The sequence below is a fragment of the Exiguobacterium sp. BMC-KP genome, assembly GCF_001275385.1.
GTDB lineage: Bacteria > Bacillota > Bacilli > Exiguobacteriales > Exiguobacteriaceae > Exiguobacterium_A.
Genome location: NZ_LGIW01000002.1, coordinates 1 through 54362 on the forward strand (window position 1 = coordinate 1; position 54362 = coordinate 54362).

At 47.5% G+C, this 54362-nt stretch carries 70 protein-coding genes and 2 other annotated features; of the genes, 1 reads left to right on the top strand and 69 read right to left on the bottom strand.

Features of this window, described 5'->3' with window-relative positions:
• Positions 1 to 286 precede the first annotated feature (286 nt).
• From ADM98_RS00010 to ADM98_RS00020, 3 genes are all read right to left on the bottom strand, one after another.
• Entirely contained in the window at positions 287 to 889 is a 603-nt protein-coding gene (locus ADM98_RS00010; protein ID WP_023466658.1) for a KinB-signaling pathway activation protein, read from the bottom strand.
• Positions 890 to 891: 2 nt separating this feature from the next.
• Complete coding sequence (locus tag ADM98_RS00015) at positions 892 to 1923, bottom strand: Mrp/NBP35 family ATP-binding protein (RefSeq protein WP_035413182.1); 1032 nt, start codon at positions 1921 to 1923, stop codon at positions 892 to 894.
• A 144-nt stretch (positions 1924 to 2067) separates the two neighbouring features.
• A complete protein-coding gene (locus ADM98_RS00020; protein WP_053451732.1) occupies positions 2068 to 2715 on the bottom strand; it encodes a M15 family metallopeptidase in 648 nt (215 codons plus the stop codon).
• 97 nt (positions 2716 to 2812) lie between these two features.
• On the opposite strand from ADM98_RS00020, the gene ADM98_RS00025 reads away from it, so the two are divergent.
• Complete coding sequence (locus tag ADM98_RS00025) at positions 2813 to 3100, top strand: hypothetical protein (RefSeq protein WP_053451733.1); 288 nt, start codon at positions 2813 to 2815, stop codon at positions 3098 to 3100.
• Positions 3101 to 3195: 95 nt separating this feature from the next.
• Here the strand turns inward: ADM98_RS00025 and rpsI are convergent, their stop codons facing one another.
• The 66 genes from rpsI to ADM98_RS00360 form a co-directional block, all read right to left on the bottom strand.
• Positions 3196 to 3588, bottom strand: a complete 393-nt coding sequence (gene rpsI / locus ADM98_RS00030) for a 30S ribosomal protein S9 (protein WP_023466655.1) — start codon at positions 3586 to 3588, stop codon at positions 3196 to 3198.
• 24 nt (positions 3589 to 3612) lie between these two features.
• Entirely contained in the window at positions 3613 to 4050 is a 438-nt protein-coding gene (rplM, locus tag ADM98_RS00035; protein ID WP_023466654.1) for a 50S ribosomal protein L13, read from the bottom strand.
• 168 nt (positions 4051 to 4218) lie between these two features.
• Positions 4219 to 4953 carry a tRNA pseudouridine(38-40) synthase TruA gene (truA, locus tag ADM98_RS00040; protein ID WP_053451734.1) on the bottom strand — a complete coding sequence of 245 codons (735 nt, stop codon included), beginning with the start codon at positions 4951 to 4953 and terminating at the stop codon, positions 4219 to 4221.
• Positions 4953 to 5744 (bottom strand): energy-coupling factor transporter transmembrane component T family protein, encoded by a 792-nt coding sequence (locus tag ADM98_RS00045; protein WP_053451735.1) that lies wholly within the window; start codon positions 5742 to 5744, stop codon positions 4953 to 4955. The genes truA and ADM98_RS00045 overlap by 1 nt, the downstream gene beginning before the upstream one ends.
• A complete protein-coding gene (locus tag ADM98_RS00050; RefSeq protein WP_053451736.1) occupies positions 5741 to 6595 on the bottom strand; it encodes an energy-coupling factor transporter ATPase in 855 nt (284 codons plus the stop codon). The genes ADM98_RS00045 and ADM98_RS00050 overlap by 4 nt, the downstream gene beginning before the upstream one ends.
• Entirely contained in the window at positions 6583 to 7413 is an 831-nt protein-coding gene (locus ADM98_RS00055; protein ID WP_023466650.1) for an energy-coupling factor ABC transporter ATP-binding protein, read from the bottom strand. Before ADM98_RS00055 ends, ADM98_RS00050 begins: the two co-directional genes overlap by 13 nt.
• A gap of 98 nt (positions 7414 to 7511) precedes the next feature.
• Positions 7512 to 7883, bottom strand: coding sequence for a 50S ribosomal protein L17 (gene rplQ / locus ADM98_RS00060; protein ID WP_023466649.1), 372 nt, complete (start codon positions 7881 to 7883; stop codon positions 7512 to 7514).
• A 33-nt stretch (positions 7884 to 7916) separates the two neighbouring features.
• Positions 7917 to 8861 (bottom strand): DNA-directed RNA polymerase subunit alpha, encoded by a 945-nt coding sequence (locus tag ADM98_RS00065; RefSeq protein WP_023466648.1) that lies wholly within the window; start codon positions 8859 to 8861, stop codon positions 7917 to 7919.
• A 137-nt stretch (positions 8862 to 8998) separates the two neighbouring features.
• The gene (gene rpsK / locus ADM98_RS00070) at positions 8999 to 9394 is read right to left on the bottom strand and encodes a 30S ribosomal protein S11 (protein ID WP_053451737.1); all 396 of its coding nucleotides are present in this window, start codon (positions 9392 to 9394) and stop codon (positions 8999 to 9001) included.
• A gap of 16 nt (positions 9395 to 9410) precedes the next feature.
• Positions 9411 to 9776: a 30S ribosomal protein S13 gene (gene rpsM / locus ADM98_RS00075; protein WP_023466646.1), complete on the bottom strand. Its 366-nt coding sequence runs from the start codon at positions 9774 to 9776 to the stop codon at positions 9411 to 9413.
• A 20-nt stretch (positions 9777 to 9796) separates the two neighbouring features.
• Positions 9797 to 9910, bottom strand: a complete 114-nt coding sequence (rpmJ, locus tag ADM98_RS00080) for a 50S ribosomal protein L36 (RefSeq protein ID WP_003156543.1) — start codon at positions 9908 to 9910, stop codon at positions 9797 to 9799.
• 33 nt (positions 9911 to 9943) lie between these two features.
• On the bottom strand, positions 9944 to 10162 hold the full coding sequence (gene infA / locus ADM98_RS00085) for a translation initiation factor IF-1 (RefSeq protein ID WP_012369032.1): 219 nt from the start codon (positions 10160 to 10162) through the stop codon (positions 9944 to 9946).
• Positions 10163 to 10311: 149 nt separating this feature from the next.
• Positions 10312 to 11064, bottom strand: coding sequence for a type I methionyl aminopeptidase (gene map, locus ADM98_RS00090; RefSeq protein WP_023466644.1), 753 nt, complete (start codon positions 11062 to 11064; stop codon positions 10312 to 10314).
• Entirely contained in the window at positions 11064 to 11711 is a 648-nt protein-coding gene (locus ADM98_RS00095) for an adenylate kinase (RefSeq protein WP_023466643.1), read from the bottom strand. Before ADM98_RS00095 ends, map begins: the two co-directional genes overlap by 1 nt.
• 71 nt (positions 11712 to 11782) lie before the next feature.
• Positions 11783 to 13072 carry a preprotein translocase subunit SecY gene (gene secY / locus ADM98_RS00100; protein ID WP_023466642.1) on the bottom strand — a complete coding sequence of 430 codons (1290 nt, stop codon included), beginning with the start codon at positions 13070 to 13072 and terminating at the stop codon, positions 11783 to 11785.
• Positions 13072 to 13512: a 50S ribosomal protein L15 gene (gene rplO, locus ADM98_RS00105; RefSeq protein WP_047390602.1), complete on the bottom strand. Its 441-nt coding sequence runs from the start codon at positions 13510 to 13512 to the stop codon at positions 13072 to 13074. The genes secY and rplO overlap by 1 nt, the downstream gene beginning before the upstream one ends.
• A gap of 35 nt (positions 13513 to 13547) precedes the next feature.
• Positions 13548 to 13733, bottom strand: coding sequence for a 50S ribosomal protein L30 (gene rpmD / locus ADM98_RS00110; RefSeq protein ID WP_023466640.1), 186 nt, complete (start codon positions 13731 to 13733; stop codon positions 13548 to 13550).
• An 18-nt stretch (positions 13734 to 13751) separates the two neighbouring features.
• Entirely contained in the window at positions 13752 to 14252 is a 501-nt protein-coding gene (gene rpsE / locus ADM98_RS00115; RefSeq protein ID WP_050677141.1) for a 30S ribosomal protein S5, read from the bottom strand.
• Between the two features lie 22 nt (positions 14253 to 14274).
• A complete protein-coding gene (gene rplR, locus ADM98_RS00120; RefSeq protein ID WP_029343092.1) occupies positions 14275 to 14625 on the bottom strand; it encodes a 50S ribosomal protein L18 in 351 nt (116 codons plus the stop codon).
• A 37-nt stretch (positions 14626 to 14662) separates the two neighbouring features.
• A complete protein-coding gene (rplF, locus tag ADM98_RS00125; RefSeq protein WP_053451738.1) occupies positions 14663 to 15199 on the bottom strand; it encodes a 50S ribosomal protein L6 in 537 nt (178 codons plus the stop codon).
• Positions 15200 to 15230: 31 nt separating this feature from the next.
• The gene (rpsH, locus tag ADM98_RS00130) at positions 15231 to 15629 is read right to left on the bottom strand and encodes a 30S ribosomal protein S8 (RefSeq protein ID WP_012369023.1); all 399 of its coding nucleotides are present in this window, start codon (positions 15627 to 15629) and stop codon (positions 15231 to 15233) included.
• 31 nt (positions 15630 to 15660) lie between these two features.
• Complete coding sequence (gene rpsN, locus ADM98_RS00135) at positions 15661 to 15930, bottom strand: 30S ribosomal protein S14 (RefSeq protein WP_035413163.1); 270 nt, start codon at positions 15928 to 15930, stop codon at positions 15661 to 15663.
• A 14-nt stretch (positions 15931 to 15944) separates the two neighbouring features.
• Positions 15945 to 16484 (bottom strand): 50S ribosomal protein L5, encoded by a 540-nt coding sequence (rplE, locus tag ADM98_RS00140; protein WP_053451739.1) that lies wholly within the window; start codon positions 16482 to 16484, stop codon positions 15945 to 15947.
• 31 nt (positions 16485 to 16515) lie between these two features.
• The gene (gene rplX / locus ADM98_RS00145) at positions 16516 to 16827 is read right to left on the bottom strand and encodes a 50S ribosomal protein L24 (protein ID WP_012369020.1); all 312 of its coding nucleotides are present in this window, start codon (positions 16825 to 16827) and stop codon (positions 16516 to 16518) included.
• Between the two features lie 34 nt (positions 16828 to 16861).
• A complete protein-coding gene (gene rplN / locus ADM98_RS00150; RefSeq protein WP_012369019.1) occupies positions 16862 to 17230 on the bottom strand; it encodes a 50S ribosomal protein L14 in 369 nt (122 codons plus the stop codon).
• Between the two features lie 48 nt (positions 17231 to 17278).
• Positions 17279 to 17542 carry a 30S ribosomal protein S17 gene (gene rpsQ / locus ADM98_RS00155; RefSeq protein ID WP_023466634.1) on the bottom strand — a complete coding sequence of 88 codons (264 nt, stop codon included), beginning with the start codon at positions 17540 to 17542 and terminating at the stop codon, positions 17279 to 17281.
• 31 nt (positions 17543 to 17573) lie between these two features.
• The gene (rpmC, locus tag ADM98_RS00160; protein ID WP_012369017.1) at positions 17574 to 17777 is read right to left on the bottom strand and encodes a 50S ribosomal protein L29; all 204 of its coding nucleotides are present in this window, start codon (positions 17775 to 17777) and stop codon (positions 17574 to 17576) included.
• Positions 17764 to 18201, bottom strand: coding sequence for a 50S ribosomal protein L16 (gene rplP, locus ADM98_RS00165; protein ID WP_012369016.1), 438 nt, complete (start codon positions 18199 to 18201; stop codon positions 17764 to 17766). Before rplP ends, rpmC begins: the two co-directional genes overlap by 14 nt.
• 33 nt (positions 18202 to 18234) lie before the next feature.
• Positions 18235 to 18891, bottom strand: a complete 657-nt coding sequence (gene rpsC, locus ADM98_RS00170; protein ID WP_023466633.1) for a 30S ribosomal protein S3 — start codon at positions 18889 to 18891, stop codon at positions 18235 to 18237.
• Between the two features lie 12 nt (positions 18892 to 18903).
• Positions 18904 to 19236 carry a 50S ribosomal protein L22 gene (rplV, locus tag ADM98_RS00175; protein ID WP_012369014.1) on the bottom strand — a complete coding sequence of 111 codons (333 nt, stop codon included), beginning with the start codon at positions 19234 to 19236 and terminating at the stop codon, positions 18904 to 18906.
• 20 nt (positions 19237 to 19256) lie between these two features.
• The gene (gene rpsS / locus ADM98_RS00180; RefSeq protein WP_012369013.1) at positions 19257 to 19535 is read right to left on the bottom strand and encodes a 30S ribosomal protein S19; all 279 of its coding nucleotides are present in this window, start codon (positions 19533 to 19535) and stop codon (positions 19257 to 19259) included.
• A 63-nt stretch (positions 19536 to 19598) separates the two neighbouring features.
• Complete coding sequence (rplB, locus tag ADM98_RS00185) at positions 19599 to 20429, bottom strand: 50S ribosomal protein L2 (protein WP_023466632.1); 831 nt, start codon at positions 20427 to 20429, stop codon at positions 19599 to 19601.
• A 32-nt stretch (positions 20430 to 20461) separates the two neighbouring features.
• Positions 20462 to 20746, bottom strand: coding sequence for a 50S ribosomal protein L23 (gene rplW, locus ADM98_RS00190; RefSeq protein ID WP_023466631.1), 285 nt, complete (start codon positions 20744 to 20746; stop codon positions 20462 to 20464).
• Positions 20746 to 21369 carry a 50S ribosomal protein L4 gene (gene rplD, locus ADM98_RS00195; RefSeq protein WP_023466630.1) on the bottom strand — a complete coding sequence of 208 codons (624 nt, stop codon included), beginning with the start codon at positions 21367 to 21369 and terminating at the stop codon, positions 20746 to 20748. The genes rplW and rplD overlap by 1 nt, the downstream gene beginning before the upstream one ends.
• Positions 21370 to 21398: 29 nt before the next feature.
• Complete coding sequence (rplC, locus tag ADM98_RS00200) at positions 21399 to 22025, bottom strand: 50S ribosomal protein L3 (RefSeq protein ID WP_023466629.1); 627 nt, start codon at positions 22023 to 22025, stop codon at positions 21399 to 21401.
• A gap of 68 nt (positions 22026 to 22093) precedes the next feature.
• A complete protein-coding gene (gene rpsJ, locus ADM98_RS00205; protein ID WP_029343090.1) occupies positions 22094 to 22402 on the bottom strand; it encodes a 30S ribosomal protein S10 in 309 nt (102 codons plus the stop codon).
• A 319-nt stretch (positions 22403 to 22721) separates the two neighbouring features.
• Complete coding sequence (gene tuf / locus ADM98_RS00215) at positions 22722 to 23909, bottom strand: elongation factor Tu (RefSeq protein ID WP_053451741.1); 1188 nt, start codon at positions 23907 to 23909, stop codon at positions 22722 to 22724.
• A gap of 117 nt (positions 23910 to 24026) precedes the next feature.
• Positions 24027 to 26105 carry an elongation factor G gene (gene fusA / locus ADM98_RS00220; protein WP_053451742.1) on the bottom strand — a complete coding sequence of 693 codons (2079 nt, stop codon included), beginning with the start codon at positions 26103 to 26105 and terminating at the stop codon, positions 24027 to 24029.
• 124 nt (positions 26106 to 26229) lie between these two features.
• Positions 26230 to 26700: a 30S ribosomal protein S7 gene (gene rpsG, locus ADM98_RS00225; RefSeq protein ID WP_023466623.1), complete on the bottom strand. Its 471-nt coding sequence runs from the start codon at positions 26698 to 26700 to the stop codon at positions 26230 to 26232.
• 49 nt (positions 26701 to 26749) lie between these two features.
• Positions 26750 to 27172 carry a 30S ribosomal protein S12 gene (gene rpsL / locus ADM98_RS00230; protein WP_012369004.1) on the bottom strand — a complete coding sequence of 141 codons (423 nt, stop codon included), beginning with the start codon at positions 27170 to 27172 and terminating at the stop codon, positions 26750 to 26752.
• Positions 27173 to 27297: 125 nt separating this feature from the next.
• The gene (locus ADM98_RS00235; RefSeq protein WP_023466620.1) at positions 27298 to 27549 is read right to left on the bottom strand and encodes a ribosomal L7Ae/L30e/S12e/Gadd45 family protein; all 252 of its coding nucleotides are present in this window, start codon (positions 27547 to 27549) and stop codon (positions 27298 to 27300) included.
• 80 nt (positions 27550 to 27629) lie between these two features.
• Positions 27630 to 31229: a DNA-directed RNA polymerase subunit beta' gene (rpoC, locus tag ADM98_RS00240; protein WP_053451743.1), complete on the bottom strand. Its 3600-nt coding sequence runs from the start codon at positions 31227 to 31229 to the stop codon at positions 27630 to 27632.
• A gap of 20 nt (positions 31230 to 31249) precedes the next feature.
• Positions 31250 to 34807, bottom strand: a complete 3558-nt coding sequence (gene rpoB / locus ADM98_RS00245) for a DNA-directed RNA polymerase subunit beta (protein WP_053451758.1) — start codon at positions 34805 to 34807, stop codon at positions 31250 to 31252.
• Positions 34808 to 35038: 231 nt separating this feature from the next.
• The gene (locus ADM98_RS00250; protein ID WP_053451744.1) at positions 35039 to 35635 is read right to left on the bottom strand and encodes a class I SAM-dependent methyltransferase; all 597 of its coding nucleotides are present in this window, start codon (positions 35633 to 35635) and stop codon (positions 35039 to 35041) included.
• 82 nt (positions 35636 to 35717) lie between these two features.
• Positions 35718 to 36086, bottom strand: a complete 369-nt coding sequence (rplL, locus tag ADM98_RS00255; RefSeq protein ID WP_023466613.1) for a 50S ribosomal protein L7/L12 — start codon at positions 36084 to 36086, stop codon at positions 35718 to 35720.
• A gap of 76 nt (positions 36087 to 36162) precedes the next feature.
• The gene (gene rplJ, locus ADM98_RS00260) at positions 36163 to 36669 is read right to left on the bottom strand and encodes a 50S ribosomal protein L10 (RefSeq protein WP_053451745.1); all 507 of its coding nucleotides are present in this window, start codon (positions 36667 to 36669) and stop codon (positions 36163 to 36165) included.
• A gap of 50 nt (positions 36670 to 36719) precedes the next feature.
• Positions 36720 to 36871: a sequence feature (ribosomal protein L10 leader region), on the bottom strand.
• 55 nt (positions 36872 to 36926) lie between these two features.
• Positions 36927 to 37613 carry a 50S ribosomal protein L1 gene (gene rplA / locus ADM98_RS00265; protein ID WP_053451746.1) on the bottom strand — a complete coding sequence of 229 codons (687 nt, stop codon included), beginning with the start codon at positions 37611 to 37613 and terminating at the stop codon, positions 36927 to 36929.
• Positions 37614 to 37730: 117 nt separating this feature from the next.
• Complete coding sequence (rplK, locus tag ADM98_RS00270; RefSeq protein WP_023466609.1) at positions 37731 to 38156, bottom strand: 50S ribosomal protein L11; 426 nt, start codon at positions 38154 to 38156, stop codon at positions 37731 to 37733.
• A gap of 149 nt (positions 38157 to 38305) precedes the next feature.
• A complete protein-coding gene (gene nusG, locus ADM98_RS00275; RefSeq protein WP_053451747.1) occupies positions 38306 to 38857 on the bottom strand; it encodes a transcription termination/antitermination protein NusG in 552 nt (183 codons plus the stop codon).
• Positions 38858 to 38876: 19 nt separating this feature from the next.
• Positions 38877 to 39047: a preprotein translocase subunit SecE gene (secE, locus tag ADM98_RS00280; protein ID WP_023466605.1), complete on the bottom strand. Its 171-nt coding sequence runs from the start codon at positions 39045 to 39047 to the stop codon at positions 38877 to 38879.
• 44 nt (positions 39048 to 39091) lie between these two features.
• Positions 39092 to 39238, bottom strand: a complete 147-nt coding sequence (gene rpmG / locus ADM98_RS00285) for a 50S ribosomal protein L33 (protein WP_023466603.1) — start codon at positions 39236 to 39238, stop codon at positions 39092 to 39094.
• A 155-nt stretch (positions 39239 to 39393) separates the two neighbouring features.
• Positions 39394 to 40035 carry an RNA polymerase sporulation sigma factor SigH gene (sigH, locus tag ADM98_RS00290; protein WP_053451748.1) on the bottom strand — a complete coding sequence of 214 codons (642 nt, stop codon included), beginning with the start codon at positions 40033 to 40035 and terminating at the stop codon, positions 39394 to 39396.
• Positions 40036 to 40220: 185 nt separating this feature from the next.
• Entirely contained in the window at positions 40221 to 40751 is a 531-nt protein-coding gene (locus tag ADM98_RS00295; protein WP_053451749.1) for an NYN domain-containing protein, read from the bottom strand.
• A complete protein-coding gene (gene rlmB, locus ADM98_RS00300; protein ID WP_442855407.1) occupies positions 40748 to 41431 on the bottom strand; it encodes a 23S rRNA (guanosine(2251)-2'-O)-methyltransferase RlmB in 684 nt (227 codons plus the stop codon). The genes ADM98_RS00295 and rlmB overlap by 4 nt, the downstream gene beginning before the upstream one ends.
• Before the next feature lie 166 nt (positions 41432 to 41597).
• A complete protein-coding gene (locus ADM98_RS00305; protein ID WP_023466600.1) occupies positions 41598 to 42002 on the bottom strand; it encodes a Mini-ribonuclease 3 in 405 nt (134 codons plus the stop codon).
• A complete protein-coding gene (gene cysS / locus ADM98_RS00310) occupies positions 41999 to 43396 on the bottom strand; it encodes a cysteine--tRNA ligase (RefSeq protein ID WP_053451750.1) in 1398 nt (465 codons plus the stop codon). Before cysS ends, ADM98_RS00305 begins: the two co-directional genes overlap by 4 nt.
• Positions 43350 to 44051: a serine O-acetyltransferase gene (gene cysE, locus ADM98_RS00315; RefSeq protein WP_268760699.1), complete on the bottom strand. Its 702-nt coding sequence runs from the start codon at positions 44049 to 44051 to the stop codon at positions 43350 to 43352. The genes cysS and cysE overlap by 47 nt, the downstream gene beginning before the upstream one ends.
• Positions 44052 to 44078: 27 nt before the next feature.
• Positions 44079 to 44297 (bottom strand) — a binding site (T-box leader).
• On the bottom strand, positions 44297 to 45745 hold the full coding sequence (gene gltX, locus ADM98_RS00320; RefSeq protein ID WP_053451752.1) for a glutamate--tRNA ligase: 1449 nt from the start codon (positions 45743 to 45745) through the stop codon (positions 44297 to 44299). Its footprint overlaps the feature before it by 1 nt.
• Positions 45746 to 45788: 43 nt before the next feature.
• Positions 45789 to 46271, bottom strand: a complete 483-nt coding sequence (gene ispF / locus ADM98_RS00325; RefSeq protein WP_053451753.1) for a 2-C-methyl-D-erythritol 2,4-cyclodiphosphate synthase — start codon at positions 46269 to 46271, stop codon at positions 45789 to 45791.
• Between the two features lie 2 nt (positions 46272 to 46273).
• Positions 46274 to 46957 carry a 2-C-methyl-D-erythritol 4-phosphate cytidylyltransferase gene (gene ispD / locus ADM98_RS00330; RefSeq protein WP_053451754.1) on the bottom strand — a complete coding sequence of 228 codons (684 nt, stop codon included), beginning with the start codon at positions 46955 to 46957 and terminating at the stop codon, positions 46274 to 46276.
• Positions 46958 to 47089: 132 nt separating this feature from the next.
• Positions 47090 to 48175: a PIN/TRAM domain-containing protein gene (locus ADM98_RS00335; protein WP_053451755.1), complete on the bottom strand. Its 1086-nt coding sequence runs from the start codon at positions 48173 to 48175 to the stop codon at positions 47090 to 47092.
• Between the two features lie 127 nt (positions 48176 to 48302).
• Entirely contained in the window at positions 48303 to 49679 is a 1377-nt protein-coding gene (gene radA / locus ADM98_RS00340) for a DNA repair protein RadA (RefSeq protein WP_029343076.1), read from the bottom strand.
• Between the two features lie 75 nt (positions 49680 to 49754).
• Positions 49755 to 52202, bottom strand: a complete 2448-nt coding sequence (gene clpC / locus ADM98_RS00345) for an ATP-dependent protease ATP-binding subunit ClpC (RefSeq protein WP_035413120.1) — start codon at positions 52200 to 52202, stop codon at positions 49755 to 49757.
• The gene (locus ADM98_RS00350; RefSeq protein ID WP_053451756.1) at positions 52202 to 53275 is read right to left on the bottom strand and encodes a protein arginine kinase; all 1074 of its coding nucleotides are present in this window, start codon (positions 53273 to 53275) and stop codon (positions 52202 to 52204) included. Before ADM98_RS00350 ends, clpC begins: the two co-directional genes overlap by 1 nt.
• Positions 53268 to 53696 carry a hypothetical protein gene (locus ADM98_RS00355; RefSeq protein WP_023466580.1) on the bottom strand — a complete coding sequence of 143 codons (429 nt, stop codon included), beginning with the start codon at positions 53694 to 53696 and terminating at the stop codon, positions 53268 to 53270. The genes ADM98_RS00350 and ADM98_RS00355 overlap by 8 nt, the downstream gene beginning before the upstream one ends.
• Positions 53697 to 53721: 25 nt before the next feature.
• The gene (locus tag ADM98_RS00360; protein WP_053451757.1) at positions 53722 to 54177 is read right to left on the bottom strand and encodes a CtsR family transcriptional regulator; all 456 of its coding nucleotides are present in this window, start codon (positions 54175 to 54177) and stop codon (positions 53722 to 53724) included.
• Positions 54178 to 54362 lie beyond the last annotated feature (185 nt).

Sequence of the window (54362 nt, forward strand, 5' to 3'; positions counted from 1 at the left end):
TTCGTTTTTGTATTCCGTAGAATACGTTTTTGCCTCATCGTTCAGTTTTCAAAGTCCAATATGTCGTTTGACGACTTTTAAATCTTACAGTAAAGTAATATGTGATGTCAATTACTTTTTTGAAGTTTTTTTCGTCTGTGACACTCGCGTTTGGCGTGTGTCTCAGCGACATGTATTAATATATCAACTCTTGTTTTTTTCGTCAACTGTTTTTCTAAAAAAACTTTTAAAAAAAGATAGACCCGCTTGAACCGGTAAAACGCTACCCGTTCGCGGGTCTTTTTCGTTACGCTTGTTTTTGCGATTGTCCTTGAGAAGCAGGCTTTTCTTGTAAGCGATGTAGCATTAAAATCTGGTACGCGTTACAAATCAAAAGTGTCGCAAGCGCTGCCCATAACATTCGTTTATCTTGTGTTGCCTGCAATGCAGGTACCCATTCGATCAACGTAATGACTGTCATGAGGAACAATGTCGGAATGAACGCTGTGAAGTTCGTTTCTCGTGCTTTCGTCCGCGCGACTAGGAAGGCAATTAACAGTAAGACGACCATCTCACCAATATAGAGGCTAGTCTTATCGAAGCCGTATGCTAATCCGCGTAGATAGACACCATCAAACAGTGCAAATGCGATCAAGACGATCTGAACACGATTCCAAAGCTTTGCACCCCGGAATAAGTCGAGTCCGACACGATGTAAGATCAAGTACGAGAAGAAACCCATCAAACTGATGGCTGTCCACGTACTGCTGTAGGAGAGAGCTGTTACGTATCCGCTAATCGATTGATTTCGGATATATCCAGGTTCTGCTACCAAGTTAAACACGAAGCCGGCGAGCGTTCCGATTAGGAGCGTCATCCAAAACAGCTTCAAAAATCCTTTAATCTTCATTCTTATCCCTCTACTTTTTCGATGACACGCGTGGCGAGTTCATTATAGTACGTCTCAAATGGATGATCATCGCGATAGATAGATGGAGCGAAGTCCGCATCATTCGCATATGGTTGTCCAAGTGGAATCTTAGCTAGAATATCGGTTTTTAACGCTTCTGACAACCTCTCTCCGCCACCACTACCGAAGACATATTCTTTTTCGCCTGTCACTTTACTTTCAAAGTACGCCATGTTCTCGACGATTCCGAGTAAGCGATGGTTCGTTTTGATTGCCATTGCCCCTGCTCGCGCTGCAACGAAAGCGGCTGTCGCATGAGGAGTCGTAACGATAACTTCCTGACAGCTCGGGAGCATCGAATGAATATCAAGCGCGACATCCCCAGTACCTGGTGGGAGATCCAGCAATAAATAATCGAGATCGCCCCATTCAACATCTGCGAAGAAGTTGTTGAGCATCTTCCCGAGCATTGGTCCACGCCAGATGACAGGTGCATTGTCTTCGACGAAGAAGCCCATCGAGATGACCTTGACGCCAAAACGCTCTGGTGGAACGATCCGGTCATTGACGACAGTCGGTCGTGTTTCAATCCCCATCATGTCAGGTACACTAAAGCCATAGATATCAGCATCAATCAAACCGACCTTCTTCCCTGCTCGTGCAAGTGCCACTGCTAAGTTAACGGAAACGGTCGATTTCCCGACGCCGCCCTTACCAGAAGCAATTGCGATGAATGTCGTACCGGATTCCGGTTTTAGGATCGATGGTGTCGTCGCCGCTTGAATCCCGTGATCACCAAGTGCCTCAAAGCGAAGTCCAACCGTTTTGAATCCTTTTTCTTTTAACTCTTTGACGATTTGCTGTTGGAGCACGAGTTGCTCCCCAGAACCAGATTGAGCTAAAGCGATTTTGAGACTGACATAATCACCTTTAATCCGGACGTCACGAATGCCGTTCGTATCTGCAAGCGGGCGGTCAATCGTCGGATCGACGAGCGTTCCGACTACCTCGCGAATTTCTTGTTCATTCAACATAGTGCCTTCCCCCTGAAAACGTTCGATTTAATCCTTATTAGTATAACAAAAATAAGAGAGCGCTTGCACATTTCGACACCGGAAAGGATGACTTTTCCATGTCCGGTGTCAGTTTTCATCACTTAGATCAACCATCCGCTCGTTTTAGAACATCCGATTCCATGTGGTTGGACCTACGACACCATCGACGTCGAGTCCTTGACGCGTCTGGTAGGCACGGACCTTTTGAGTCGTCTCTGTATCAAAACGTCGAGTCACGGTCGCGTTGACGGCCCGCTGGATCCGTTCGATATCTCTTGGATTCATATTCGCGGCACCTTGATACAGCGGACGCCCTGGATATGGAACGATCGGACTCTCTTTCGTCATCCTTTTAGAAGCTTTCAGTAATTCAAAATGTGGATAGTCTTTAAAGATGGCCCAGTCCCCACCCCAAGAAAAACCACGTCGTTTCATCGCAGCAACGATTGTTTGAAACGCTTGATCATTTCGAAACAATGCTTGCGTACCATCTCGGGAATATTGAAAGAGATCGACGGCAATTCCACGATTATGATTGGATTGTCCCCCGCGTGCATTTGTCACGATTGGTCCCGGAGTCGTCCGTCCTTGTGCATATAAGCGATTCTGCTCCGCAATGGAACGATACCCTTGAGCGACACCGACATAAATTCCTTGCGTATGCATCTCCCGGATGACCTCTCGTGTTCGCTTGGCAACTTCCGGTGAAAGTCCTGAAGCATTCAACTTCCGATTCGCTCGCTCGAGTAACCAACTGATCGATAATGCCATCTATGTTCACTCCCCTTTGTCTTCTGTTCCCAAAAACAAAATCCGCTATACTTATGGAATGCAAAACGACTTTAACTGACATCAAAAGGAGCAGTATATGAAAAAACGTATCATTTGGACGCTCGGTGTCACATGCCTCTTGCATCTGAGCTTTATCCTTTACTTTATGCTACAGCCCACTGTAACTACCAAGACGGAGTTACCGGACAATGCCATCCTCTCGAGTGAAGAAACCTCTTTTACGGGACAGGTTGGTCAAGCGATGACACACATCCCTATCGAATTCATACAATCCCTATTTCTTTGGAGTATCCCGCTGACGCTTGTCATCCTCTACATGCTTCTGACGGTGTTGCACCGATTACGCGTAACTAAGTCGACCTAACTTCAACCGCTCTTCTGACACTGTGTCAGGAGAGCGGTTTTTCGATATACACAAAAAAACCTCCCACCACAAGGGTGAGAGGGATTCGAAAAGAATTAACGTTTCGAGAACTGTGGTGCACGACGAGCTGCTTTAAGACCGTATTTTTTACGCTCTTTCATACGAGCGTCACGAGTCAAGAAGCCTTTCGCTTTGAGTGCGCCGCGGAATTCTGGATCCGCTTGAAGAAGAGCACGTGAGATACCGTGACGGATAGCGCCTGCTTGACCAGTGAAGCCGCCGCCTTTGACCGTTACGATTACATCGTACTTGCCTTCTGTTTCTGTGATTACGAGTGGTTCTTTTGCAGTCATGATCAATGTCTCATAACCGAAGTATTCGCTGATATCGCGACCGTTAACTGTGACTTTACCGTCTCCAGCAACGAGGAAAACGCGCGCTGCCGCGTGTTTCCGGCGACCAGTGCCGTAGTAACGTACATCTGCCATCGTGTAGTTCCTCCTAAATTCGTATTAACCGCGAAGTTCGTAAACTTCTGGTTGTTGTGCTTCGTGCTTGTGTGCAGCTCCAGCGTAAACGTGGAGTTTGTTGAACATTTGACGACCGAGGCTACCTTTTGGAAGCATCCCTTTGATCGCGAGTTCAAGCATGCGCTCAGGTTTGTTAGCAAGCATATCGCGTGCAACAGTCTGCTTTAAGCCGCCTGGATGACCAGAGTGACGGTAGTAGACTTTTTTGTCGAGTTTGTTACCAGTTAAAACGATTTTCTCAACGTTGATGAGGATAACGTTATCCCCACAGTCAACGTGTGGTGTGAACGTAGGCTTGTGCTTACCACGGAGAAGTGATGACACTTCGCTCGCAAGGCGACCGAGTGTTTTACCTTCAGCGTCGATAAGGAGCCATTTGCGTTCTACATCAGTAGCTTTCGCCATGAAAGTTGTGCGCATGTAAAATACCTCCTAAGGAATTAAAAGTTCTTTTTTTGATTTTTCATTTATTCACTAGGTGAATCTATCATAATCTTAGGTGTACGGGGCTAAGATTGTGGTTTCATAATAAATGAAATGCCAATAAACATTGTATGTTTTTTAATGACCAATGTCAATTGCCTTTTTTCACTCCGGATAGAAAACTTCCCATAGATAGAGTCCATGGGGAGGCGCCGTCACGCCTGCAACGTTCCGGTCCTTTGCCAGCAACATTTTTTTAATGTCCTCTGGTGCAAAACGACCGCGTCCGACGTCGAGTAACGTCCCGACCATGATCCGGATTTGATTATAAAGAAAACCACTTCCCTGAAACCGAAAGACGAGCTCGTCACCGACCGTCATTAACTCTGCATCGTAAATCGTCCGGACACGGTTATCCGTTTCCGTCTTCGCGACACAAAATGAACTAAAGTCATGTGTCCCGACAAGATGAGCCATCCCTTGACGGATTCGCTCGAGATCGAGCGGATACGGAATATGGACCGACAGATTACGACGAAACGCATTTTCTTCGCAGCGTACGAAATATCGGTATTCCTTCCCTATGACGTCGTAACGTGCTTCGAAAGCCGGTTCAACTTCCTCGCAGCTCCGGACACGGATATCCGCTGGTAAGAGCGTATTGAGTGCCTTGACGACGTTCTCTCGGGGAATCGACAGTTCTGTATCAAAATGAATGACTTGCCCGTAAGCATGGACTCTCGCATCAGTCCGTCCCGATCCGATGATCTTGACAGGATGTTTATGCATCCGTGCAAGCGTCGTTTCGATCACTTCTTGAATCGTCAATCCATTTGGTTGAACTTGATACCCGGCGTAGCCGGTTCCGTCATATTGAATCGTACATTTTAAACGACGCATCAGCCCATCCCTCGCAATCCTACTAAACTGATCGTAATGAGGACGAGTAAGATCATTAGACCGGTATCACGCATCGTCCACTTGGATTCACGTAAACGGGTTCGCCCCTCTCCTCCACGATAGCCCCGTGCTTCCATCGCTGTCGCGAGATCCTCTGCTCGCTTAAAGGCAGAGATGAATAAGGGAATCAATAAAGGAATAATCGCCCGCACCCGTTCCTTGATTGGTCCAGCAGCCAAATCGACGCCACGTGCTTGCTGTGCCTTCATGATCTTCTCTGTCTCCTCTGCTAAGGTCGGCAGGAATCGAAGCGAGATCGATAACATAAGCGCGATCTCATGCGTTGGAACACGAACGACCTTGAACGGCTTCAATAATAATTCAATCGCATCCGTCAGTTCGATTGGCGACGTCGTCAAAGTGACGAGTGTCGTGATCGAGACTAGATAGAAGAAGCGCAATGAGACGATGATCGCGAGTCGCAGTCCTTCTTCATAAATTCGTAACCAGCCAAGTTCGAAAATCACAGCACCTTCACGTGTAAAGAATAGCTGGATGACGAACGTAAAAACGATTAGAAACAGAATGGGTCGTAGACCCTTTAGAACATAGCGAAGCGGCAACCGACTACTCATGAGTGCGAGAAACGTAAAGACAAGTAAAAAGATGTTCGTTGCTGCATTGTTCGCAAGAAAGACGAGCGGAATGAAGCAAAAGGCAAAAATGATCTTTGCGAGTGCTGACGAGCGGTGTAAATACGACTGACCAGGAATATGTTGTCCAACGATCATTCGCTCACTCCTCTCGTCATCAACCAATCGATCAATTCTGTCTCCGTCCGAATGTACGGACGCTCCAGCCCACGCTGATCAGCCACTTGCCAAGCAAGCGACAACACGTGTGGGAGATCGAGATGAAACTGCTCAAGTAACGTCTCTTCTTGGAATAAGTCGAGCGGTAGCCCGTCAAACGCCACCTGAGCGTTTTCCATGACGATGACACGTTCGGCATACTCAAGCACCTGATCCATATCGTGCGTGATTAAGAGTAACGTCAGCCCTGTCTCCGCATGAAGTCGGGCAAACAGACTCAGCATATGCTTGCGCCCTTGCGGATCAAGTCCTGCCGTCGGCTCATCGACGATCAACACGTCTGGTTGACTAGCGAGTACGCCAGCAATTGCTACACGCCTCATTTGCCCACCAGACAGGTCAAACGGCGAACGACTCCAAAAAACTTCATCGAGTCCAACAGTCCGTAATGCTTCTTTTGCTAATTGCTCAGCATTCGCTGCATCATGACCGAAATTCATCGGACCGAACATGACATCTTTTAAAACCGTCTCTTCGAACAATTGATATTCTGGATATTGAAAAACAAGCCCGACGCGACGTCTTAATGGCTTGAGGTCCTGTTTTTTCTTTGGTTCGACGATGATATCGTCCACTTGTACCTTCCCCGCTGTCGGCTTGAGCAACCCATTGATATGCTGCACGAGCGTCGATTTCCCGGATCCAGTATGCCCTACAAACGCAACAAGCGCCCCTGACGGAATCTCAAGATTCACATCACGTAGCGCGACTCGTTCGAACGGACTATTGAGTTGATACGTATAATTTAATTCCTGGATTAAGATTGGCATAAACGGTTCACCAATTCTCTTTCATCTAGTATCGTCTCCTCGAGTGAGAGACCTTGCGCCCGTAAGCGTTCTTGTACACGAACAACGAATGGAACATCGAGCCCGATGTCTTCTAAGAACGATGCATGACGAAAGACTTCCTGAGGGGATCCTTCTAATACGATTTTCCCAGCATCCATTACGATGACACGACTAGCCCGTAACACTTCGTCTAATTCGTGTGTAATCGCGATGACCGCCATTGGGTGGGTCGCATGTAGTTCCTGAACGGTCGACATGACCTCTTGACGTGCTAATGGATCAAGCATCGATGTAGCTTCATCAAGCACGAGAACATCAGGGCGCATCGCAAGCGCCGAAGCGATTGCGACACGCTGCTTCTGTCCGCCGGATAGTTGATGGGGTTCCCGATCAACAAAATCCGTAAGGCCAACGCGCGCTAGACTGTCGTCGATTCGACGAACCATTTCCTCGCGTGGCACACCCCAGTTTTCTAAGGCAAATGCCACGTCGTCGCGCACGGTCGTGCCAACGAATTGATTATCTGGATTTTGGAAGACGATTCCGATTGCTCGACGCATCTCCCACAGTTGCTCTGGATTCGCACTTGAAAAGCGCTCAGCAACCGTAACGGTCCCTGTCTCCGGTAACAACAGTCCATTAAACAATTTCGTCAGCGTTGATTTTCCAGAGCCGTTGTGACCAACGATGGCGACCCATTCACCAGAACGAATCGTCAGAGAGACTTCTTGTAAGGCTGCTTGTTCCTGTTCCGGATACCGATAGGTGACCTGTTCCAGTTCAATCAGCTTGTCCATGATCTCTCCTCCTTCATCAAATCAATACTTTCTTTTTGTAGCAAAAGGGCAGAAGCGGGATACGCACTGCCCTTTTATGGCGAATCATTTAATGAGGATTAAACGAGTTCGATGATGACCATTTCTGCGCCGTCACCACGACGTGGTCCCATTTTCATGATACGTGTGTAACCACCTTGACGCTCAGCAAAACGTGGAGCCACATCAGCGAATAATTTTTGGATCGCGTCTTGTGCTTTGCCCTCTGCGTTTTGACCAGCAGCTTCACGGCGAACGAACGATGCAACTTGACGACGAGCGTGGAGATCACCGCGTTTACCTAAAGTGATGAGTTTCTCTACGACTGGACGAAGTTCCTTCGCTTTTTGTTCTGTAGTTTGGATACGCTCATTGATGATGAGATCAGTCGCAAGGTCACGCAAAAGTGCCTTACGTTGTGAGCTTGTACGGCCTAATTTCGAGTATGCCATGGATGGATTCCCTCCTTCGTGCAATTAATAGTATTAGTCTTCTTTGCGCAAGCCTAGTCCGAGTTCGTCGAGTTTCGCTTGAACTTCCTCGAGTGATTTACGTCCGAGGTTACGAACTTTCATCATCTCGTCTTCGCTCTTGTTCGCGAGTTCTTGAACCGTGTTGATACCAGCGCGTTTCAAACAGTTGTACGAACGAACTGAAAGATCGAGTTCTTCGATCGTCATTTCGAGTACTTTTTCTTTTTGATCTTCTTCCTTTTCGACCATGATTTCAGCATGGAGCGCTTCGTCCGTAAGACCAACAAAAATGTTTAAGTGTTCTGTCATGATTTTTGCACCGAGTGACACTGCTTCTTCAGGGCGGATTGAACCGTCCGTCCAAACATCAAGCGTCAACTTATCGAAGCTCGCATCTTGACCGACACGTGTTTTTTCAACTTGATAATTTACACGTTGAATTGGCGTGTAAATCGAGTCGATTGGGATTACACCGATTGGCATATCGTCCCGTTTGTTATCTTCAGCCTGAACATACCCACGACCACGGCGTGCTGTTAGACGCATATGAAGTGATGCACCTTCTGCAAGCGTTGCGATGTGAAGTTCTGGGTTGAGGATTTCGACGTCGCTGTCATGCGTAATGTTCGCAGCAGTGACAACACCAGCGCCTTGAATATCGATCTCAAGCGTTTTCTCTTCTTCCGAATACACTTTGAGGGCGAGTTTCTTAAGGTTCAAGATGATTTGGGTAACGTCTTCTACAACGCCATCAATCGTCGAGAACTCATGAAGAACGCCATCGATTTGGACTGCAGTGACTGCAGCACCCGGAAGTGAAGACAATAGGATACGACGCAAAGAGTTACCAAGCGTTGTACCGAATCCACGCTCAAGCGGCTCAACTACGAATTTACCAAACGTAGCGTTCTCGCTTAACTCGATCGTTTCAATCTTCGGTTTTTCGATTTCGATCATCTGAACCCCTCCTTGAATATCGTCATGTTGGCCATCGCATTCAATCGCCAACCGTCTTGTGTACGTTTCTACTGCCTTGCTTGGTCAAACGATCAACAAAAGTCTACTCGAATCCCCGCTCTGCAGTACAAGACGGGTTACACGCGACGACGTTTTGGAGGGCGGCAACCGTTGTGTGGTACTGGAGTGACGTCACGGATTGCAGTGACTTCGAGACCGATCGCTTGAAGAGCACGGATAGCTGCTTCACGACCTGCACCAGGACCTTTAACGTTAACTTCTACAGTACGCATACCGTTATCCATTGCTGTTTTAGCAGCTGTTTCAGATGCCATTTGTGCAGCGAAAGGAGTCGATTTACGTGAGCCTTTGAAGCCCATGTTACCTGCAGTTGCCCAAGAGATTGCATTCCCTTGCACATCAGTGATCGTAACGATTGTGTTGTTGAATGTTGAACGGATATGCACGATACCAGACTCAATATTCTTTTTGACTTTACGTTTACTACGAACGTTCTGTTTACGTTTTGCCATTTTAGTTTACCCTCCCTTACTTCTTCTTGTTCGCTACTGTACGGCGTGGGCCTTTACGAGTACGCGAGTTGTTTTTAGTGTTTTGACCACGAACTGGAAGACCACGACGGTGACGAACACCACGGTAGCAACCGATTTCGATCAAACGTTTGATGTTGAGTGAGATTTCACGACGAAGGTCACCCTCAACTTTGATTTTGTCTAAACCATCACGAAGTTGGTTCAATTGTTCCTCAGTCAAGTCGCGAGTACGAGTATCTTCAGAGATACCAGTTTCTTTCAAGACTTTCTGAGCAGTCGTTTTACCAACACCATAGATGTAAGTGAGTGAGATGACGATGCGTTTCTCACGTGGAATATCTACACCAGCAATACGTGCCATGTGTGCACCTCCTTGTTTAATTACCCTTGTTTTTGTTTATGCTTAGGGTTTTCGCAAATAACCATTACTTTGCCTTTACGGCGGATAACTTTACATTTTTCACAGATCGGTTTAACCGAAGGTCTTACTTTCATTGTGAATACCTCCTCCTGAAAAAATCGGAGTTTTTATTTGAAACGGTATGTGATCCGTCCGCGAGTCAAGTCGTATGGTGACAACTCAACCGTTACTTTATCTCCTGGCAAGATCCGAATGAAGTGCATCCGAATTTTTCCTGAGACGTGCGCGAGGACCGTGTGGCCGTTTTCTAACTCCACCTTAAACATCGCGTTTGGAAGCGGCTCGATAACCGTACCTTCCACTTCGATTACATCTTGTTTCGCCATCAATTATACCCCTTTCTCTATAAAGTTGATTGGGAGCCCAGACGATTTGTAGCGCTAGGGGCTTTCTACAAGAGCCATTGAGAGATCATCGGTCACAAACACGAGTGGATACTGGCTTATAGAAAGGTGACACCAATAACGCGCACAGCTCACTCTGCATCGACCGTTAAGATCTCGTAGCCGTCGTCTGTGATGGCGATGGTGTGCTCAAAGTGGGCGCACATGCTACCGTCCACCGTCACTACCGTCCAATTGTCGGATAGTGTGCGAACATAGCGTTTCCCGACATTGACCATTGGCTCAATTGCCAGTGTCATGCCGGTTTTCAGGCGCGGCCCTTTCCCCGGTGGTCCATAATGTGGAATTTGCGGATCTTCATGCAAATTTTGTCCCACGCCGTGGCCCACATATTCGCGGACTACAGAAAAATTCGCTGCTTCAACATGTGACTGAATCGCATGCGAAATATCTGTCAGGTGCACGCCAGCTTTGGCGCGCTCCAATCCTTTATACAGAGATTCTTCAGTTACGTCAAGTAACCGCTTCGTCTCTTCAGAGATTGTACCTACCGGATATGTCCAGGCTGAATCTCCGTGATACCCATTGTACTCTGCTCCGATGTCAATCGAGATGATGTCACCGTCCTGAAGTACACGATCTCCCGGAATACCATGGACAAGCTCTTCGTTCACAGAAGCACAGATGCTTCCTGTGAAACCATTATACCCTTTAAACGATGGTGTTGCCCCTTGACTTCGAATATAGCGTTCAGCGATCGCGTCGAGTTGCCCCGTCGTGATACCTGGGCGAATATGAGCTTGAAGCTCCTTATGCGTCCGGGCGACGATTTGTCCTGCTTTACGCATGATGTCGATTTCACGCGGCGCTTTCGTGATGATCATTACTGATCACCAAGGAGTGCCTGAACATCGGAATATACATCGTTGATCGGACGATCACCGTCCAAATTACGAAGATACCCTTTTTCTGCGTAAAAGTCAATCAAAGGTTGCGCTTGTGCGACGTTGACTTCCAAGCGACGACGTACTGTCTCCTCTTGGTCATCTTCACGTTGTACAAGTGCTGATCCGTCAATATCACAAATCCCCTCCACTTTTGGTGGGTTATAGAGAACGTGATACGTTGCTCCACAAGTTGGGCAAATCCGGCGACCTGTCAAACGAGGGACAAGTTTCTCCGGGTCTACACCGATGTGAATGACGTGATCAATTTGTTTGCCCAGATCTTCAAGTAATGCTTCAAGAGCATCGGCTTGTTTCACTGTGCGTGGGAAACCGTCAAGGAGAAAACCATTTGCACAGTCTTCTTTGGCGAGACGCTCACGTACGATGCCGATTGTGACTTCGTCCGGAACGAGTTCCCCTTTATCCATGTATGATTTCGCTTCTTGCCCGAGTGGCGTCGAATCTTTGATCGCCGCACGGAACATGTCGCCTGTCGAGATGTGGGGGATCGCATAGTCTTCGATGATTTTCGCAGCCTGCGTTCCTTTACCAGCACCCGGCAAACCCATCAATACTAGATTCATGTCGGTAGCCTCCACTTCTATAGCTCTATAGACACAACAGAAAGGAAAGGGATGGTCCCCTTCCTCCCGCCTTATCGGATAAAGCCTTTGTAGTGTCGTTTAACCAGTTGGCTTTCAATCTGTTTCATCGTTTCTAGTCCTACACCGATGACGATCAGCAAGCTCGTTCCACCAATTTGCACCGAGTTCGGTAAGCCAGCAAACTTAATAAAGAATGTCGGCGTCACCGCGATGACAGCGAGGAAGAGTGAACCGAAGAATGTCAGACGGTATAGAATCTTCGTGATGTACTGTTCCGTTTGCTTACCAGGACGAATACCAGGAATGTATCCGCCTTGTTTTTGAAGGTTCTCTGCCATTTGTTCCGGGTTAACCTGAACGAATGTGTAGAAGTACGAGAACGCGATGATCAGTGCCACATAGATCGACATACCGATTGGACTCGTATAGTCGAAAATGTCACGGATCTTCGTTGCCGTTTCCGGACTTGCAAAGAAACTCGCAATCGTTGGTGGCGTCACCATGAACGACACCGCGAAGATAACTGGAATAACACCGGCAGCGTTCAATTTAATCGGTAAGTGTGCCGATTGACCGCCAACTGGTGTCCGGTTCACCGTACGCTTAGCGTACTGAATCGGAATCTTACGTGCAGCTTGCTGTACGTAGATGACTCCGACGATGACCGCGATGATGATTAAAAGTAAAAGTACGATATAAAGCACGTTTACAAACAAAGCATCCCCTGCATTTTGGAGCTTCGTTTCGTAAATCTGGCGGAATGCATTCGGGAAGCCCGCGACGATCCCAGCGAAGATGATCATTGATATCCCGTTACCAATGCCCTTCTCCGTGATGAGTTCACCGATGAACATCAAGAATGCTGTTCCCGCTGTCAATACGAGTGCAATCATAACGTATGTCCAGGTGCCGAACTGTTCGTCGACAAGACCTGGGTAGATACGGTTAAATCCAAGCGCGATTCCAAACGCTTGGACTAAGCCGAGTACGATCGTTCCATAGCGCGTTACCGTTGCTAACTTCTTACGGCCCGCCTCTCCTTGTTTTGCCCATTCGGCAAACTTTGGAACAACGTCCATCTGTAAGAGTTGGACAACGATCGAGGCCGTGATATACGGCATGATTCCCATCGCAAAGAGTGAGAAATTCTGCAAAGCATTCCCACCGAACGAGTTCAAGAAACCAAGAATACCATTCTGGTCAATCTTGAACACTTCCGTGTTTACCATCGGCACTGGGATATGTGCTCCGATCCGGAACACGATGACCAAGGCCAAGGTAAAGAGAATGCGCCGACGAATGTCAGCTACGCGCCACATATTGGAGATCGCTTGAAACATTAGATCACCTCAACCGTACCGCCGGCAGCTTCGATCGCTTGCTTCGCAGCTTCGGAGAACTTATGAGCTTTAACTGTTAGTTTCTTTTCGATCTTACCGTTAGAAAGGATCTTAACGCCGTCTTTCATGCCTTTGACTGTACGAGTCTCGACAAGAAGTTCTGGAGTGATTTCAGTTCCTTCTTCAAAACGGTTGAGTGTGTCAAGGTTAATGACCGCGAACTCTTTACGAGTTGGGTTGTTGAAGCCGCGTTTTGGTAAACGACGGTAAAGTGGGTTTTGTCCACCTTCGAAACCTGGACGAACACCACCGCCTGAACGAGCTTTTTGACCTTTGTGACCACGGCCAGAAGTCTTACCGTTACCAGAAGACATACCGCGACCTACACGGTTGCGTTCTGAACGTGAACCAGCAGCTGGTTTCAATTCATGGAGTTTCATAGTGGGGCACCTCCTCATAAAATTATATCGAACTATTACTCTTGAATTTCTTTTACTGTCACTAAGTGTGACACGTGGTTAATCATCCCACGCATAGCAGCGTTGTCAGGTACGACAACAGTCTGGTGCATCTTGCGGAGACCAAGCGTACGAGTAGTAACGCGTTGGTTCTCCGGACGACCGATCATGCTGCGTGTGAGGGTAACTGCGAGTTTCGCCATCTGTTTTCCCTCCCTTTCTTAACCGCGAAGTTCTTCGACGGTTTTACCGCGGAGTTTCGCAACTTCTTCAGCACGTTTGAGTGATGTGAGACCTTGAACAGTCGCACGAACCATGTTGATTGGAGTGCTTGATCCAAGTGATTTTGAAAGAATGTCGTTGATTCCCGCTAATTCGAGAACCGCACGAACTGGACCACCAGCGATGACTCCAGTACCTTCAGAAGCAGGCTTCAAGAAGACGTGACCTGCACCGAATACACCGTTGACTTCGTGTGGAATTGTTGTGTTAACGATTGGGACGTTAACCATGTTTTTCTTAGCATCTTCGATTGCTTTACGGATCGCTTCAGGCACTTCCTGAGCTTTACCCGTACCGAAACCTACGTGACCATTCTTGTCACCAACGACGACGAGTGCAGCAAAACGGAAGCGACGGCCACCTTTTACTACTTTCGCGACGCGGTTTACGGTAACAACGCGTTCTTCGAGTTGATCCATGTTAATTTCTAACTGGCGCATGTAGAGGTTCCCTCCTTTTCTATTAGAATTTGAGACCAGCTTCACGAGCTGCTTCAGCTACAGCTTTGATACGTCCATGATAGAGATATCCTCCACGGTCGAAAACGACTGTTTCGATACCCTTTTCAAGAGCGCGCTCAGCTGCAAGCTTACCAACTGCTGTTGCAGCGTCAGTCGTGTTGCCTTTTTCAAGGTCGAGTGATGATGCAGATGCGAGTGTTGCATGTGTTGCATCGTCAATGACTTGTACGTAAATGTTCTTGTTCGAACGGAATACGTTCATACGTGGACGTGTTGCTGTCCCGATGATTGTACGACGGACACGACCATGACGTTTTTTACGCGTAGCGTTTTTATCTGCCTTTGAGATCATTTATGCCACTCCTTTCCGGTCAATTCGCATTCGCGAATTACTTACCTGTTTTACCTTCTTTACGACGAACGACTTCATCACTGTAACGAATACCTTTACCTTTGTACGGCTCAGGTTGACGGTACGAACGGATCAATGCAGCGACGTGACCAACACGTTCTTTGCTGATTCCGCGAACGATGATTTGCGTATTCGTAGGAACTTCGACTTCGATGCCTTGTTCCGGAGTGTACTCGATTGGGTGTGAGTAACCGAGGTTGAGTACGATTTTGTTACCTTGCTTTTGTGCACGGTAACCAACACCTTGGATATCGAGTGTCTTAGCGAAACCGTTGTTTACACCTTCGACCATGTTCGCGATAAGCGCACGAGTCGTTCCGTGGATCGTACGGCTTGCTTTCTCGTCGTTCGGACGAGTGACAGTCAATTCATTACCTTCTACGTTGATCGCCATAGCTGGGCTGAACTCGCGTGTGAGTTCCCCTTTAGGACCTTTTACCGTAACCGTGTTGTTTTCAACTGTTACTGTAACGCCTGCTGGGATGACGACTGGCTTTTTACCAATACGTGACATTTAAGACACCTCCGTTCTTTTTATGCGTGTATTACCAGATGTATGCGATCACTTCGCCGCCGACTTTTTGTTGGCGAGCTTCTTTGTCAGTCATTACACCTTTAGATGTTGAAACGATAGCGATTCCGAGACCACCGAGTACTTTCGGGATTTCATCAGCTTTCGCGTAAACGCGAAGACCTGGTTTCGAGATACGTTTGAGTCCAGTGATAACGCGCTCGTTGCTTGCGCCATATTTAAGGAATACGCGGAGCGTACCTTGTTTGCTGTCCTCGAGATATTCAACATCGCGGATGAAACCTTCACGTTTGAGGATTTCAGCGACTTCACGTTTGATTGTAGAAGCTGGCATTTCCAACTTCTCATGGCGAACCATGTTTGCATTACGAATGCGTGTAAGCATATCTGCAATCGGATCTGTCATAACCATGCGATGTACCTCCTTTCACAACTTTAATGAATTACCAGCTTGCTTTTTTAACACCAGGGATTTGACCTTTATGAGCAAGATCACGGAACTTAATACGGCTGATACCGAATTTACCAATGTAACCGTGTGGACGGCCAGTGATACTACAACGGTTGTGTAAACGAACCGCTGAAGAGTTACGTGGGAGTTTGCTCAAGCCGATGTAGTCGCCTTGTGCTTTCAATTCTGCGCGTTTTTCTGCGAAGCGCTCAACGAGTGCTTGACGTTTTACTTCACGTGCGATCATTGATTTCTTAGCCATGTTGTCGACCTCCCTTATTTTTGGAATGGCATGCCGAGTGATGTGAGAAGCTCACGTGACTCTTCATCCGTGTTAGCAGTAGTTACGATAACGATGTCCATACCACGGACTTTCGATACGCGATCGTAGTCGATCTCTGGGAAGATCAATTGTTCCTTCACGCCTAGCGTGTAGTTACCACGGCCATCGAAAGATTTTTTCGATACGCCACGGAAGTCACGTACACGTGGAAGTGACACGTTGATCAACTTGTCGAGGAATTCGTACATGCGCTCGCCACGAAGTGTAACCTTCGCACCGATTGGCATACCTTCACGAAGTTTGAAACCAGCGATTGATTTCTTAGCTTTCGTGATGAGTGGCTTCTGACCAGTGAGGAGCTGAAGCTCTTCGACTGCCATGTCAAGTGCCTTAGAGTTCGTAACAGCGTCACCAACACCCATGTTGATTACGATTTTATCGACTTTCGGCGCTTGCATTACAGAACTGTAGTTGAATTTCTCCATCATTACTTTGACGATTTCGTCTTGGTATTTAGCTTTTAAACGGTTCATCAGAAAGTGGACCTCCTTTCTTTAAATCTTCTTATTTATCTAAAGCTTCGCCCGATTTTTTAGCGATACGTACTTTCTTGCCGTCAACCACAGTGAAACCAACACGTGTTGGGTTACCTGTCTTAGGGTCGATGAGCATAACGTTCGATACGTGAATCGGTGCTTCTTTCTCGACAATTCCGCCTTGCGGGTTGAGTTGAGAAGGTTTTGAGTGTTTTTTGATCATGTTAACGCCTTCGACGATTACGCGATCTTTTTTAGGCATAGCTGTAAGAACAACGCCTTGTTTGCCTTTGTCTTTACCAGTCATAACCTGAACTTTATCACCTTTTTTGACATGCATCGTTAGAGCACCTCCTTGTAGGAATTCTTTGGAATTAAAGTACTTCCGGTGCCAACGAGACGATCTTCATGAAGTCTTTTTCACGAAGTTCGCGTGCGACTGGTCCGAAGATACGTGTGCCACGTGGGCTTTTGTCATCTTTGATGATGACTGCTGCGTTTTCGTCAAAACGGATGTACGAACCGTCTTTACGACGAACGCCACGTTTAGTACGAACGACTACTGCGCGTACAACTTCACCTTTTTTGACAACGCCACCTGGTGTTGCTTGTTTTACTGTACAAACAATTACGTCACCAATGTTAGCAGTTTTACGACCAGAACCACCGAGGACTTTGATCGTCAAGACTTCACGAGCTCCTGAGTTGTCTGCTACTTTTAAGCGAGATTCTTGTTGAATCATACGATTGTACCTCCCTCCGGATGTTTATTCACCCGAACTAATTAGAGTTTAGATGATTACTGCTTCTTCAATGACTTCTACGAGACGGAAACGTTTGTCCTTAGATAATGGACGTGTTTCTTGAATGCGTACAACATCACCGATTTTAGCTGTGTTGTTTTCATCATGCGCTTTGTACTTTTTAGAGTAGTTTACGCGTTTACCGTAAAGCTTGTGCTTTACTTTTGTTTCAACTGTAACTACGATCGTTTTGTCCATTTTGTCAGAAACGACGCGTCCAGTTAACACTTTGCGGTTGTTAGTGCGTTCCATTGAGTGTTCCTCCTCTCAGAATCCGAGTGAATTATGCGTTGTTGATGCCGAGTTCGCGTTCACGAAGAACGGTTTTCGCGCGTGCAATCGACTTGCGCACTTCACGGATACGAGCAGGGTTCTCAAGCTGACCAGTCGCGAGTTGGAAACGAAGGTTGAACAACTCTTCTTTCCACGAACCGACTTTACCGTTAAGCTCTTCAGTTGTTTGCTGACGGAGATCAGTTGCTTTCATTCGTATCACCACCATTTTCTTCACGTTTTACGAACTTACATTTTACTGGAAGTTTGTGTGATGCAAGACGGAGAGCTTCGCGTGCGATCTCTTCCGATACTCCTGCGATTTCGAACATTACTTTACCCGGTTTGACGACTGCTACCCAGCCCTCCGGAGCACCTTTACCTGAACCCATTCGGACTTCAAGAGGTTTTTTAGTGTATGGCTTGTGTGGGAAGATCTTGATCCACACTTTACCACCACGTTTCATATAACGAGTCATCGCGATACGCGCTGATTCGATTTGACGGCTAGTGATCCAGCTAGCTTCTTGAGCTTGGATACCGAACTCGCCGAAGTGTACTGTAGTACCACGTTTCGCTTTACCACGCATGTTGCCGCGGTGAACACGACGATATTTTACACGTTTTGGTAACAACATGTTGTGTTGCCTCCTTCCCTAGACGGATGTGGATTATTCTTCGTTTGCTGCTGCTTTTTTCGTAGGAAGCACTTCACCGTGGTGGAGCCATACTTTTACGCCAATTTTGCCGTAAGTTGTATCAGCTTCTGCAGTACCGTAATCGATGTCTGCACGGAGTGTATGAAGTGGAACTGTTCCTTCCGAATACTTCTCAGAACGAGCGATATCAGCGCCACCAAGACGACCAGAAACTTCAGTCTTGATTCCTTTGATACCTGAACGCATTGAGCGTTGGATTGATTGCTTCATAGCACGACGGAACGATACGCGACCTTCAAGTTGGCGAGCGATATTCTCAGCGACGAGCTTAGCAACTGCATCCGGGTTTTTCACTTCAACGACGTTAACGTGAACGCGTTTGCCTTTTGCAAGGTTAGTGATGTCTTTACGAAGTGTTTCGATTTCAGAACCGCCTTTACCGATAACCATACCAGGCTTAGCAGTGTGAAGTGAGATGTTCAAGCGGTTAGCTGCGCGCTCGATTTCTACTTTAGAGACACTAGCGTCTTTAAGACGTTTTTCGATATATTCACGAACTACGTAGTCTTCATGAAGGAGATCAGCATAGTCTTTATCTGCGAACCAACGTGATTCCCAGTCTTTGATGATACCTACGCGAAGACCAGTTGGGTTAATCTTCTGACCCACGGTAATCCCTCCTTATTTTTCAGATACCACGATGTGAACGTGGCTCGTACGTTTGTTGATGCGGCTTGCGCGACCCATTGCACGTGGGCGGAAACGTTTGAGCGTTGGACCTTCGTTTACGTAAGCCTCAGTGACTACGAGGTTTTCGATGTTCATGTCGAAGTTGTGCTCAGCGTTCGCGATTGCCGATTTCAATACTTTCTCAACGATTGGCGTTGCTGCCTTGTTCGTGTAAGCAAGAATCGAAAGTGCTTCGCCGATTTGCTTCCCGCGGATTAAGTCTACTACGAGACGTGCCTTACGAGGAGCAATGCGAACCATATTAGCCGATGCTTTTGATTGCATAATGAGTACCTCCCCTCAGATTAACGTTTCGTTTTCTTATCGTTTCCAGCATGTCCTTTGTAAGAACGTGTTGGAGCGAATTCACCAAGTTTGTGACCGACCATATCTTCTGTCACGTAAACCGGTACGTGTTTACGACCATCGTAGACAGCGATCGTGTGACCGATGAACTCTGGGAAGATTGTCGAGCGGCGTGACCAAGTTTTGATGACATGTTTGTCACCAGCTTCGTTGGCTTTATCAACCTTAGCGAGCAGATGGTGATCTGCGAATGGACCTTTTTTCAAGCTGCGACCCATAGTTGTACCTCCCTTTGGCATGATTCAGGAACGGTTCCTACGAACCGTCCAGAAATCATGTAATTATTTTTTAGAACGACGGACGATATATTTATCGCTCGCTTTGTTTTTCTTACGAGTTTTGTATCCGAGTGCCGGTTTACCCCAAGGAGTAAGTGGGCCCGAACGACCGATTGGAGCACGTCCTTCACCACCACCGTGTGGGTGATCGACTGGGTTCATGACAGAACCACGAACTGTAGGACGTTTTCCGAGCCAGCGTGAACGACCAGCTTTACCGATATTGACGAGCTCGTGCTCTTCATTACCGACAGCGCCGACTGTTGCACGGCAAGTAGCAAGGATCATACGAGTTTCGCCTGATTGAAGACGAACGATTGCGTATTTACCATCTTTACCGAGAAGCTGAGCAGAAGTACCAGCTGCGCGAACGAGCTGACCACCTTTACCTGGCTTAAGTTCGATGTTGTGGATCAACGTACCGACTGGGATGTTTGAAAGTGGAAGAGCATTACCGACTTTAATGTCAGCTTCTGGTCCAGCCATGACTTGCATGTCTACTTTCAAGCCTTTCGGTGCGAGGATGTAGCGTTTTTCACCATCGATGTAGTGGATCAATGCGATGTTAGCAGAGCGGTTTGGATCGTACTCAATTGTAGCGACACGACCAGCGATGCCATCCTTGTTCCGTTTGAAGTCGATGATACGATATTTACGTTTGTGTCCGCCACCTTGGTGACGTACTGTCAAGCGACCTTGGTTGTTACGTCCGCCCTTTTTCGAAAGCTTTTCAGTTAACGATTTTTCAGGACGTGAAGCCGTAATCTCAGCAAAGTCAAGTGCAGTCATATTACGACGACCGTTAGTGGTCGGTTTAAACTTTTTAATTCCCATCGAGAGTTCCCTCCTTTTCTACAGAGTTCCGATTAACCGAGGTAATCGAGTTCTTTGCTATCTGCAGTAAGCGTGACGACCGCTTTTTTGCGGCGTGCTGTGTAACCAGCGTGACGACCTACGCGTTTTGCTTTTGGTTTTGAGATCAATGTGTTGACTTTGTCAACTTTCACTCCGAAGATCGCTTCGACTGCATCTTTGATTTGAGTCTTAGATGCCTTCACGTCTACTTCGAATGTGTACTTTTTCTCAGCCATTTGGTTTACTGAACGTTCAGTAATGACAGGACGTTTGATAATGTCGTGTGTGTGTGCCATTATGCAAGCACCTCCTCTACTCTCGCAACAGCGTCCTTCGTAATGATGACTTTGTCATGAGCGACAAGATCAAGGACGTTTACACCTGCAGCGTCAACGACTGTGACACCTGGGATGTTGCGTGTTGAAAGAACGACTGACTCGTTGTAATCAGCAGTAACGACGAGAACTTTACGTTCGATTGAAAGAGCAGCGAATACTGCGATCATGTCCTTAGTTTTAGGAGCATCGATTGTCAATCCTTCAAGAACGATGAACTCGTTGTTAGCGACTTTCGAAGAAAGTGCTGAACGAAGTGCGAGACGACGAACCTTTTTAGGAAGTTTATAAGCGTACGAACGTGGTGTTGGACCGAAGACTGTTCCACCGCCAACCCATTGTGGCGAACGGATCGAACCTTGGCGTGCACGACCAGTACCTTTTTGTTTCCATGGTTTACGGCCGCCACCGCGAACTTCCGAGCGACCTTTTGTATCATGTGTACCTTGGCGACGTGAAGCTTGTTGCATGACGATTGCATCGTATACGACTGCTTCATTTGGCTCGATTCCGAAAACGGCATCTGCGAGCTCGATGTCTCCAACTTGTGTACCTGTTTGGTTAAGCAAAGCTACTTTAGGCATTCGTTATTCCTCCTTTCCTTGCAAACGGATTAGTTGCCTTTAACCGCAGTTTTGATGACAACTTGGCTCTTACGTGCGCCTGGGATAGCACCCTTGACGAGGAGTAAGCCGCGTTCTGCATCAACTTTTACGATTTCAAGGTTTTGAACAGTGATTTGCTCTCCACCCATGCGTCCAGGGAGCAATTTCCCTTTGAATACACGGTTAGGAGCAACAGGACCCATTGAACCTGGGCGACGGTGGTAACGCGAACCGTGAGCCATTGGACCACGTGATTGGTTGTGACGCTTGATTGCACCAGCGAAACCTTTACCTTTCGACGTACCTGTTACATCAACCATTTCGCCTGCAGCGAAAGTATCTGCTTTAATCTCTTGACCGATTTCGAAATCTGCTACTGATGTACGGATTTCTTTAATGAAGCGCTTAGGTGTCGCGTTTGCTTTCGCAGCGTGACCTTTTTGCGGTTTGTTTTGACGACCTTCTTTGATATCACCAAAGCCGAGTTGAACTGCTTCGTAACCGTCAACTTCCGTTGTTTTCAATTGAAGAACAACGTTACCTTCGACTGAAACGACAGTAACAGGGACGACTTCGCCTGACTCGTTGAAGATTTGTGTCATACCGAGTTTAGTTCCTAAGATTCCTTTAGCCATGAGATACACCTCCTAATATTGAATGATTTTGATCTTCTGGCTAGTATCAACTATCTATAGAAGAAAAATTAAAGTTTGATTTCGATGTCAACGCCCGATGGAAGTTCGAGACGCATAAGCGCATCAACAGTTTTCGGTGTTGGGTTAACGATGTCGATCAAACGTTTGTGTGTACGCATTTCGAACTGCTCACGAGCATCTTTGTACTTGTGAACGGCACGAAGTACTGTGTAGACCGCTTTCTCCGTTGGGAGTGGGATCGGACCAGATACAGTAGCACCTGAACGTTTTGCTGTGTCGACAATTTTCTCAGCCGATTGATCAAGCACGCGGTGATCGTATGCTTTCAAACGGATCCGAATTTTTTCATTTGCCATGTTATTTCCCTCCTTTTCGCCTATTTTGTAAATAGACATTCTCCGCGGAAATTTCCACACTAGCCATGGCAATGCCGCCTGGTGTGTCATAACCTCCCGCTTCATCGCGTTGTGTTTGTGACCAACATATTCTATCATACTGAATCACCAGCAAGATTGCAAGCATTAATAAAACAGAATATGTATTCAAGTCTCTCACCACTCGCACAAACACTTTCCTCAGTATATAAGATGTCAGACCATGTTGCAAGACTGTTTTCAAAGAAATGAAAAAAGGTCTTCCGCCACGGGAGACGGAAGACCTTTTTTGTCTTAAAAATTACTCAACGATTTCTGTAACTGATCCAGCGCCTACTGTACGGCCACCTTCACGGATTGAGAAACGAGTTTCTTTTTCAAGAGCGATTGGCGCGATGAGTTCAACAGTCAATTCGATGTTGTCCCCAGGCATTACCATTTCAGTTCCTTCTGGAAGTTGGCACATACCAGTTACGTCAGTTGTACGGAAGTAGAACTGTGGACGGTAGTTACCGAAGAATGGCGTGTGACGGCCACCCTCTTCTTTAGAGAGAACGTAAACTTGCGCTTTGAACTTTTTGTGTGGTGTGATTGTGTTTGGTTTCGCGAGAACTTGTCCACGCTCGATGTCGTCACGTGATACACCACGGAGAAGAGCACCGATGTTGTCGCCAGCTTCAGCATAGTCAAGAAGCTTACGGAACATCTCTACACCAGTACATACTGATTTTTTAGTTTCTTCGTGAAGACCAACGATTTCGATCTCGTCGTTGACTTTAAGAACTCCACGCTCAACGCGGCCAGTAGCAACTGTACCACGACCAGTGATTGAGAAGACATCCTCAACTGGCATCATGAAGTCTTTTTCAGTGTCACGAGTTGGTTCTGGGATGTACTCATCGACAGCTGCCATGAGTTCCATGATTTTTTCTTCCCATTTAGCTTCGCCGTTAAGCGCGCCAAGAGCAGACCCTTGGATAACTGGGAGGTCATCACCTGGGAAGTCATACTCAGAAAGAAGTTCACGGATTTCCATTTCGACGAGCTCAAGAAGCTCTTCGTCGTCAACCATGTCAACTTTGTTCATGAATACTACGATGAAAGGAACACCTACTTGACGTGAAAGCAAGATGTGCTCACGTGTTTGTGGCATTGGACCATCAGTTGCAGAAACAACGAGGATCGCGCCGTCCATTTGTGCAGCACCAGTGATCATGTTTTTAACATAGTCAGCGTGACCTGGGCAGTCAACGTGTGCATAGTGGCGTTTGTCTGTTTCGTACTCGATGTGAGCTGTTGCGATTGTGATACCGCGCTCGCGCTCTTCTGGAGCACCATCGATTTGGTCAAACTTAGTTGCAGCTTTACCTTGTGATTTTGCAAGTACAGCTGAGATAGCTGCTGTTAAAGTTGTTTTACCGTGGTCGACGTGGCCGATTGTACCAACGTTAACGTGCGGTTTAGAACGGTCGAATTTTTCCTTACCCATTCTGAATTCCTCCTCTATGTGTCTAATAATTTTTTATAACTAGGAAGGTGAGTCGTAAGATAACGTACACCTTCCTTAGCTTACACTAATCATAAAAGCGTGACAACCTGTGAAGGATTAGCCGTTTGCTTTTTTGATGATTTCTTCAGCAACTGATTTCGGTACTTCTTCGTAGTGATCGAAGTGCATCGAGTACGTTCCGCGACCTTGTGTGCGTGAACGAAGACCAGTAGCGTATCCAAACATTTCAGAAAGTGGAATCATTGAACGGACAACTTGAGCGTTACCGCGTGCTTCCATACCTTCTACGCGACCACGGCGTGATGTAACATCACCCATGATGTCTCCCATGTATTCGTCTGGGATAACGATTTCAACTTTCATCATTGGCTCAAGGATAACAGCGCCGCTCTTATCTTTAAGTTGTTTGACTGCCATTGAAGCCGCAACTTTAAATGCCATCTCGTTTGAGTCGACATCGTGGTACGATCCGAAGACGAGTGAAGCTTTTACGTCAACGACCGGGTAACCAGCAAGGATACCGTTTTGAAGTGCTTCTTCGATTCCGTGCTCAACCGCTGGGATGTATTCACGTGGAACAACACCACCGACGATTTTGTTGTTGAACTCGAAGCCAGCGCCTTCTTCGTTCGGCTCGAATTCTACGACGACGTGACCATACTGACCACGACCACCAGATTGACGAGCGAACTTCGAATCGATCTTCGCCGCTTGGCGGATCGTTTCACGGTAAGCTACTTGTGGAGCACCAACGTTTGCTTCGACTTTGAACTCGCGACGCATACGGTCAACGATGATGTCGAGGTGAAGCTCACCCATACCTGAGATGATCGTTTGACCAGTCTCTGGGTTTGTTTCAGTGCGGAACGTTGGATCCTCTTCAGCAAGCTTAGCGAGGGCTTGACCCATTTTATCTTGGTCAGCTTTCGTTTTTGGTTCGATAGCGACCGAGATAACTGGTTCTGGGAATGTCATTGATTCGAGAACGACGTTGTCTTTCTCTGCACAAAGCGTATCTCCAGTAGTCGTATCTTTCAAACCTACAGCTGCAGCGATGTCACCCGCGTATACCATCGGGATTTCTTCACGGCTGTTTGCGTGCATTTGAAGGATACGTCCAAGACGCTCACGTTTGCCTTTTGTTGAGTTTTTAACGTACGATCCTGCCGAAGCTGTACCAGAGTACACACGGAAGAACGTCAATTTACCGACGTAAGGGTCAGTCATAACTTTGAATGCGAGTGCAGAGAATGGTGCTTCGTCCGAAGACTCACGCACGATTTCTTCATCCGTATCCATGTTGATACCTGAGATCGCTTTTACGTCGATTGGTGATGGGAGGTAATCGAGAACTGCGTCAAGCATAAGCTGAACACCTTTGTTCTTGAATGCCGAACCTACGAGTACAGGATAGAAGTCAACTGTCAGAGTTGCTTTACGGATAGCCGCTTTCAACTCGTCGATTGTGATTTCTTCACCCTCGAGGTATTTCATCATCAATTCTTCTTCGTAATCCGCAACTGCTTCGATCAATGATCCACGGAGTTCTTCAGCTTGATCAGCGAGATCAGCTGGGAAACCGTCAGTCACTTCGATATCAGTTCCGAGATCGTTACCGTACATGTATGTTTTCTGTTCGACGAGGTCGATGATTCCTTTGAATTCATCTTCCGCACCAATTGGGATTTGGATCGCGTGTGCGTTTGCTTGAAGGCGATCGCGAAGCGTTCCAACCGAGTACAAGAAGTCTGCACCGATTTTATCCATTTTGTTAACGAAAACGATACGTGGTACGCCGTAAGTTGTAGCTTGGCGCCATACTGTCTCAGTTTGTGGCTCAACACCAGACTGAGCGTCAAGTACTGCTACCGCACCATCAAGTACGCGAAGTGAACGTTCAACCTCAACTGTGAAGTCTACGTGTCCAGGTGTATCGATGATGTTTACGCGGTTACCTTTCCATTGAGCAGTTGTTGCTGCCGATGTAATCGTGATCCCACGCTCTTGCTCTTGCTCCATCCAGTCCATTTGTGAAGCACCTTCGTGCGTTTCACCAATCTTGTGGATACGACCCGTGTAGTACAGGATACGCTCAGTCGTTGTTGTTTTACCAGCATCGATGTGAGCCATGATCCCGATGTTACGAGTGTTCTTAAGGGAGAATTCTCTTGCCATCTTTAAACATTCTCCTTTCGCATTTTAGTTTAGTGGTCGTGTGTTACCACACGTCATGACTATACCCGAAAGCCACCTCATAATTCCATTAAAAATGGCATGCATGAGGTGGTGATTTTCGGAATTACCAGCGGTAGTGAGCAAACGCTTTGTTCGCTTCCGCCATTTTGTGCATATCTTCGCGCTTCTTAACAGAAGCACCAGTGTTGTTTGCAGCGTCCATGATTTCGTTAGCAAGACGCGCATCCATTGTTTTTTCGTTACGGAGACGTGAGTAGTTCACGAGGTAACGAAGTGCGAGTGTCGTACGGCGCTCTGGGCGAACTTCGACAGGAACTTGATAGTTAGCTCCACCTACACGGCGTGCTTTAACTTCAAGAACTGGCATGATGTTGTTCATCGCTTCTTCAAAGACTTCCATTGCATCGCGACCTGAACGTTCAGCGATAGTTTCGAAAGCTTTGTATAAGATTTGTTGAGCAGTACCTTTTTTACCATCTAACATAAGACGGTTGATAAGGCGGGTAACGAGTTTAGAGTTGTAGATCGGATCAGCCATTACATCACGACGTTCTGCTTGACCTTTACGTGGCATTCCGAGTCCCTCCTTTCATATAGTGAGGTGATATCCTGAGATATCTAGATTATTTTTTTGCTGCTTTTGGACGTTTAGTACCATATTTCGAGCGACCTTGCATACGGCCGTCAACACCAGCTGTATCAAGCGCACCACGAACGATGTGGTAACGTACCCCTGGTAAGTCTTTTACGCGGCCGCCGCGGATAAGAACAACACTGTGCTCTTGAAGGTTGTGGCCGATACCTGGGATGTAAGCTGTTACTTCCATTGTATTCGTCAAACGTACACGTGCGTATTTACGAAGAGCCGAGTTCGGTTTCTTCGGAGTCATTGTACCTACACGAGTACAAACACCACGTTTTTGTGGTGAGCTGATGTCAGTACGAGCTTTAATGAAGCTGTTGTACCCTTTGTTCAGCGCTGGCGAATCTGATTTCACAACTTTTGATTGACGTCCTTTACGGACTAATTGGTTGATAGTAGGCATCTTTGAGATCCTCCCTTCCTGAATTCATGACAAATTTCAAAACCACCGAGCCGGGTGGTTCATCGAAAGTCATAATGAAGCGTTTTGCGTGGCTCAGGCATTCCATCGCCACACAAAACGCATTATCAAACTTTCTTAATGGCAACAGCGGTTGCTGCGACATCGATTCCACAAGCTTTTCCAAGCTCTTGCTTAGAAGGAACATTCACGACTGGAACGTTAGCTTGTTTCGCCGCATCGAGCAATGCTTGTTTTACGTGTTCATCTGCGTCATCCGCAATGATCACTTCCGACGCCTTGCCAGATCGCAATGCTTTGAGCGTTTGCTTTTGACCGACAAACTTCAAATCTGCGCCGACTACTTTTTTGTAAGACATGAAGATATCCTCCAAAATAACACAGCCGGTTGGCAACACTATATCATAGTAGCACCGCCATACCGGCGTGTCAAGGCGTTTTATTCTACCGGAGAATCGGCTTCTACAGGTGCTTCGCCAGCTACTTCGAGATCGATCTGACGGTAACGTGCCATCCCAGTACCAGCTGGAACTAACTTACCGATGATGACGTTCTCTTTCAAGCCGCGAAGGTAGTCGCTCTTCCCTTTAATCGCTGCATCCGTAAGGACACGAGTCGTTTCTTGGAACGACGCAGCCGATAGGAATGAATCTGTTTCAAGTGACGCTTTCGTGATACCGAGAAGAACTGGTTTCGCCGAAGCGAGAGCTTTCCCGTTACGGAGCGCTTCTTTACAAGCTTCCTTGAACGTGCTGATATCGACGAGCGAACCTGGTAAGAGTGAAGTCTCACCAGACTCGATGACACGTACGCGACGGATCATTTGACGAACCATGACCTCGACGTGTTTGTCACCGATCTCAACCCCTTGCATCCGGTATACTTTTTGAACTTCTTGGAGCAAGTAGTTCTGAACGCCGGATACACCTTTAACGTTCAAGAGTTCTTTCGGATCGATCGAACCTTCTGTGAAGACTTGACCAGCTTTGACCTCGTCCCCGAGCTGAACACGTAGACGCGAACCGAATGGGATCGTGTATGTGCGTGTTTCGCTGAGTCCTTGGACCGTCAATTCACGTTTGTCACGCGATTCCGTGAAGTCGATGACTTGACCATCGATTTCCGAGATGACCGCTTGACCTTTCGGGTTACGCGCTTCGAACAACTCTTGGATACGCGGAAGACCTTGTGTGATATCATCCCCGGCAACCCCACCTGTGTGGAAGGTACGCATCGTAAGCTGCGTTCCTGGCTCACCGATTGATTGTGCCGCAATGATACCGACAGCTTCGCCGACTTCGACGTCGTTGCCTGTTGCCAAGTTGCGTCCGTAACATTTCTTACAGACACCATGGCTTGTGTTACATGTGAAGGCAGTACGGATCTCAACGTTGTCGACACCAGCGTCAGTGATGACACGAGCGATGTCTTCATCGATGAGTTCGTTCGTTGAAACGAGGACTTCTCCTGTTTCTGGATGAACGACGTTTTCGAATGCAGTACGGCCGACGAGGCGGTCGTAGAGACTTTCGATTTCTTCCGTTCCTTCACGGAGTGCAGTGACACGGATACCACGATCCGTTCCACAATCGTCTTCACGGATGATGACGTCTTGAGCGACGTCAACGAGACGACGAGTCAGGTAACCTGAGTCAGCCGTTTTCAGGGCTGTATCGGCAAGACCTTTACGCGCACCGTGTGTCGAGATGAAGTATTCCTGTACCGTTAGACCCTCACGGAACGATGATTTGATCGGGAGCTCGATGATCCGTCCACTTGGAGCGGCCATGAGTCCACGCATACCAGCGAGCTGCGTGAAGTTCGACGCGTTACCACGGGCACCGGAGTCACTCATCATGAAGATCGGGTTCAGACGGTTAAGGGATTTCATCAGACGAGACTGAATTTCATCCTTCGCATCATTCCACGATTTAACGACGCGCTCATAGCGCTCGTCTTCTGTGATGAGACCACGACGGTACGATTTCATGACGCGGTCGACATTGTCTTGCGCTTCAACAAGAATTTCTTGTTTGTCCGGAAGAACGATGATGTCCGCGATCCCTACCGTAATACCGGCACGAGTCGAGTGTTTGAATCCAAGGTTTTTCATGCGGTCGAGCATGCGGCTTGTTTCTGTCGTCTCAAACCGTTTGAAGACTTCCGCGATGACATTTCCAAGGAATCCTTTTTTGAACGGATCGATGATTGGACGATTCTTCAGTTCTGCCGCGACATCTGTTCCTTTTTCAAGGAAGTATGTGTCTGGCGTCGCTTCTTGAAGGTTCGTCATCGTTGGTTCGTTCAAGTAAGGGAACGTCGTTGGGAGGATCTCGTTGAAGATCAACTTACCGACTGTTGTAATCAATAATTTCTCGTTTTGCTCTTCTGTGAATGTCGGGTTCTTCAGAACGCCGGCTGGAATCGCAACACGTGTATGGAAGTGCGCATAACCGTTTTGGTAAGCGATGAGCGCTTCATTCACTGTCGAGAAGATTTTACCTTCGCCGATTGCGTTTTCGCGCTCGAGCGTGAGGTAGTAGTTACCGAGGACCATATCCTGCGATGGTGTAACAACAGGTTTACCGTCTTTCGGGTTCAAGATGTTTTGTGCAGCGAGCATGAGAAGACGTGCTTCTGCTTGAGCTTCTGCCGAAAGTGGTACGTGAACCGCCATTTGGTCACCATCGAAATCGGCGTTATATGCCGTACATACGAGTGGGTGAAGGCGAATCGCGCGTCCTTCGACGAGCGTTGGTTCGAACGCCTGGATACCGAGACGGTGAAGTGTCGGTGCACGGTTCAAGAGAACCGGATGCTCACGGATGACTTCTTCGAGGACATCCCAGATTTCAGGTTGAACACGCTCGATTTTCCGTTTCGCACTCTTGATGTTCGGTGCGATGCCACGAGAGACGAGTTCTTTCATGACGAACGGTTTGAAGAGTTCAAGTGCCATTTCTTTTGGAAGACCACATTGATACATCTTCAAGTTTGGACCAACGACGATAACCGAACGACCAGAGTAGTCGACACGTTTACCGAGTAAGTTTTGACGGAAACGTCCTTGTTTCCCTTTCAACATGTGTGAAAGTGATTTAAGTGGACGGTTACCTGGTCCTGTAACGGGACGACCGCGACGACCGTTATCGATCAAGGCATCGACTGCTTCTTGAAGCATCCGTTTTTCATTCTGAACGATGATGTTCGGAGCACCAAGGTCAAGAAGACGCTTGAGACGGTTGTTACGGTTGATGACGCGGCGGTACAAGTCGTTCAAGTCAGACGTTGCGAAACGTCCGCCATCGAGTTGAACCATCGGACGAAGTTCCGGTGGGATGACTGGAAGTACTTCGAGAACCATCCATTCTGGATTGTTGCCCGAGTTACGGAAAGCATCGAGGACTTCAAGGCGTTTAATCGCACGAGTACGACGTTGTCCTTGAATCATACGAAGCTCTTCACGTAATCCAGCGACTTCTTTATCAAGTTCCACGTCACGGAGCAATTTACGAACTGCTTCCGCACCCATTTCAGCAGTGAACGAACGACCGAACTTCTCACGATAGGCACGGTATTCTTTTTCTGAAAGGAGTTGTTTCTTCTCCAGTGTCGATTCGCCTGGATCTGTGACGACGTACGACGCGAAGTAGATGATCTCTTCTAACGCACGCGGTGACATGTCAAGGACGAGTCCCATACGGCTAGGAATTCCTTTGAAGTACCAGATGTGCGAAACCGGTGCTGCGAGCTCGATGTGACCCATGCGCTCACGACGGACTTTCGACTTCGTGACTTCAACGCCACAGCGGTCACAAATGATTCCTTTATAGCGGATCCGTTTGTATTTACCACAGTAACATTCCCAGTCTTTTGTTGGACCAAAGATACGTTCACAGAACAAACCGTCTTTCTCCGGTTTGAGTGTACGATAGTTGATCGTCTCCGGCTTTTTCACTTCCCCGAAAGACCATGAACGGATCTTTTCGGGGGAAGCGAGGCCGATTTGCATATATTCAAATCTATTAACATCTACCAAGGGGTGGACCTCCCTTTCGCTTATTCCTCTTCAGTAACAACTGGTGCGACAGGCGCTTGAACTTCTTCGAGTGCTGGAGTCGCGTTCGGGATATTGTCCTCGTCTTCGTCACGCATTTCGATCTCTTCATCATCAGCAGACATCATCTTAACGTCCATACCGAGGGATTGAAGCTCTTTAATGAGGACTCGGAACGATTCCGGTACGCCCGGTTGTGGTACATTCTCACCTTTGACGATTGCTTCGTACGCTTTGACACGACCGATCGTATCATCCGACTTGATTGTAAGGATCTCTTGGAGCGTGTAGGCTGCGCCATATGCTTCAAGTGCCCATACTTCCATCTCACCGAAACGCTGACCACCGAACTGGGCTTTACCACCGAGCGGTTGTTGTGTAACGAGTGAGTATGGTCCTGTCGAACGTGCGTGAAGTTTATCATCAACCATGTGAGCAAGTTTAATCATATACATGACACCGACAGAGATACGGTTATCGAACGCTTCACCCGAACGACCATCATAAAGGACAGTTTTCGCGTCGCGATCCATACCTGCTTCTTCAATCGTTGCCCAAACATCTTCCTCACGCGCACCATCAAATACTGGTGATGCGACTTTAATGCCGAGTTGACGTGCTGCCATCCCGAGGTGAAGCTCGAGCAACTGCCCGATGTTCATCCGTGATGGAACCCCAAGTGGGTTCAACATGATGTCAATTGGCGTACCGTCTGGCATGTACGGCATGTCTTCTTCTGGAAGGATACGCGAGATAACACCTTTGTTACCGTGACGCCCCGCCATTTTATCACCCTCGTGAATCTTACGCTTCTGAACGATGTAAGCACGGATCAACTGGTTGACACCAGGTGAGAGCTCGTCCCCATTATCGCGGTCGAAGATTTTGACGTCGAGGATGATTCCATCACCACCGTGTGGAACACGGAGAGATGTATCACGGACTTCACGTGCTTTTTCACCGAAGATCGCATGAAGAAGACGTTCTTCCGCTGTCAATTCCGTTACACCCTTCGGCGTAACTTTACCGACGAGGATATCGCCGTCCTTGACTTCCGCACCGACGCGGATGATTCCGCGATCGTCGAGGTTTTTCAAGGCATCATCACCGACGTTCGGAATATCACGTGTGATTTCTTCCGGTCCGAGTTTCGTATCACGCGACTCACATTCGTATTCTTCGATGTGGATCGATGTGTATACGTCATCTTTAACAAGACGCTCACTCATGATGACAGCATCCTCGTAGTTGTAACCATCCCATGTCATGAATCCGACGAGTACGTTGCGACCAAGTGCAAGTTCCCCACCGTCCATCGATGGACCATCTGCAAGGATCTCGCCTTTATCGACAGGGTCGCCTGCTTTGATGATTGGTTTTTGGTTATAACACGTTCCTTGGTTAGAACGGATGAATTTTTGAATCTTGTAACGGTCGAGTTCACCTTCAACGATGTTGCCATCGACTTCCGTCGTACGACGGACAAGGATTTCACGCGCCGTAACGCGCTCAGCGATCCCTGCGTGCTTCGCAACAACAGCGGCTCCTGAGTCTTTTGCAGACACGTACTCCATACCTGTACCAACAATCGGAGATTCCGGGTTCAGAAGTGGGACGGCCTGACGTTGCATGTTCGCTCCCATGAGGGCACGGTTCGAGTCATCGTTCTCAAGGAACGGGATACAAGCCGTTGCGGCAGATACAACCTGCTTCGGCGAAACATCCATATAATCGACACGTGCTGGTTCAACAGACAAGTTTTGTCCACGGAAACGTGAAAGGACGTGTGAATCTTGGAACGTCTTCTCTTCCGTCAACAACATATTTGCCTGTGCGACGACGTAGAGATCCTCTTCGTCTGCAGTCATGTAGTGGATGTCATTCGTGACGACGCCCGTTTCCGGATCGACACGACGATATGGTGCTTCGATGAAGCCGTACTCATTGACCTTCGCGTAGGAAGATAACGAGTTGATCAAACCGATGTTTGGTCCCTCTGGTGTTTCGATCGGACACATACGGGAATAGTGCGAGTAGTGTACGTCACGAACTTCGAAACCAGCGCGCTCACGTGTCAAACCACCGGGTCCGAGTGCTGAAAGACGACGTTTGTGCGTCAATTCTGCAAGCGGGTTCGTTTGGTCCATGAACTGAGACAACTGCGAGCTACCGAAGAACTCTTTAATCGATGCGATAACTGGACGAATGTTGATCAATGCCTGTGGCGTGATTGCATTCTGATCCTGAATCGACATCCGTTCTTTAACGACACGTTCCATCCGCGAGAGACCGATCCGGAATTGATTCTGGAGCAACTCACCGACTGAACGGAGACGACGGTTACCGAGGTGGTCGATATCGTCTGTCGTACCGACTTCATGCAACAAGTTGAAGAAGTAGTTGATTGCAGCAATCATGTCAGCAGGCGTGATGTGCTTGATGTCACGATCGATGTTACCGTTACCGATGATATTGATGATGCGTTCACCTTCAGCATCGTCCGGTGCGAACACCTTGATTGACTGTAAGTTGAAAGCCTCACCCTGCGTTACGCCGCCTGTTGGCGTCGCTTCGATGTAACCAACGGATCCTTCAAGGAATGGAAGGACTTTATCGAGCATACGACGATCAAGGACCGTTCCTGCTTCCGCGATGACTTCGCCTGTCTCTGGGTCAACGAGCGTTTCAGCAAGTTTCTGACCGAAAAGACGGTTCTTAAGATGAAGCTTTTTATTGATTTTATAACGACCAACGTTTGCCAAATCATAACGTTTCGGGTCAAAGAAGCGCGACACAAGTAACGCTTTTGCGTTTTCGACTGTCGGCGGCTCTCCCGGACGTAGACGCTCATAAATCTCGATGAGGGCTTTTTCCGTTGATTCCGTATTATCTTTTTCAAGTGAATTCCGGAGGTACTCATCATCACCGAGAAGATCGATGATTTCCTGATCCGTACCGAAACCAAGAGCACGTAAAAGAACCGTTACTGGAATCTTACGCGTGCGATCAATGCGAACATAAACGATGTCTTTCGCGTCTGTCTCGAGCTCGAGCCATGCACCACGGTTTGGGATGACTGTCGCGGAGAATCCACGCTTACCGTTCTTATCTAACTTATTGTTGTAATAAACACTTGGCGAACGAACAAGCTGCGAAACGATTACGCGCTCCGCTCCATTGATGATGAATGTTCCCGACTCCGTCATAAGCGGGAAGTCACCCATGAAGACTTCTTGTTCTTTCAATTCACCCGTCTCTTTATTTTGAAGACGGACTTTAACGCGTAGTGGTGCCGAATAGGTCACGTCGCGCTCTTTCGATTCATCGATCGAATACTTCGGCTCTCCGAGCGAGTAGTCGATGAATTCTAATACAAGATTCCCTGTGAAATCGGAAATCGGCGAAATGTCATGAAACATCTCACGAAGACCTTCCCGCAGGAACCACTCATACGAATTCGTTTGAATCTCGATTAAGTTTGGAAGTTCCAATACTTCGCTGATACGTGCATAGCTTCTTCTCTGACGGTGACGACCGTACTGAACAAGTTGACCAGTCAACTGATTCACCTCTCAGACCCACTTCTTCTTATAGAGAAGGACGGGTGTAATATCGAACATTGAAGCCATTTTTTGATTGATAAGCGCAAAAAAGCGACGTCTTGTCTACTTAATCATCTGTAGTCGAGAACGCCAGCTGCTTTCAAACATCTTATCCAAAAATCACTCCAATGGCATTTTATAATACTATCATAGACACAACATGAGGTCAACGACAAATCCTTCGATTTGTCAAGACCGAATTGATTTAAATATCGAGTACCCTTTATCCCGGGTAACTGTCTCACACATACCGAATACATCTTCCATCAACTTCTTCGCCGATGGACCACCTTGTTTCTTTTGAATGACGACCCAAAGTTCGCCGCCAACGACGAGATGATCATATGCTTCCCGGAGAATACGATGAACGACCGTTTTTCCTGCCCGAATCGGTGGATTCGTCACGATCGCTGCGAATGTCGATTCGCCTACCCCATCATACCCGTCACTCACACCGGTCGTCACGGAAACACCGTTCGCGCGCGCATTATCTGCCGCTAGTTCGAGCGCCCGTTCATTGACATCGATCAAGTGTGCCGGACGTCCTGTCGACTTCGCGAGCGCAATCCCCATCGGTCCATATCCGCAGCCGACATCTAAAATGTCTCCAGCTACAGCCGGTTCCGTGAATGCCTCAATCAAAAGACGTGAACCAAAATCGATTCCGTTCTTTGAAAAGACACCGTGATCCGATGTAAAGCGGAGCGTTTGACCACGCAAGACGTATTCCCACGTCTTCGGATCTCGCTTCGATGAAGGGTCATTCGTATAATAATGATCCGCCATGTTTCCTTCCCCTCTCATGTAAAAGATGAAAACAAAAGAAGCTCGCAATGCGAGCTTCTCTTGTTTCTACGGAAGAAGAAAATTACTTAACTTCTACAGTAGCGCCAGCTTCTTCAAGCTTAGCTTTCATTGCTTCAGCGTCTTCTTTCGAAACGCCTTCTTTAACTGGTGCTGGAGTTCCGTCTACGAGAGCTTTCGCTTCTTTAAGACCGAGGCCTGTCAATTCGCGAACTGCTTTGATGACGTTGATTTTACCAGATCCAGCGTTAGTAAGGATAACGTCGAATTCAGTTTGCTCTTCAGCTGCTGCGCCTGCGCCAGCACCTGCAACTGCTACTGGAGCTGCTGCTGATACGCCGAATTCTTCTTCGATTGTTTTTACGAGTTCGTTAAGTTCAAGAACAGTCATGCCCTTGAGGTCTTCGATAAATTGCTCTTTGTTGAAAGCCATTATGGTTTTCCTCCTTTGATTTAGCCCACGTTGGGGTGTGAAAATTGTGTTGTTTGCCTATCCCGCTAAGCAGAAATTAAGCAGATTGTTCTTCTTTTTGCTCTGCGATTGCGTTCGTTGCCACCGCGAGTCCACGGATTGGCGCTTGAAGCACGCTGAGGAGCATCGAAAGGAGACCTTCGCGTGATGGAAGTTCCGCAAGGGCTTTGACATCTTCTACTGAAGTGACTTTGCCTTCGATGATACCACCTTTAAGTTCGAGAGCCTTGTGTGTTTTAGCGAAGTCGTTCAAGATCTTAGCTGGCGCGATAACGTCTTCATTACTGAAGGCGATCGCACTAGGACCTGTGAAGACTTCCTCAAGACCTTCGAGGTTGCTTTGAACTGCCGCGCGGCGGAGGAGACCGTTTTTGTAAACTTTGAATTCAACGCCCGCTTCGCGGAGTTGTTTACGAAGTTCAGTGACTTCTTCTACTGTGAGACCACGGTAGTCGACGACAACTGTTCCTGCGCTCGCTTGGAGTTTCTCAGCGATCTCAGATACGAGATCCGCTTTGACAGCGATAACTTTTTCGTTTGCCATTTCTGTTGCACCTCCTGGTAGATGAAATGTACCGGTGCGAGGGGCTGCTCGATTTCAAATAAAAAGCCTCCGTCTGCAGAGCAGAGGAGGCGTAATCGTCAAAAAGGATACCTGAACAAACAGGCTCTCTGAGCAAGAACACCTCGGAAGGATTTATGCCCATGTGAGCACCTTCTGTCTACGGTATGTCGAAATATATCAACGTTTTATACTGTAACAGCGTTCTTAGAACGTTGTCAAGTTCGTTTTAGACGAAATTATTTCGCGAAGTCAGCTGAAGATACTTTTACACCAGGACCCATTGTAGAAGCGATCGCGATGTTCTTAAGGTATACACCTTTAGCAGTAGCAGGCTTAACTTTTACGAGAGTTTCGATAACTGTGTTGATGTTCTCAACGAGTTTCTCGTTATCGAATGATTTTTTACCGACAGGAACGTGGATGTTACCTGATTTGTCGACACGGTACTCAACTTTACCAGCTTTGATATCGTTGATTGCTTTTGTGACGTCAAATGTAACTGTACCTGTTTTCGGGTTTGGCATGAGGCCTTTTGGTCCGAGAACGCGACCAAGTTTACCAACTTCACCCATCATGTCTGGTGTCGCAACGATAACATCGAAGTCGAACCATCCTTGTTGGATTTTGTTGATGTACTCAGCATCACCAGCGTAATCTGCTCCAGCAGCTTCCGCTTCTTTAAGTTTCTCACCTTTCGCGAAGACGAGGACTTTTTGTGTTTTACCAGTACCGTGTGGCAATACGACTGCTCCACGGATTTGTTGGTCTGCTTTCTTCGGATCTACTCCGAGACGAACAGCCAATTCGATAGTCTCATCGAATTTCGCAGTTGCAGATTTTTTAGTCAAATCTACAGCTTCTGCGAGTTCGTATGAAGCCGTACGATCGATAAGCTTAGCAGCTTCTTTGTACTTCTTACCCATTTTAGGTTCCTCCTTTGTGGTTGTGCGGAAAATCCTCCCACATAATGAAAGGGTAGCAGGCTTCAAGAAACTATCCGCCTGCGACCCTCATCGTTGTTCATGGTAATCAAAAAGACATTAGTCTTCGATTACGATACCCATAGAACGTGCAGTACCTTCAACCATCAACATTGCTGTTTCAACAGATGATGCGTTAAGGTCTGGCATTTTTGTTTCAGCGATTTCACGAACTTTGTCACGTTTGACTGTCGCTACTTTCTTACGGTTCGGTTCACCTGAACCACTCTCAATTCCAGCTGCTTTCTTCAAGAGAACTGCTGCTGGTGGAGTCTTAGTGATGAATGTGAATGAACGATCTTCAAAAACCGTGATGACTACAGGGATAATCAAGCCGGCTTGGTCTTGTGTACGAGCGTTGAACTCTTTACAGAAGCCCATGATGTTCACACCTGCTTGACCGAGTGCCGGTCCAACTGGTGGAGCTGGGTTTGCTTTGCCCGCAGGAATTTGAAGTTTTACGAGTTTCATAACCTTCTTCGCCACGAGACACACCTCCTTAATTCTTTAATGTGGTTTAATTGGACGTTGCGCGTCCTCCCACTCATTCTATTCGACGAGTTATTTATCGAAATAAGCACAACATCAAACACGAAAAATTGTATCATTAAAACAAAACATTCGCAATAGGAAACTTAATCGATTTTCTCGACCTGTGCGAAATCAAGCTCGACCTTCGTTTCGCGACCGAACATATCAACAGATACTTTCATCTTCTCAGCATCCGTATCAAGCTCCTCGATCGTACCTTCGAGATTCTCGAAAGCTCCTTCTTTGATCCGGACGATTTGTCCGAGTGAGAAGTCGTAACGGCTCTTCAGATCGACGAGACCCATTGATCCAAGGATGTTTTCTGCTTCTTCCGGAAGGAGTGGTGTCGGTTTTGAACCACCACCGACTGATCCGAGGAAGCCCGTGACGTTCGGAGTATTCCGGACGACATACCAAGAATCATCCGTCATGACCATCTCAACAAGGACATACCCCGGGAAGATCTTGACTTCACGTTCCTTGATTTTCGTTTCTCCCTTTTTGTTCGTTACTTCTTCTTGTACCGTTTCAATTGGAACGAGTACACGGAAGATTTTTTCGTCCATGTTCATGGATTCAATCCGACGTTCAAGGTTTGCCTTGACGTTGTTTTCAAATCCGGAATACGTTTGGACGACAAACCATTGTTTCTCCATGGTAGGCCACCTCTTCTTTTTACTTAATCAACCAGCTCATCAATGCGCTAAGCCCTGAATCGACGCCGAAGATGAAGACACCCATGAAGATCACCATTCCGATGACCGTCAATGTGTATTTCGTCAGCTCTTTCCGTTTTGGCCAGCTCGTCTTTTTCAATTCATTCCATACGTCACGCAAAAATTTCATCGTACTTTCCCTCCAGGATGTAATAAATCGGGACAGATGAAGCCTTATTTCGCTTCTTTATGAATCGTATGCGCGTTACAACGACGGCAGAATTTCTTCAATTCTAAGCGGACAGTGACATCCTCTTTTTTCATCGTCGTATAGTCGCGGGCACCGCAATTATCACAAGCAAGGCCTACTTTCTTCGCCATCTCAAAGTCCTCCTTCTTTGCCACTCTTCTCTTCCGTTGTGTTACGTTCCTTCCGAAAAAGAGCGTAAAAAAAAACGCCTATGAGCGGCGTCTCGCTAGTAAGGCGCTAGTTATACAGTAGCATAGGAAGGGATCACGGTCAATCTACCTCTCTGTTAGACCGTCATCTTTCGTGCTTCGAGGTAACGCTCAAGCTTCCGCTTGACACGTTGCAACGCATTGTCGATCGACTTGACGTGACGATCGAGGTCGTCAGAGATCTCCTGATACGTTCGTCCGTCAAGATAGAGCGCAAGGACTTTCCGTTCAAGATCACTTAAAATCTCATTCATCTTCGATTCAATGTCTGCATATTCTTCTCGGTTGATGATCAAAATCTGCGGATCAGATGGGGCAGTCGACGTAATGATATCGAGCAACGTCCGCTCCGATTCATCGTCATAGATTGGTTTATCGAGTGAGATGTACGAGTTCAACGGAATATGTTTCTGACGTGTCGCCGTCTTGATCGCGGTGATCATCTGTCGTGTGATGCATAATTCGGCAAATCCTTTAAACGAGGCGAGCTTATCCGTTCGGTAATCGCGTACAGCCTTATAAAGACCGATCATTCCTTCTTGGATGATATCTTCCCGGTCTGCCCCGATCAAAAAGTAAGAACGGGCTTTGGCGCGCACGAAATTCCGATACCGCTCGATCAAAAATTCGAGCGCATCGCTGTTGTCGAACTCTTTCGCTTGTTCTACAAGCGCTTCATCGGTCATGCACTCAAACTGGTCGAACGAAACCAAACTCATCCTGTATCCCTCCAAGCATCATTGACGAATAGTTCAATTGTTTTTAATTATACAATAATTACCTGTCGCACGACAATGAAAATTGGCATGACCTCTTTTGTTGTATCCAAAATGTATCTTTTCATAAAAAAACACCGTTCTTCCGAAGTAGGAAAAACGGTAGTCCGCTCATACAAATGGTTATATCATGTATCCGAATTCTTTCGTCGACGAATCTCTTCGAGACGAGCGATGACATCTTCCGGTAAATCGATCTTCGAGCGCGGTTGTGCCGTCGTTTTCGCAGACGTCGTCTGTTGTTTGATGACTGCAACGGCAGCTTTCCACTCACGCCGGAGTTCTTGCGCAGATATCCGGAGCGCACCAAGCGTAAAGATAACCCACTGCTCCGTGTAATCATTCGTCGCCACTGTCAGCTTGACCCGGATGTCCTGTAGCCAGTCAGCAGCGGCTTTCTCAATCCACTCATCCGCTGTCTCGTTCTCCCGTGTGTAGACGATATCGATCCCACTTTTTTTCATTCGAGATTCACGCCCCGGTTGCAAGTAGGCATCAAAGACGATCGTGACGCTAAGACCTGTAACAGCTTGGTACTCTGCCATCGCATGAATCAACCGTTCCCGCGCCAATTCAAAATCTTGCTCCCGCAACGTTCGAAATTCTGGCCATGCGCCAATGATATTATAGCCATCTACGATGAGACGATCATACTTCATCGCGCATACGGCTTTCTAGTCCGATAGACTTCATAGAGTAATAACGAAGCAGCAACCGATGCGTTGAGTGACGTGACATGCCCTGCCATCGGGAGGTGGACGAGGAAATCACATTTCTCACGGACGAGCCGACTCATTCCTTTTCCTTCACTTCCAATGACGATTCCAAGGGGCATCGTCCCATCAAGTGTCCGGTAGTCATCACTTTCGCGCGCATCCGTTCCGACGAACCAGATGCCTTGTTTCTTTAGATCTTCCATCGTCCGTGCCAAGTTCGTCACTCGAACGACCGGAATATGTTCGATCGCACCTGTTGATGCTTTGGCGACGACTTGTGTCAATCCGACCGAACGACGCTTCGGAATGATGATTCCGTGTGCCCCGACAGCATCTGCCGTCCGCAGAATTGATCCCAGGTTGTGAGGATCCTCGAGTTCATCAAGCATGATCAAAAGCGGTGTTTCATCCTTTTGACGGGCTAGCTCAAAGATGTCTTCCAGCTCGGCGTACTCATATGCAGCAACAGCTGCAACAACACCTTGATGGTTTTCCGTTCCGGCTAAACCGGTTAACCGCGAACGCGGTACGAGCTGGATTTGAATCCCTGCTTCCTGCGCCATCGCATGGATGACAGCGAGTGGTCCTTTTTGTTGTCCTTCCTGCAAAAACAGCTTGTTCATCTCGCGTCCGCTCCGTAATGCCTCAAGGACAGGGTTACGGCCTGACAAGAAATCTTGTCCTTCTTCGAGCGGTTCAATTACAACCGGTTGTTCCTTAACGGGAGCAACCTTCTTTTTCTCTTGCGCTGGACGTTGCGCTTTTGGCTTCGGCTTAGCGCCAGTAACCTTAGGACTCGTCTGTTTTTTCGGCTTCGAGTAATTCGAACGCTTGTCCGATGAGTTCTTCAAGACGATCTCCTCCTTCTGAAAGATAAATATAACCAAGTAATGCTTCAAATGCTGTCGCGTAACGATACGTATGAACGTCTGTGCTTTTCGGGACAGAACCAGATTTTGCATTCTTCCCACGACGGACGACCGCTGCTTCTTCTTCCGTCAACGCATCCGTATTCAACCAGTGCGTTACGACTGTCGCTTGTGCTTGTGCCCGAACGTACCGGACGGCTGCTTTGTGTAGTTCGCCCGGTTTCACATATCCTTGTTCAAGCAATCGCTCCCGCACACGAATTTCATAGACGACGTCGCCCATGTACGCTAACGCGAGTGCATTGAGTTGTTTGTAGTTCTTCATCCGCGCTTCCACCGCATCCCTTGTGCTGTGTCTTCAAGCAGGATACCTTGATCACGCAGTTGGTCGCGAATCGCGTCCGCTCGTGCGAAATCACGATTTTGACGGGCTGTATTCCGCTCTTCGATCAACTGTTCGACTTCCTCATCGAGCAAGCCTTTGTCGACTGTCAACGTCACACCAAGGACATCTGATAATTCCGAGAACAGTGCGAGAAACTGTTCGAGCACCTGTTTCGACACATGTGCTTCTCCGAGGTATAGATTGGCTTCTTTCGAGAGATCAAACAAATCCGTCACCGCATTCGCTGTATTGAAATCATCATCCATCGATGTGATGAAGTGTTCCTTGATCGCCGCTAGACGATTCAACCACTTCTCGTCACCTGTTCCGAGATCAGCCGTCATTTCAAGACGATGTTCGATATTTGCGACCGACTCGCGAATCCGATCGAGACCATTTGCCGCCTGATCGATCAATTCACGACTATAGTTGATCGGGTGACGGTACTGGACCGATAACATGAAGAAACGCAAGACCATCGGATCGACCGCTTGAATCGCTTCATGGACCGTCAGAAAGTTACCGAGTGATTTCGACATCTTCTCGTTTTCGATGTTCAAGAAACCATTATGCATCCAGTAGTTTGCGAACTTCTGTGAATTGCATGCTTCCGATTGAGCAATCTCATTCTCGTGGTGTGGGAACTTCAAGTCTTGTCCACCCGCATGGATATCAATCGTCTCACCGAGGTACTTCTTCGCCATTGCCGAGCATTCGATGTGCCAGCCTGGTCGTCCTTCTCCCCATGGACTCGTCCATGCCGGTTCACCTGGTTTCGCTGCTTTCCAGAGAACGAAATCAAGTGGGTCTTCTTTTTTATCTCCTACTTCGATCCGCGCACCTGCACGTAATTCGTCGATTGACTGTTGGCTTAATTGTCCGTAGTCATCGAAGCTACGTGTTCGGAAATAGACATCGCCGCTTGATGCATAGGCATTTCCTTTTTCAACGAGCACTTCGATGAAGGCGATGATATCGTCCATCGTTTCTGTAACGAGTGGATGAATATCCGCTTTTTGGACATTCAAAGCTCCTGTATCCGCATGATATGCCTCGATGAAACGTTTCGTTAACGCATGGTAGTCTTCTCCGAGTTCGTTCGCCGTCCGAATGATCTTATCATCGACGTCAGTAAAGTTCGAGACGTATTTGACTTCATATCCGCGATACGTGAAGTAACGACGGACCGTATCGAAGACGATTGCTGGACGCGCATTTCCGATATGGATGTAGTTATAAACGGTCGGGCCACAGACATACATCTTGACCTTTCCTTCTTCTAATGGCTTAAATGGTTCCTTTTTTCCGGTCATGCTGTTGTACAGTTGAATCATGACGTCGCCCTCCTTTGATCCGTTCGATTTCTTGTTTTAATACTTCTAGTTCCATTTCGATTCGCTCTTGGCACTCGCTGACGGGATCCGGGAAACGATGATCGAGTGGTGCTTCGACCTTCATGCCGTCCTGAATGACGACGCGTCCCGGAATGCCGACGACCGTCGCATTCGGAGGAACAGGTTTTAGGACGACGGAACTCGCTCCAATTTTAGAGTATGCCCCGATCGTGATGTCGCCGAGGACACGAGCACCTGCTGAAACAAGAACTCCGTCTTCAATCGTCGGATGACGCTTTCCTGTTTCTTTCCCCGTTCCGCCGAGTGTCACGCCTTGAAACAACGTGACATCATCACCGATAATCGTAGTCTCACCAATAACGACACCCATCCCGTGATCGATAAAGAAACGGCGTCCAATCGTCGCTCCCGGATGAATCTCGATGCCGGTCAAAAAGCGACTGAACTGCGAAATCAATCGACCGAGTAAGCGAAACTTCGCTTTCCAGAGCCGATGGGCAAGACGATGCATCCATATCGCATGTAAGCCCGGGTATGTCAAAATGACTTCTAACGTGCTGCGGGCAGCTGGATCTTGCTCAAACACATTGCGGATATCTTCTCGTATCCGTGTCATATTCGTTCTCCTCTCCATAAGAAAAAGCGCCTCCATGCATTGCTGCACAGAGACGCTAACGAAGCGCGGTCCCACTCTGTTTGGACGATATACTCGTCCCTCTCGACGTCCGTTAACGCCGGAGATACGTCTGCGCCTACTCTCACCGATTTCGGGCAGCACTCAGAGGGGCATTTCATGATTCGCTTCTTCAAGCCCTCGCACCATTCGAGCTTGTCTCTGGAGAAGAAGACGCATCGTTACTTTCCTCGTCTACGCTTTCGTTATTCTGCTTCAAGCCGTGCAAGCACACGGTCTTTTCCTAGTAATTGAATCGTGTTCGGGAGTTCTGGACCATGCGTCTGTCCCGTCGTCGCGACACGAATTGGCATGAACAAGTTTTTCCCTTTTTGACCAGTTGCTTTTTGCGTCGCTTTGATCGATGCTTTAATCGCTTCTGGTGTCCACTCTTCTAAAGCACGTAACTGGTTCGCGAATTCTGCTAAAACAGCCGGAACCGTCTCGCCGCTCAAGACAGTGTTTGCTTCTTCATCATACACCACTTCATCTTCAAAGAACATCTCTGAAAGCTTGACGATTTCTGCACCGTGCGTCATCTGCTCACGGTAAAGTGAGACGAGATCACGTGCCCAAGCGAGCTCTTCTTCTGAAGGTGATGCTTCAACGCGACCTGCTTCTTGTAAGAACGGAAGGCTCGCTTCGAATACTTCTTCGAACGATTGGTGTTTCATGTACTGGCTGTTGATCCAAGCCAATTTGTTTTGGTCAAAGACAGCCGGACTCTTCGAGAGACGATCCGCGTCAAAGATCTTGATGAGCTCTTCTTTTGTGAAGATTTCCTCTTCGCCAACCGGTGACCAGCCGAGAAGCGTGATGAAGTTTAGCAATGCTTCCGGGAGATAACCGAGCTCTTTATACTGCTCGATGTACTGGATGATCGAGTGATCGCGTTTTGAGAGTTTTTTGTGTGATTCGTTGACGATCAATGTCATGTGACCGAACGTCGGATATTCCCAACCGAACGCGTCATAGATCATCATCTGTTTCGGTGTGTTCGAAATATGATCATCCCCGCGAAGAACATGACTGATCGCCATCAAGTGATCGTCGATGACAACAGCAAAGTTATACGTCGGAATGCCGTCTTTTTTGACGATGACCCAGTCACCGAAATCTTTTGACTCGAAGGAGACGTCGTCTTTGACAATATCATTCCATGTATACGTGACATCTTCCGGCACACGAATCCGAATCGACGGCGTGCGACCTTCTGCGCGGAACGCTTCTTCTTGTTCTGCTGTCAGGTTACGGTGTGCACCTGAATAACGTGGTGCTTCACCACGTGCAATTTGCGCTTCGCGTTCTGCTTCGAGCTCTTCCGATGTCATATAGCAACGGTAAGCGAGTCCTTTTTCAAGTAACTCATCCGTATACTTTTGATAGATATCGAGACGCTCCATTTGTGAATATGGACCATACTCGCCACCGCGACCTGGACCTTCGTCCCAATCGACACCGAGCCACTCAAGATTCTTCATTTGACTCTCGACACCATCTGCGATGTTCCGCTTTTGGTCCGTATCCTCGATTCGTAATACCATCTTACCGCCTAAATGGCGTGCAAACAGATAGTTAAATAATGCAGTCCGGGCATTCCCGATATGCAAGTGTCCTGTTGGACTTGGGGCATAACGTACTCGTACTTCTGCCATTGCCAATCACTCCTTCGACTAAAATTCGCTTATCTAGTATACCTTATTCTTCGATTCGTTTCAGTAGAATCACTGCTTGACAAGCGATTCCCTCTTCTCGTCCCGTAAAACCTAACCATTCCGTCGTCGTTGCCTTGACATTGATCTGTTCAATGTCCGCTTCGAGTAATTCCGCGATCCGCGCCCGCATCGTATCAATATACGGACGAAGCTTTGGCGCCTGGGCGATGACTGTCGCATCTAGGTTGCCGAGCTCGTACCCTTGTTGTTTAACGAGTGCGTAGACATGCTCAAGTAATTTTGCTGAATCTGCATCTTTGAATTCTGGGTCCGTATCCGGAAAATGTTTTCCGATATCTCCTGCTGCAATCGCACCGAGTGCTGCGTCGGCAATCGTATGTAACAAGACGTCAGCATCCGAGTGACCGAGCAATCCTTTCGTATGCGGAATCTCGATGCCGCCTAAAATCAATTTCCGATCCTCTGCAAAGGCATGTACATCAAAACCTTGTCCAATTCGAATCATGATCATTTCCCTCGTTTCATTAGAATCGCTTCACCGAACCATAAGTCGTCCGGTGTCGTCATCTTGATATTTTCGTAGTGACCGGTAACGATCGTCACTTTTCCTCCGTCCCATTCTATCAAACTTGCATCATCGGTTCCTAGGTATTTCGTTGCCGCCCTCTCGTGAACCGTACGAATCGTCGCAAGATCAAACGCTTGCGGTGTCTGTGCTGCCATCAGCTGCTCACGTGGAACCGTTTCACTGATTTGATTCGCTTCGATTCGTTTCACCGTATCTTTAATCGGTACAGCGAGAATCGCCGCCTGATTTAAAGTTGCCGCCTGTACGACAGCATGAATCGCTTCCTGCGAAATGAACGGTCGGGCGCCATCATGGATTAGAACGATTCCTTCCCCTTCAAGTGCCTCAAGACCACGGAGTACACTTTCTTGACGTTCGGCACCACCTGCGACAAGTTTAATGGATGTCGTATACGACGCGGTAATGCTTGTGAACCAATCTTGCTCCAGTGGATTGATGGCAAGAACGATCTCCGTACATGCAGGATCTGCCTCAAAGACGTCTAGTGTCCAAGCAATGATTGGACGTTCTCTCAGTTCGAGCATCAATTTATTACGATCAGCGCCCATCCGCTTACCAGCACCAGCAGCGGGGATGACGACACGATACGTGGCTGTAGACATCAAATTCCCTCTTTTCTTCCTAACTGATCATCATGCCGCACTTCGTCACACCGAAAACGGACTCGATCGTGAAATCGAATCCGTTACGGGGTCTATCCGAGTGCCTCTCGATGTCTCTCTAAGCATAGTGTCTCATTTTTCTTGTGGTTTCGCAAAAATCATTCGTCCTGCTGACGTCTGCAAGACACTCGTGACGACGACGCCGATTGTTTTGGAAATCAAGTGTTTTCCGCCTTCGACGACGACCATCGTTCCGTCTTCGAGATAGGCGATGCCTTGCTTTTGTTCTTTCCCTTCTTTAATGACAAGGACGGTCATCTCTTCTCCTGGAATGACGACTTGTTTGACGGCATTCGCCAGATCATTGATGTTGAGGACAGGCACATGTCGAACTTCACAGACTTTGTTCAAGTTATAGTCGTTCGTGACGACGATGCCTTTGACGAGTTCCGCTAGTTTAATCAGCTTAATGTCGACTTCCGGTACATCCTCAAAGTCGCCATCATAAATTTCGACCTCGACTCCTGGAATCTCTTGTAACTCTTTTAAGACGTCGAGTCCACGACGTCCCCGGTTTCGTTTCAACGTATCGGAAGAGTCCGCAATGTACTGCAACTCACCGATGACGAATTGCGGGACGATTAGTTTCCCTTCAACGAAGCCAGTTTTCGTAATATCCGTGATCCGACCATCGATGATGACGCTCGTATCGAGAACCTTACTGTTTGATTTAGCTGGTACGATCACTTCTGGTGTCGCCTTTTTCTCACTTTGGTTGCTGCGTAAGAAGATTTTTGTCAATTCATGACGTTTGCGATAACCGACCGTAAAGCCGAGATATCCGAATAACGCGGTCACGAAAATCGTTAAGACATTACTTAAGACAGGGATACCTACCAAATCAATCAATGTACTGACGAGGAATGCTAGTACCAACCCGATCAAAAGACCAAATGTTCCAAAAAAGAGATCTGCTACTGGGGCTTTGACAAGTCGTTCTTCTAAAAATCGGAGAAGTCGAATTACCGAATCCGTAATGAATAATCCAATTAATAAGAATATGAGTGCACCAATCGTTCCAGTTACGTATTCGCTCATCAACCATGCAGGGAATGTCGTATTCGTTGCCGTTTCAATTAATTGGAAGAACTGAGGCAGCAACAAAATCCCGAGGGCAAGTCCAAGTAATGCAAAAAATACCCGAATGACGATTTTCAATCTTCTCACCTCCTTTGCTTATTTTAAGTTCATTGTAACATGTACTGATTTGAACTACCTACGCCGGAAGGAGGGGAAACTGTTTACATATCCATTACAGCTTCCCCACTTTTTGCGTCATTCCAGCTTAAAACGGGATGGTTTCACGTAATGCTTCGTCCACACTCTCGACACCAACGACCGTAATGCCATCTGGATACGTCCACCCACCCAGGTTATTTTTTGGAATGATGGCGCGTGTGAAACCAAGTTTAGCGGCTTCTGCTACGCGTTGTTCAATCCGCGACACACGTCGAACTTCGCCTGTCAATCCAACTTCACCAATTACGACATCAGTCGGACGCGTCGGCTTATCGCGGAAACTTGAAGCAATGGCGACACAGACTGCTAAATCAATCGCTGGTTCGTCGAGCTTTACACCACCCGCTGCTTTGAGGTAAGCATCTTGTGTCTGCAAGAGAAGACCCGATCGTTTCTCAAGGACAGCCATCAACAAAGCCACCTTATTTTGATCAATTCCGGTCGCCATTCGTCTAGGGTTCCCAAACGACGTCGGTGAAATCAGCGCTTGCAGTTCAACGAGAACCGTCCGTGTCCCTTCCATCGATGCAACGATCGTCGAACCAGATACGCCAGATGTCCGCTCTTCGAGGAAAATTTCGGATGGATTGAGGACCTCTTCGAGTCCTGACTCCCGCATCTCAAAAATCCCGATTTCATTCGTCGAACCAAACCGGTTCTTAACGGCGCGTAAAATGCGGAACGTATGGTGACGTTCGCCTTCGAAGTACAAGACGGCATCGACCATGTGTTCAAGCAAACGAGGGCCGGCAATCGAACCTTGTTTTGTGACGTGACCGACGATGAAAATCGCAATACCACGACTCTTCGCAATTTTCATCAGCATTGCTGTACATTCACGTACCTGTGTTACGCTCCCTGGCGCCGATTGAATTTCATCAATGTAGACAGTTTGAATCGAGTCGATGATTAAAAAACGTGGCTGTTCTTCATCGACGACGCGTTCAATCATATTCATATCTGTCTCACTAAGGACAAATAAATCTTGCGTCGGTAATCCCAGTCGTTCCGCGCGCAGCTTTGTTTGTTTGAGCGACTCTTCCCCTGAGATGTAGAGGACTTTTTCGCCACGCTGGGCAAGACGAGCACTCGTCTGAAGTAGAATCGTTGATTTCCCAATCCCCGGGTCTCCTCCAACGAGTACCATCGATCCGGGAACGATGCCGCCACCAAGAACGCGGTCGAATTCACCACTTCCGGTAAAGACGCGACTCTCTTCTTGCGAGACGATGTTCGCGAGGCGTTCTGGTTTTAATTGTTTTGTTGTCGTATGAACGAATGCGGCACCGCGTCGTCCTTTTTTCTCTTCAACGACTTCTTCGACCATCGTGTTCCATTCTCCACACCCCGAACAACGTCCCATCCATTTCGGTGATTCGGTTCCACAGCTTTGGCAAACGAACTTTGTTTTTAACTTAGCCAATCGATTCATCCTTTCTTTTCAAAAAAAGGACCAGCTTCGCTCAGAAAGTGCGAAAGCTGGCCCTGTGCTCAGTGCTTATTCCGTTGCGGCAGAACTCACGTGATTCCGGCGAACGATGAATTCGTTCTCTTCGACATCAAGCGCAACATGCTCTCCTTTTTGGATATCACCTGCGAGCAATGCTTCTGACAACCGGTCTTCCGCTTCCCGCTGAAGGGCACGACGGATTGGACGCGCACCGTACTCTGGATCGTATCCGATATCAGCGATCTTCGAGAGGGCAGCTGGTGTCAATTCGAAATGAATTTCCTGTTCAGCCAAACGTTTTTCAAGGGTTTTCGCCATCAACTTCACGATCTCTTCGATGTGTTGTTTCTCGAGTGAGTGGAAGACGATCGTTTCGTCAATCCGGTTCAAGAACTCTGGACGGAACGCCCGTTTGAGTTCTTCCATGACTTTATCTTTCATATCTTTGTATTCGCGATCCGTATCTTCCGAAACAGCGAATCCGACATATTTATTCCGTTTAAGGGCACTTGCACCGACGTTCGATGTCATGACGATGATCGTGTTACGGAAATCAACCGTCCGACCTTTCGAGTCCGTCAAGCGTCCATCATCAAGTACTTGTAAGAGAATGTTGAAGACTTCTGGGTGAGCCTTCTCGATTTCATCAAGTAAGATAACCGAGTATGGTTTCCGGCGAACTTTTTCTGTCAATTGACCGCCTTCTTCGTAGCCGACATACCCTGGAGGTGAACCGACGAGACGACTCGTTGCGTGTTTCTCCATGTACTCTGACATGTCGATCCGGATGATCGCATCCTCATCTCCGAACATTGCTTCAGCAACCGCACGTGCAAGCTCTGTCTTACCAACCCCTGTAGGACCGAGGAAGATGAACGAACCAATCGGACGTTTTGGATCTTTAAGTCCAGCCCGTGCCCGGCGGATCGCTTTTGAGATTGATTTAACGGCTTCATTTTGACCGATGACACGATCGTGAAGGATTTCTTCGAGGCGAAGGAGACGATCGGTCTCTTCTTCCGCGATCTTCGTGACCGGTACACCTGTCCAGTTAGCAACGACTTGGGCGATGTCATCTTTTGTGACTTCAAGTTTTTCGTTGCCCTGTTTATTCTGCCATTCCTCTTTCAAACGCTCCAGCTCATCACGTAATTTTTGTTCCGTATCACGAAGGCTTGCTGCTTTTTCGAACTCTTGGCTCTGGACAGCTTCGTCCTTGTCTTTACGGATACCTTCAAGTTTCGCTTCGACTTCTTTTAAGTTCGGTGGCGCTGTATACGAGCGTAAACGAACTTTTGATGCCGCTTCATCAATCAAATCGATCGCTTTATCTGGAAGGAAACGATCCGAAATGTATCGATCCGACAATGTGACGGCTTCTTGAATCGCTTCGTCTGTGATCGTCACACGGTGGTGTGCTTCATAACGATCGCGAAGACCGAATAGGATTTGTGTTGCTTCATCTGTCGTTGGCTCAGCGACTTGGATTGGTTGGAAACGACGTTCGAGTGCCGCATCTTTTTCGATGTACTTCCGGTACTCATCAAGTGTCGTAGCTCCGATACACTGTAGCTCGCCTCGCGCGAGTGATGGTTTAAGGATATTCGATGCATCGATCGCACCTTCTGCTCCCCCTGCTCCAATCAATGTATGCAACTCATCGATGAAGAGAATGATGTTCCCAGCTTGACGAATCTCATCCATGACCTTTTTCAAGCGATCCTCGAATTCACCACGGTATTTCGTACCGGCGACGAGTGTTCCCATGTCGAGTACCATGACGCGTTTATTACGTAACGTCTCCGGTACTTCATTGTTGATGATTTGTTGAGCAAGACCCTCAACGACAGCTGTTTTACCAACCCCTGGTTCCCCAATCAAGACCGGGTTGTTCTTCGTCCGGCGGCTCAAAACTTCAATGACGCGTTGAATCTCTTTCGCGCGACCAATGACTGGGTCAAGACGTGTTTCACGCGCTTGTTGCGTCAAATCACGAGCAAGACCATCAAGTGTTGGTGTTGCAACACCTGAACCGGCTTGCGATGCGTTTGCTGTTGTTTCGCTGTTCCCAAGCAACTGGAGTACTTGCTGACGAGCTTTTGAAAGACTGATACCTAAGTTATTCAAGACACGAGCAGCAACGCCTTCTCCTTCTCGAATCAAACCGAGTAAAAGGTGTTCTGTCCCGACGTAAGAGTGACCAAGTTTACGTGCCTCATCCATTGATAGCTCAATAACTTTTTTCGCACGTGGTGTATAGTGAATCGTCGTTGCACCATCTTGTCCTCGACCGATCAATGCTTCGACTTCCATCTGAATTTTATCTGAACTGAGACCAAGTGCTGTTAATGCTTTCGCAGCGATTCCGTCTCCTTCACGTACAAGTCCGAGTAAAATGTGTTCTGTTCCGATATTATGGTGCCCCAACCGTACTGCCTCTTCTTGAGCAAGTGCCAATACACGTTGTGCACGTTCTGTGAATCGTCCAAACATCATTATGCAAAACCTCCTTGTGTGTGATCCCTATTTGTCTGTTCGGTTAACATCGTCCGGATTCGTTTTGCCCGTTCAATGTCCCGTTCTCTAGATGTTAATTGTTTCCCGAAATGCTTTTGTAGAAAACCTGTTTGTAACGAAACGAGCAGCTGATGAAAAAGATTTGGAGGAAGATTGACCTCTAATCCCAGACTATCTGCTAAGCGAACATCCGATAGTCGTTCCGTCGCCTCTCGAGCTGTAATCAATCGAGCTGAGGTCAAGATACCGTAGGAACGATATAGTCTGTCCTCTAGTTCTTCTTGATACATCTCCAATAATCCTTTTCTTGCTGCTTGTTCTGCTTCAATTAATGCTTCGACCGCAAATTGATAGTCCGTGATCAGCATATCCTCACTTGCCCCAAGAGTCCGTTGATTTGAAAGCTGGAACATGCGACCAGAAGCATCACTTCCCTCGCCGTAACGCCCACGAATCGCGAATCCTAGCTGCCGTAAGTGTTTGATGTACCCTTGAATCTGATTCGTCAGGACGAGTCCCGGCAAGTGCAACATCACGGAAGCACGGAGACCTGTTCCGACGTTACTCGGACACGTAGTTAAATAACCAAGCGTATCATCAAAAGCAATCTTAAATCGTTCACTAATCAAACGATCGACTTGTTTTGCGATGCGAAATGCTTCTTCGAGCTGTAGTCCTGGCAAGAGCGTCTGAATGCGGAAATGATCCTCCTCATTCACCATGACACTAATCTGCTCATCTTCACTAATGAAGAGACCTGTTCGCGGATGACTCGCTAACGCTGGACTAATCAGATGCTTTTCTACTAAAGCGGTTCGCGTCAGTACATCCGCTTGATCGACACGACCAAACCGGAAACCTTTCATCCCATTGAGTTGGCGTTCCGTCTCTTCAATTAATGCATTTGCCTGTTGCTCCGACAACATCGTTGAGAACGGATACCGTGTCGTATTACGTGCTAATCGGATACGTGTCGAAACGACGATGTCGTCAAAGGGAGAAGATTGATTCATCGATTCGCTTAAAGGGTGTTGGAGCAACTCTTCAAACATGACGCAAATCCTCCTCGACACTCTCAATCTGTTGTTTTATGACTTCTGCTTCTTCATAATCTTCTGCTAAGATCTTGCGATTTAATTGTTCTTTAAGCCGACTGAGCTGCTGATTCAATCGTTTTTCAACGGATTCCTCATCAGGACGTGAGCCATAATGTTGCGTATGACCGTGTTGGAACTGGCGAACCATCCCGTCGACTTCGTCTTTAAAAAATGAATAACAAGTCGGGCAACCGACTTTACGAAGATGAAGCAATTGTTGGCGGGTCATACCACAAGACGGACAGGCCGTCCCTTGATACTCACGTGCTAACTCCCTCACACAAACCGAACATAAGAATTTTTCATCGGTTTCTGACTCTTGTGGAAGTTTGACACGGACGATTGCTTCTCGTTCGCCACATCGTTGACAACGCATAGTGCATTCCTCCAATGTCCGACGACTAGAGTCGCTTCATAGTTTGAAGAAGCGTCCGCATCAAGTGGGCACGCATCCGGTGTTGATCTTCGATCGCCATCGGCAAACTCTCTTTTTGCAACAGCGATTGAATCAAAATAGCTTCCCGCCGCGTCAATAATTGTTCGTTCATCAAACGAATCAAGTAATCTTCTGCAGCTTGTTCCGTCAAATGATCACCAATCCATGAACTGACTTCATCTAATAGATCGTGACTATCGAGCACAACGATTTTTTGAATCCGAATGTACCCACCGCCACCTCGTTTACTTTCAACAAAATAACCTTTTTCGACCGTAAAACGAGTATTGATGACATAGTTGATTTGCGATGGTACACAGTCAAAACGCTGTGCAATTTCTTGACGTTTGATTTCAATCGTCTTTTCGTCGTGTAAAATTTGCTTTAAATAGGCTTCGATGATATCTGTGATGTTTTGCATTGGCACCACCTCTCTGACCATCTTTGACTATTGTTTGATTTAATAGTAATCATCTAAAAAAAGAAATGCAACTGATAAGGCTTTTTAGAAAACACAAAAAGACCGACCTGCAATCTGCAGATCGGTCAAGTGCCTGGCAACGTCCTATCCTCACAGGGGGAAGCCCCCAACTACTTTCGGCGTTC

What these genes read in the sequence shown, in the direction of transcription:
- ADM98_RS00045 (WP_053451735.1), bottom strand. Translation starts at nt 5,744, where the DNA reads ATGATCGTTGGACAACATATTCCTGGTCAGTCGTATTTACACCGCTCG.
- gltX (WP_053451752.1), bottom strand. Translation starts at nt 45,745, where the DNA reads ATGGCAGAAGTACGAGTACGTTATGCCCCAAGTCCAACAGGACACTTG.
- ADM98_RS00250 (WP_053451744.1), bottom strand. Translation starts at nt 35,635, where the DNA reads ATGGCGGATCATTATTATACGAATGACCCTTCATCGAAGCGAGATCCG.
- ispF (WP_053451753.1), bottom strand. Translation starts at nt 46,271, where the DNA reads ATGATTCGAATTGGACAAGGTTTTGATGTACATGCCTTTGCAGAGGAT.
- rplX (WP_012369020.1), bottom strand. Translation starts at nt 16,827, where the DNA reads ATGCATGTCAAAAAAGGTGATAAAGTTCAGGTTATGACTGGTAAAGAC.
- rplW (WP_023466631.1), bottom strand. Translation starts at nt 20,746, where the DNA reads ATGGCACACACACACGACATTATCAAACGTCCTGTCATTACTGAACGT.
- ADM98_RS00025 (WP_053451733.1), top strand. Translation starts at nt 2,813, where the DNA reads ATGAAAAAACGTATCATTTGGACGCTCGGTGTCACATGCCTCTTGCAT.
- rpmD (WP_023466640.1), bottom strand. Translation starts at nt 13,733, where the DNA reads ATGGCGAAACTCGCAGTTACCCTCACACGCAGCATGATCGGTCGTCCG.
- rplO (WP_047390602.1), bottom strand. Translation starts at nt 13,512, where the DNA reads ATGAAACTCCATGAATTGAAACCAGCTGCTGGTTCACGTTCAGAACGC.
- ADM98_RS00020 (WP_053451732.1), bottom strand. Translation starts at nt 2,715, where the DNA reads ATGGCATTATCGATCAGTTGGTTACTCGAGCGAGCGAATCGGAAGTTG.
- rplB (WP_023466632.1), bottom strand. Translation starts at nt 20,429, where the DNA reads ATGGGAATTAAAAAGTTTAAACCGACCACTAACGGTCGTCGTAATATG.
- rpsG (WP_023466623.1), bottom strand. Translation starts at nt 26,700, where the DNA reads ATGCCACGTAAAGGTCAAGCAGAACGTCGTGATGTAATGGCTGATCCG.
- ispD (WP_053451754.1), bottom strand. Translation starts at nt 46,957, where the DNA reads ATGTCTACAGCCACGTATCGTGTCGTCATCCCCGCTGCTGGTGCTGGT.
- rplL (WP_023466613.1), bottom strand. Translation starts at nt 36,086, where the DNA reads ATGGCTTTCAACAAAGAGCAATTTATCGAAGACCTCAAGGGCATGACT.
- rpsN (WP_035413163.1), bottom strand. Translation starts at nt 15,930, where the DNA reads ATGGCTAAGAAATCAATGATCGCACGTGAAGTAAAACGTCAAGCACTC.
- rplN (WP_012369019.1), bottom strand. Translation starts at nt 17,230, where the DNA reads ATGATTCAACAAGAATCTCGCTTAAAAGTAGCAGACAACTCAGGAGCT.
- rplV (WP_012369014.1), bottom strand. Translation starts at nt 19,236, where the DNA reads ATGCAATCAAAAGCATCGGCTAATATGGTTCGCATTGCTCCTCGTAAG.
- fusA (WP_053451742.1), bottom strand. Translation starts at nt 26,105, where the DNA reads ATGGCAAGAGAATTCTCCCTTAAGAACACTCGTAACATCGGGATCATG.
- rplF (WP_053451738.1), bottom strand. Translation starts at nt 15,199, where the DNA reads ATGTCACGTATTGGTAAAAAGCCAGTCGTCATCCCAGCAGGCGTTACA.
- rplM (WP_023466654.1), bottom strand. Translation starts at nt 4,050, where the DNA reads ATGCGCACAACTTTCATGGCGAAAGCTACTGATGTAGAACGCAAATGG.
- rpsE (WP_050677141.1), bottom strand. Translation starts at nt 14,252, where the DNA reads ATGCGCCAGTTAGAAATTAACATGGATCAACTCGAAGAACGCGTTGTT.
- ADM98_RS00350 (WP_053451756.1), bottom strand. Translation starts at nt 53,275, where the DNA reads ATGTTTGAAGAGTTGCTCCAACACCCTTTAAGCGAATCGATGAATCAA.
- rplC (WP_023466629.1), bottom strand. Translation starts at nt 22,025, where the DNA reads ATGGCTAAAGGAATCTTAGGAACTAAACTCGGTATGACACAAATCTTC.
- rpsH (WP_012369023.1), bottom strand. Translation starts at nt 15,629, where the DNA reads ATGGTTATGACAGATCCGATTGCAGATATGCTTACACGCATTCGTAAT.
- rplP (WP_012369016.1), bottom strand. Translation starts at nt 18,201, where the DNA reads ATGTTGTTACCAAAACGTGTAAAATATCGTCGTGTTCACCGCGGCAAC.
- nusG (WP_053451747.1), bottom strand. Translation starts at nt 38,857, where the DNA reads ATGGAGAAACAATGGTTTGTCGTCCAAACGTATTCCGGATTTGAAAAC.
- rplJ (WP_053451745.1), bottom strand. Translation starts at nt 36,669, where the DNA reads ATGGCAAACGAAAAAGTTATCGCTGTCAAAGCGGATCTCGTATCTGAG.
- rplR (WP_029343092.1), bottom strand. Translation starts at nt 14,625, where the DNA reads ATGATCTCAAAGGCAGATAAAAACGCTACGCGTAAAAAACGTCATGGT.
- rplA (WP_053451746.1), bottom strand. Translation starts at nt 37,613, where the DNA reads ATGGGTAAGAAGTACAAAGAAGCTGCTAAGCTTATCGATCGTACGGCT.
- clpC (WP_035413120.1), bottom strand. Translation starts at nt 52,202, where the DNA reads ATGATGTTTGGACGATTCACAGAACGTGCACAACGTGTATTGGCACTT.
- sigH (WP_053451748.1), bottom strand. Translation starts at nt 40,035, where the DNA reads ATGAGTTTGGTTTCGTTCGACCAGTTTGAGTGCATGACCGATGAAGCG.
- rpsM (WP_023466646.1), bottom strand. Translation starts at nt 9,776, where the DNA reads ATGGCACGTATTGCTGGTGTAGATATTCCACGTGAGAAACGCATCGTC.
- ADM98_RS00010 (WP_023466658.1), bottom strand. Translation starts at nt 889, where the DNA reads ATGAAGATTAAAGGATTTTTGAAGCTGTTTTGGATGACGCTCCTAATC.
- rpmJ (WP_003156543.1), bottom strand. Translation starts at nt 9,910, where the DNA reads ATGAAAGTAAGACCTTCGGTTAAACCGATCTGTGAAAAATGTAAAGTT.
- rpmC (WP_012369017.1), bottom strand. Translation starts at nt 17,777, where the DNA reads ATGAAAGCAACTGATCTCCGTCAGCAAACAACTGAAGAGCTTAACGGT.
- cysE (WP_268760699.1), bottom strand. Translation starts at nt 44,051, where the DNA reads ATGGAGAGGAGAACGAATATGACACGGATACGAGAAGATATCCGCAAT.
- truA (WP_053451734.1), bottom strand. Translation starts at nt 4,953, where the DNA reads ATGCGTCGTTTAAAATGTACGATTCAATATGACGGAACCGGCTACGCC.
- ADM98_RS00095 (WP_023466643.1), bottom strand. Translation starts at nt 11,711, where the DNA reads ATGAATCTAGTATTGATGGGTTTGCCGGGTGCTGGTAAAGGAACGCAG.
- ADM98_RS00360 (WP_053451757.1), bottom strand. Translation starts at nt 54,177, where the DNA reads ATGCAAAACATCACAGATATCATCGAAGCCTATTTAAAGCAAATTTTA.
- ADM98_RS00305 (WP_023466600.1), bottom strand. Translation starts at nt 42,002, where the DNA reads ATGAAGAACTACAAACAACTCAATGCACTCGCGTTAGCGTACATGGGC.
- infA (WP_012369032.1), bottom strand. Translation starts at nt 10,162, where the DNA reads ATGGCGAAACAAGATGTAATCGAAGTGGAAGGTACGGTTATCGAGCCG.
- rpmG (WP_023466603.1), bottom strand. Translation starts at nt 39,238, where the DNA reads ATGGCGAAGAAAGTAGGCCTTGCTTGTGATAATTGCGGTGCCCGCGAC.
- ADM98_RS00235 (WP_023466620.1), bottom strand. Translation starts at nt 27,549, where the DNA reads ATGTCTTACAAAAAAGTAGTCGGCGCAGATTTGAAGTTTGTCGGTCAA.
- rpsI (WP_023466655.1), bottom strand. Translation starts at nt 3,588, where the DNA reads ATGGCAGATGTACGTTACTACGGCACTGGTCGCCGGAAACACGCGGCA.
- rplE (WP_053451739.1), bottom strand. Translation starts at nt 16,484, where the DNA reads ATGAACCGTTTAAAAGCTAAATACCAAGACGAAATCGTCAAAGTAATG.
- ADM98_RS00295 (WP_053451749.1), bottom strand. Translation starts at nt 40,751, where the DNA reads ATGAAGTATGATCGTCTCATCGTAGATGGCTATAATATCATTGGCGCA.
- secY (WP_023466642.1), bottom strand. Translation starts at nt 13,072, where the DNA reads ATGTTTCAAGCGATCTCCAATATGTGGCGCGTAGCTGACATTCGTCGG.
- ADM98_RS00055 (WP_023466650.1), bottom strand. Translation starts at nt 7,413, where the DNA reads ATGGACAAGCTGATTGAACTGGAACAGGTCACCTATCGGTATCCGGAA.
- rpsJ (WP_029343090.1), bottom strand. Translation starts at nt 22,402, where the DNA reads ATGGCAAATGAAAAAATTCGGATCCGTTTGAAAGCATACGATCACCGC.
- rpsS (WP_012369013.1), bottom strand. Translation starts at nt 19,535, where the DNA reads ATGGGTCGCAGCTTGAAAAAAGGTCCATTCGCAGATCACCATCTGCTC.
- ADM98_RS00050 (WP_053451736.1), bottom strand. Translation starts at nt 6,595, where the DNA reads ATGCCAATCTTAATCCAGGAATTAAATTATACGTATCAACTCAATAGT.
- rpsL (WP_012369004.1), bottom strand. Translation starts at nt 27,172, where the DNA reads ATGCCTACTATCAACCAATTAGTCCGTAAAGGACGTCAATCAAAAGTT.
- ADM98_RS00015 (WP_035413182.1), bottom strand. Translation starts at nt 1,923, where the DNA reads ATGTTGAATGAACAAGAAATTCGCGAGGTAGTCGGAACGCTCGTCGAT.
- ADM98_RS00065 (WP_023466648.1), bottom strand. Translation starts at nt 8,861, where the DNA reads ATGATCGAAATCGAAAAACCGAAGATTGAAACGATCGAGTTAAGCGAG.
- tuf (WP_053451741.1), bottom strand. Translation starts at nt 23,909, where the DNA reads ATGGGTAAGGAAAAATTCGACCGTTCTAAACCGCACGTTAACGTTGGT.
- rpsK (WP_053451737.1), bottom strand. Translation starts at nt 9,394, where the DNA reads ATGGCAAAACGTAAACAGAACGTTCGTAGTAAACGTAAAGTCAAAAAG.
- rpsQ (WP_023466634.1), bottom strand. Translation starts at nt 17,542, where the DNA reads ATGGAACGCACTAACAACCGCAAAGTGTTAACTGGACGCGTCGTTTCT.
- rplQ (WP_023466649.1), bottom strand. Translation starts at nt 7,883, where the DNA reads ATGGCATACTCGAAATTAGGCCGTACAAGCTCACAACGTAAGGCACTT.
- rlmB (WP_442855407.1), bottom strand. Translation starts at nt 41,431, where the DNA reads ATGAACAAGCTGTTTTTGCAGGAAGGACAACAAAAAGGACCACTCGCT.
- map (WP_023466644.1), bottom strand. Translation starts at nt 11,064, where the DNA reads ATGATCATCACGAAAGCGCCGCGTGAAATCGACATCATGCGTAAAGCA.
- ADM98_RS00355 (WP_023466580.1), bottom strand. Translation starts at nt 53,696, where the DNA reads ATGCGTTGTCAACGATGTGGCGAACGAGAAGCAATCGTCCGTGTCAAA.
- secE (WP_023466605.1), bottom strand. Translation starts at nt 39,047, where the DNA reads ATGAAATTTTTGCGTGACGTATGGAATGAATTGAAAAAGACGAGCTGG.
- rplD (WP_023466630.1), bottom strand. Translation starts at nt 21,369, where the DNA reads ATGCCTAAAGTAGCTTTGCTTAACCAAACAGGTACACAAGTTGGAGAC.
- cysS (WP_053451750.1), bottom strand. Translation starts at nt 43,396, where the DNA reads ATGATTCAACTGTACAACAGCATGACCGGAAAAAAGGAACCATTTAAG.